This is a genomic window from Streptomyces sp. NPDC029151 (assembly GCF_055564315.1).
In genome coordinates this window covers 57,672-115,342 of sequence record NZ_JBVHWQ010000011.1, presented here as the reverse complement: position 1 = coordinate 115,342, position 57,671 = coordinate 57,672, and the positions used below count along the sequence as shown (strand labels likewise).

Here is a 57,671-nt window from a genome sequence, read left to right as displayed (position 1 = left end):
CGACTTCCGACATGCCGGTGAGCGCGTCCGCGATCGACTCGACATCGCCCTCGACGTGGATGCCGACCATCGCCTGCCGGCGGAAGCCCACGGTGAGCGGGTCCGTGACGGCGACGATCTGCATCACGCCCTGGTCCAGCAGCTTCTGCACGCGCTGGCGCACGGCCGCCTCGGACAGGCCCACGGCCTTGCCGATGGCCGCGTACGGCCGGCGGCCGTCCTCCTGGAGCTGCTGGATGATGGCGAGGGAGACGGCGTCCAGCTGGGGACTGTTGCCGTTCCTGGCCTCGCGGGACGAGTCCCTCTGGTCTGCGCTTCGACTGGCCACGCCCACACTGTGCACGACGTCTCGATAGTTTCGCAAGGCCCGGGCGATGAAATTCGTTGTTTCCGAGACCCGTCCTTGCGGATTTCGCAGATGTGACGGCGGCAGGGGTGTTGAAAACGTCGGTACGGCGACTAGGGTGGGTGTCTCGAAGAACGGACAGTGTGAACCAGATCAGGAGGCCGGCAGTGAGCACCGAGCTGCGTCGTCTGCGCAACTACATCGACGGTGAGTTCCGGGACGCCGCCGACGGACGGACCACCGAGGTGGTCAACCCCGCGACCGGTGAGGCGTACGCGACCGCGCCGCTGTCGGGGCAGGCGGACGTGGACGCCGCCATGGAGGCCGCCGCCCGCGCGTTCCCGGGCTGGCGCGACACCACCCCGGCCGAGCGGCAGAAGGCCCTCCTGAAGATCGCCGACGCCTTCGAGGAGCGGGCCGAGGAGCTGATCGCGGCCGAGGTGGAGAACACCGGCAAGCCGGTCGGGCTCACCCGCTCCGAGGAGATCCCGCCGATGGTCGACCAGATCCGCTTCTTCGCGGGCGCGGCTCGGCTGCTGGAGGGCCGCTCGGCCGGCGAGTACATGGACGGGATGACCTCGATCATCCGCCGCGAGCCGGTCGGCGTCTGCGCCCAGGTCGCCCCGTGGAACTACCCGATGATGATGGCCGTGTGGAAGTTCGCCCCGGCCATCGCCGCGGGCAACACGGTCGTCCTGAAGCCCTCGGACACCACCCCGGCCTCCACCGTCCTCATCGCCGACATCATCGGCTCGGTCCTGCCCAAGGGCGTCTTCAACGTCATCTGCGGCGACCGCGAGACCGGCCGCATGATGGTCGAGCACGCCACCCCGGCGATGGCCTCCATCACGGGCTCCGTACGCGCCGGCATGTCCGTCGCCGAGTCCGCCGCCAAGGACGTCAAGCGGGTCCACCTGGAGCTGGGCGGCAAGGCCCCGGTCGTCGTCTTCGAGGACACCGACATCGCCAAGGCCGTCGAGGACATCTCCGTGGCGGGCTTCTTCAACGCCGGCCAGGACTGTACGGCCGCCACCCGCGTCCTCGTCCAGGAGTCCATCCACGACGAGTTCGTGGCCGCGCTCGCCAAGGCCGCGGCCGAGACGAAGACGGGTCAGCCGGACGACGAGGACGTTCTCTTCGGCCCGCTCAACAACCCGAACCAGCTGAAGCAGGTCTCCGGCTTCATCGACCGCCTGCCGGCCCACGCCAAGGTCGAGGCGGGCGGCCACCAGGTCGGCGACAAGGGCTACTTCTACGCCCCGACCGTCGTCTCCGGCCTGAAGCAGGACGACGAGATCGTGCAGAACGAGGTCTTCGGCCCGGTCATCACCGTCCAGTCCTTCACCGACGAGGACCAGGCCGTCGAGTGGGCCAACGGCGTCGAGTACGCCCTGGCCTCCTCGGTGTGGACCAAGGACCACTCCCGCGCCATGCGCATGTCCAAGAAGCTCGACTTCGGCTGCGTGTGGATCAACACGCACATCCCGCTGGTCGCGGAGATGCCGCACGGCGGCTTCAAGAAGTCCGGCTACGGCAAGGACCTGTCGGCGTACGGCTTCGAGGACTACACGCGGATCAAGCACGTGATGACGTCGCTGGACGCGTAGGCACCGGGCACAGCCGCGCGGCCCCGGACGGGTTCACCTCCTCGTCCGGGGCCGCGCCGCGTCGTGGGACCGGCACGGCGACCGGACCCGTGTGATCGACAAGGTGTCGGGCGAGCGGTGGGGCGCTCGACGCAGCGTCGATTGCCCCCTCGCGCGGCGGACCGGCATGCTTCCGGGGTGCCCCAGACTTCCACCCCCGCCTCCACGCCGTCCCGCCGTTCCCTCCTCGCCGCCCTCGGCGGCACCGCCGCGCTCGGTGCCCTGGCCGGATGCGGGGTGCCCGCCGCCTACGTCCGGCCGGGGGACCGGGCCGCGGCCGACGAGTCCGCGGCCGACAAGAGGCTGACCTGGGCGAACTGGCCGCTGTACATCGACACCGACGACCACGACCCCGACCGGCGGCCCACCCTGCGGGCGTTCGAGGAGCGCACCGGGATCTCCGTGGACTACGTCGAGGAGATCAACGACAACGACGAGTTCTTCGGCAAGATCAGCCCGGCGCTGATGAACCACCAGTCCACCGGCCGCGACCTGATCGTCATCAGCGACTGGATGTGCGCCCGGTACGTCCGGCTGGGCTGGGTGCAGGAGATGGACCGCGCCCGCCAGCCGAACGTCGCCCACCACCTCGACCCGCTGCTCCGCTCGCCCGCCTTCGACCCGGGCCGCCGCTTCACCGTGCCGTGGCAGTCCGGCATCACCGGCATCGCCTACAACCACCGCAAGCTCGGCCGCGAGATCCGAGCCGTCTCCGACCTGTGGGCGAAGGACCTCAAGGGCCGCGTGACCCTGCTGTCCGGCCTGGACGAATCGTTCGCGCTGCTCATGCAGGGCAACGGCGTGGACGTCACCCGGTGGACCGCCGACGACTTCCACCGGGTGTGCGACCAGGTGGAGCGGGAGGTCCGCCGCGGCCAGATCCGCCGCTTCACCGGCAACGACTACACCAAGGACCTGGTCAGCGGGGACGTACTGGCCTGCCAGGCGTACTCCGGTGACGTCATCCAGCTCCAGGCGGACAACCCCGACATCCGTTTCGTCGTGCCGGAGGAGGGCGCCGAGCTGTGGTCGGACTCCCTGATGATCCCCGACCGCGCCCGGCACAAGGCCAACGCCGAGCGGCTGGTCGACCACTACTACGAGCCGGAGGTCGCCGCGCGGCTGGCCGCCTGGGTGAACTACGTCTGCCCGGTGCCGGCGGCCCGGGAGGTCCTCACCCGTGCCCGGGACAAGGACACCGCGGCCCTCGCCGACAACCCCCTGGTCTTCCCCGACGGCACGATGCGCGAGCGGCTCGCCGTCGCCCGGGACATCACCTCCGCGGAACGGACGGAGTTCGCCCGGCGCTGGAACAGGATCGCGGGCCTGTGACCCCCGTGGCGCTCACTTGAGGCCGCTGAGCATGACCCCGCGGATGTAGTGCTTCTGCAGCAGCAGGAAGAGCACCAGGACCGGCAGGACGCTCAGGACCAGGCCGGCCATGACGACCGGCATCGTGCGGGCCGGGTCGACGTGGTCCTGCAGGAGCTGGATGCCGACGGGCAGGGTCATCACGTCCGGGTGGGCGGTGGAGACCAGCAGCGCCCAGATGTACTCGTTCCAGGAGTCCACGAAGGTCAGCAGCCCGAGCGTCACCAGCACCGGCTTGGTCTGCGGCACCACGATCCGCCACCACACGGCGAACTCCCCGGCCCCGTCGATGCGCGCGGCCTCCAGGACCTCGTCCGGGATCGCGACCATGAACTGGCGCGTCAGGAAGATCCCGAAGCCGTTGACGAGGAACGGCATGGCGAGCGCGGCGATGCTGACGGTCAGTCCGGCACCGCCCCGCCCGAACAGGTCGTTGCCGCCCGCCAGCGGCCAGTGCACCAGGATCAGGAAGCGGGGGACGAAGAAGAGGAACGGCGGGAACATCATCGTCGCCAGCACCAGCCGGAAGACCAGGTCCCGGCCGGGGAAGCGCAGTTTGGCGAGGGCGTAACCGGCGAGCGACGAGGTGAGCAGCACCGATCCGGTGACGACCGCGGTGGCGACGACACTGTTGCGGAAGAGCACCGGCAGGTCCAGCTGGTCGACCGCGGCACGGTAGTTGGACAGGTCGAACGCCTTCGGCAGGAACCGGTACGGCAGCGTCCCGGCCTCGCCCGGCCCTTTGAAGGACGTCATCACCATGTCGAGGAACGGCACGACCGTGAGCACGGCGCCGGTGACGACCACCAGGTACGACAGCCACGGGAAACGGCGGCCGGTCACGGTTCCTGTCCCCTTCACGCGTCCTCCCCCTTCCGCCGGAAGAACCACAACTGGGCCAGGGTGACCGCGAGGACCACCAGGAACAGCACGAACGCGGCGGCGCTCGCGGTGCCCCAGTCGCCGTAGGCGAAGGCCCGCCGGTACATCTCCAGCGCGGCCACGTCGGTCGCGTCGCCCGGACCGCCCTTGGTCATCACGATGATCAGCGCGAAGGACTGCAGGCCGGTGAGGAACTGGGTGACGCACACGAAGAGCAGGGACGGCCGCAGCAGCGGCAGCGTGATCCTCCGGAACACGGTGACGGGTCCGGCCCCGTCGAGCGCGGCGGCCTCGTAGTACGACTCGGGAACGGACTTCAGCCCGGCGGTCAGGACGAGGATCGCCGAGCCCAGCGAGGCCCAGGCCTGGACGACCACCAGCGACGGCAGCGCGGTGTCCGGGTCCTGGAGGAACGCCACCGAGCCGAGCCCCAGGGCGTTGAGCACGCCGTTGACCAGGCCGCCCGGCTCGTACATGTACTTCCACACGTTGCCGACGGCGACGACGGTCGTGACGATCGGCAGGAAGTACAGGGTGCGCCACAGCCCTTGCCAGCGCAGCTTCTCGATGCAGGTGGCGACGAGCACCGAGCCCGCCAGCGCCAGCGCCACGGTGCCGAGCGCGAACAGCAGCGTGTTGCTCAGGACCGGCACCAGGAAGGCCGACCCGTCCGCGAAGAGACCGGCGAAGTTGTCCAGGCCGGCCGGATCGATGTCCGCGAGGTCGAAGCCGGCCCAGCGGGACAGCGACAGCAGCAGCGCGAAACCGAGCGGAAGGGCCAGGAAGACCGCGAAGAACAGCAGCGTCGGCGCGAGGAACAGATAGGCGACGACGGCCTGGCGGTGCCGGCGCAGGGTCCCCCCGCGGCCGCCTCCCGCGGGCCCGGCGGCCCCGGCGGACCGCGGGCCGGGCGCCCGCTCGGTCGGCTCCGGCGCCAGGGTGTTCACCATGAGCGTGCCACCTCCTGGTCGACCTGGCGGCGGACGGCGCTCAGGGCCTCGGTGACCGACTGCTGACCGGTCCACAGCGCCTCGATGTTCTTGCGCAGCAGCGACTTGGCCGCTTGCGCGCCCGGCCCGTTGGGCTCCGGCACCGCGTACGCCAGCGCGTCCAGGAACGGGCGCAGGTTCGGGTCGCCGCCCGCGCCCAGCAGCGTGCGCATGTCGTCGGCGCGGGCGGTCAGGGAGCCGGCCGTCACCTGCAGGGCGCTCATCCGGGTCGCCCTGGTGCCCTGCCTCCCGCGCACCTTCGCGGCGTTGAGCCAGCGCAGGAACTCCCAGGCCTCACGCGGGTACGCGCTGGCGGTGTTGACCCCCAGCATGAAACCGGTGGAGAGCGTGGCCCTCGGGTCACCGGCCCGGGGGACGGGCACGGGCGCGACACCGACGTCCCGGTAGGCCGCGCCCATCACGGACCGCAGGCTCCCGGTCCACCAGCCGGCACTGATCACCATGGCCACCCGCCCGGACGCGAACGCCTGGTAGACGTTGACGCCGGGGTCGCTCGCCCCCTCCACGACGAGGCGGCGCTCCAGACCGAACACCGCACGGCCGGCGGGGGAGTCGAGGGCGGTGCTCCTGCCGTCCGCGGAGACGAACCGGCCGCCCGCCGCGTTGAGCAGGGCGAGGGTCTGGCCGACGGTGGTGGAGTCGTCGTACACGGACAGGCCGAACCCCTGGACCAGCGTGTTGCCGTACCGGTCCCGCCGGGTGGTGCGGTACGCCGTGTCCTCCAGCTCCCGCCAGGTGCGCGGCGGTCCGTCGACGCCGGCCGCGCGCAGCAGCCGCTTGTTGTAGTAGAGGGCGTAGGTCTGCACCTCGGTCGGGTAGCCGTAGACCGTGCCGTTCACCGACGCGGCGCCGACCGCCGCCCGGCCGTAGCCGCGCCGGATCTCCTCGGCGTGCTCGGGCGGGGCGGGCCGCAGGACGCCGGCCCGCACGAGCTGGCCGTTCCACAGACAGTACGGGTGGAGGATGTCGGCGCCCTGCCCGGCGGCCTGCCGGACCATGAACGTGGTCAGCAGGTCTGTGAACTCCACGGCCAGCGTCCGCACCTTGACCCGGTCGTGCGTGGCGTTCCACTCGTCCACCGGGCCCCGCAGCGCCTCCCGGAGCACCCCGCTCGCGTAGTGCGAGAGCAGCGTGAGCACGATCGGGTCCCCGGGCCGCCCGGTGCCCCGGTGCGGTGCGGCGCATCCGGAGACGAGCAGCGCCGCAGGGAGCGCGAGCGCGAAGCGGCGGCGGCTCAGACCGCCGGTGCCGCGGGGTGGCGGTGTCATCGGGCGGCCTCCCGGCGCAGCACGCGGAACACGCGGGTCGTGCGGAAACCCGCCGCGCGGTACAGGTGGCCCGCCGGGGACCGCTCGCCGGTCCACAGGAACCACGCGGAGTGCGCCCCGCGCGCCCGCATCCGCTCCAGGACGAGGTGCAGCAGGACCTTGCCGAGCCCGGTGCCGCGCATCTCCTCCAGCACCCCGAACGGCCCGAACCGCTCGTCCGCGCCGTCGTACGCGCCGTGCATCGCCCAGCCTCCCAGGCGGCCCGCGGGGTCCCGGGCGACCACGATCCGGTCCAGCGGGGTGCCCGCGGCCAGACACGTCCGGATCGCCCGCGCCCAGTCGGCGTTGAAGTGGCCCCCGGCGAGCGCGACCAGATCCACCAGGTCGTCGTCGCAGGGGGTGCCGAACCGGTGGCCGCCTGCCGTCAGTTCCGCCGCGCGCCGCGCGACCTCTTCCGGGAGGCGGTAGCCGACCAGGCTTCGGTCCATCGCCGCCGCCTCGTACAGCGTGCGGAACCCCAGCGACCCGAGCAGCCCGGCGGCCTCCGGGTAGGTCTCGGCGTCCAGGCCCGGCAGGACGTAGTGCGGGGTGTACGAGGAGAAGTCCGCCCGGGTGCGGCCGTGGCCGTGCAGCCAGTCGAGGGCCTCGGTCAGCAGCCGGCGGCCGAGGCCGCGCCCGCGGGCGGCGGGGTCCACGAAGAAGAACGGGATCCAGCCCTGCTCCGGCTCCAGGTCGGTCCCGGCCAGCGGAGTGAGCCGGCGCACCGCGTAGGCGGCGCCGACGACCCGCTCCCCCTCGACGGCCACCCGCAGCCCCTCCGGGTCGAAGTTGGCGTCGAGCAGCACGAGGGAGCGGAAGCGGTCCGGGGTGATGGGATCGGCCGGCGCGCTCCGGCGCCACGCCTCCACCAGCCGCGGGCCGTCGCCGACGCGGAAGCCGCGCACGCCGGTCCGGGGCGGGGTCGTACGAACGGTCACCGGCGGGTCGTCCTTCCCGGTGGCGGGGTGCGGTCCTCGGGGGGCCGGGTCTCGGGGTCCGGCATGCGTCAGGTCTCCTGGGTCCGGTCTCAGGCGTAGAGCAGCACGTCGTCGCCGGCCCACCGGCCGGGCGGTGCCGGGGGGTCGCACAGCGGCAGCGGGTCCTCATCCGCGTCCACGGCGTGCCGCAGCCGGTCGGACCCCCACAGCAGGTCGATGAAGGGCCGCCCGCCGTCCCCCGGCGCACCGCTGTCCGCGGTGTGCCACGCGAAGTCGTCCGGGTACAGCCGCCGTACGGTGGCGAGCATCAGGGCGGCGGTGCGTACGGGAGCGAACGCCTCGCGGTCGGTGATGTGCAACTGGACCCCGCGCAGCGGCCGTCCGGCGTGCTTGTGGAAGGTGGGGACGTACCACAGGTCGCGGAAGTGCACGCCGGGCAGGGCGAGTTCGGCGAGGGCGGGCGTGAAGCGGTCGTCGAGGTAGGGCGCGCCGACGATCTCGAAGGGCTGGGTGGTGCCGCGGCCCTCGGAGAGGTTCGTCCCCTCGAACAGGCAGGTGCCGGGGTAGACGCGGGCGGTGGCCGGCGTCGGGATGTTCGGCGAGGGCGCGATCCAGTGCAGCCCGGTGGCCTCCGCGTCCATGGCCCGCTGCCAGCCGGTCATCCCGATCACGCTCAGCTCGGCGGCACGGCCGGCCGCCTCGGGCACGGCGGAGGTGTTGAGCCGCCGGGCGAGTTCGCCGCAGGTGAGGCCGTGCCGGACGGGCAGCGGGGCGCGCCCGACGAAACTGGCCCAGGCCGGGTCGAGCGGCGGGCCCTCGCTGACGAGTCCGCCCAGGGGGTTGGGCCGGTCGGCGACCACGAACCGCACGCCCGTACGGGCCGCCGAGACCATCAGGTCGAACAGGGTCCAGACGTAGGTGTAGAACCGGGCCCCGATGTCCTGGAGGTCGTACACGAGGGCGTCGACGCCGCTGTCGATCAGCAGCTTGTCGAGGCGTTCGCCGTCGCACCGGTAGGTGTCGTGGACCGGCAGTCCGGTGGCGGGGTCCGCCCCTGCGGCCTCGCTCTCGCCGGCCTGGCCGCTGCCGCGCAGCCCGTGTTCGGGACCGAACAGGGCGACCAGCCGCACGCCGGCGTCGAGCAGCGCGGGCGCGGCGGGGCGCAGATCGGGGAGGACACCGGTGTGGTTGGTGACCAGCCCCAGCCGGCCGGGGCCGGCGAGTGCCGGGGACGCGTGCAGCCGTGCGATCCCCGGCGTCACCCTGACGCGGTCGTCCGTGCCCATGCCTTGCCCCCGTCTGCCGGTGAGCGCTCGAAGCGGTGGGCGGAAATTTACGCGTATGTCCGACCATTGTGAAATGACGCACCGGAAGTCCCCGCCGGGAAAGGTGTTTTGAACATGTTCAATTCTCGGCGTACGCTCCTGCCATGAGCGACAGAGCCGCCCTGCTCAGGGGCATCCGTGTCTGGCTGGCCCTCTTCGTCGTGTGCCTCGTCCTGAGCGGGGCCACCGCCTTTCCGCTGGTGCACGAACTGCACTGGACCGAGAGCGCGTTGCGCGCGCTGTCCGTCCCGGAGCACCTGCCCGGGGCGGCGGCGTGGATCTCCCGGGTGCGGGAGGGGCTGGACAGCGTCGACGCCGATCACCCCTTCGTCCTGTACGGCACCGACTGGCTGGCCTTCGCCCACCTCGTCATCGCGGTCGCGTTCTACGGCCCCTACCGCGACCCCGTCCGCAACATATGGGTGGTCGAGTTCGGCATGATCGCCTGCGCGGGGGTCATCCCGCTCGCCCTGATCTGCGGACCCGTCCGCGGCATCCCGTTCTGGTGGAGCGTCGTCGACATGTCGTTCGGGGTCCTCGGAGCCGTCCCGCTGTACGTCGTACGGAAGAGGACCAAGCGGCTGGAGGCGCTGGGCGTGCCGTCGGCGCCCCCGGCCGCCGCCGTCAGCGGTTGAACGCCGGGAACGCGAAGCGCCGGGCGGCGGCCTGCTGGCCGTCGCCCTTGGCGTCCGTGGAGTTCACCGAGTAGACCAGGGTGCGGGTCAGGTCCCGGGTCGCGGCGATCACCGCGGTGTACCCCGGCCGCGAGCCGGTCTTGCCCCAGATCACCTTGCCGTTCACCTCGAACCGCTCCAGCGCCGCGCCGTACTGCGCCCCGGGCACGTCCGGCAGCGTGAACATCTCCTTCAGCTGCGGCTCGGGCACCACCCGCCCGGAGAACAGTCCCACCAGCAGCCGCTCCAGGTCGGCGGTCGTGGAGATCAGGTCGCCCGCCGCGAACCGGTCGGTCATGTTCCAGTCCGTCACGTCGACCAGCCTGCCGTCGATCCAGTCGTAGCCCCGGTTGTGCGGTCCGTGGATCCGGGGGTCCCCGCCGGCGGGGAAGGAGCTGTGCCGCATGCCGAGCGGCCGGAAGACCCGCGCCTCGGCCTGGTGCGCGTACGAGTCGCCGGTCACCTTCTCGATGAGCATGCCCAGCACGGTGTAGTGGATGTTGCCGTAGGTCTGCCGCGTGCCCGGCGCGTACGCCGGGCCCTGGGCCACGGAGTCCGAGACGACCTGCCGGGGCGTCAGCGTCTCGAAGCGGTGCGCGTACCCCTCCTCCGCCGTGTCGCCGAGGGACGAGCCCGGGCGCAGGCCGCTGGTGTAGTTCAGCAGCTGTCGTACGGTGATCGGGGCGAAGTCCTCCGTGAGCAGACCCGGCAGGTAGTGCTGCACCGTGCCGTCGAGGTCGATCCGGCCCTCCGCGGCCAGTTGCAGCACGATCGACGCGGTCACCACCTTCGTCACCGAACCGGCCCGGAACCGCCCGTTCTCCAGCGCCGGCGCGCCGCTGCGCACGTCCCGCACCCCGGCCGTCCCGCGCCAGCTCCCGTCACCGCCGACGCGCAGCAGAGCGGCGGTGACGTCGTGGTCCGGCAGCCCGGCGAGCGCGGCGGAGAGCGCCTCGGTGTCCGGACCGGTGGTCGGGCGGGCCGACGCCGGGGGCGGGGGCGCGGCGAACGCGGGTGCGGCCAGCGGGCCGGCGGCCAGCGCGGTGACGACGGCGGTGGCCAGGAGGAGGGAACGACGGGTGCGGCGCATGTGAGAACTCCCTGAGGGCGCTTCGGCGTGCGGAAGACGGTCGGTGATCATCTTCCGGCGCCGGTGCGGGACGCGGATCCTCACCGAGGAGGGCGTGGGACCCTGGTGCGGCCCGGACGAACCGGCCGCGGAACTGCGGGAGTTGTCGGGGGTGGCCCCTACGGGTGGGACGGCGGCGCGAAGAGCGGTCGTCGCCGCGGCACCCGCTCCGTCGCCCCCCACGTCCCCGCCGCCACGCACACGCAGCCACCCGTCCCCGGCCGCACACACGCCCGCGCCCCCCGGGGCACCGGCTCACTCGCCGGGCCGCGCACCCACGGCCCGGGCGTGTGGCCGACCCCGTGGGACGCAGGGGAGAAGGACGTCATGCCCGGCTCCGATCGGGGACGTCCGGCGCCGCGTCCTGGCCCGAGAGACCGGGGCGGACGCCCCCGTCCCGCGGTACGCCGCTCCAGCCGGGTGACGGTGGCTCAGCGGCCCCGGGCGTGGTCCCGCGGGGCCGCGGTGCGCAGGGCGTGCAGGACGTCGATCCGGTTCGTGGTGATCGAGTCGACGCCCAGGTCCAGCAGGCGGCTCATGGAGCGGCGGGTGTCCGGGGTCCACACCGACAGCAGGCAGCCGTCGTGGTGGACGCGGGCCGCCAGCTCCCGGCTCACCAGGGAGAAGCGGTAGTTGAGCCAGCGCGGGCGGACGGCGGCCAGCACCGCGGGCCGGGGCGGGGCCAGGCTCGTCCAGGTCAGGGCGATCTCGGCGGCCGGGTCGGCGGCGCGGACGGCGAGCATCGCCTCCGCGTGCGCGGAGTAGTAGACCCGCTCCCGGGCTCCGCTCTGCCGGACCACGTCCAGGATCCGCTCGACCGTACGGCGCCCGACCGGCCCGCACAGGTCCACCATCACCCTGCTGTCCCCGGTCGCGGCCAGCGCCTCCGCGAGCGTCGGCACCCCGCCCGCCGTCAGCCCGCGCAGCTCCTCGGCGGAGAGCGCGGCCAGCGGCCGGCCGACCTCCCACAGCCGTCGCGGCGTCTCGTCGTGCAGCAGCACGGGGACGCCGTCACGGGTGAGCCGTACGTCGACCTCGACGGCGTCCGCGCCCTGGTCGAGCGCGGAACGCAGTGAGTCGAGGGTGTTCTCGCGGAAGCGGTAGGGGTCGCCGCGGTGGGCCACGGCGGTCACGGTCTGCATGGGCCCATTGTGGTGGGCGTCAGGAGCCGAGCCAGGCCGAGGTGTAGGAATCGATCTCGGCGGCGAGCCGCGCCTTGCCCTCCACGTCCAGGAAGGACGCTTCCACGGCGTTCTTCGCCAGCCCGGCCAGGCCCCGCTCGTCCAGGTCCAGGAGCCGGGCGGCCACCGCGTACTCGTTGTTCAGGTCGGTGCCGAACATCGGCGGGTCGTCGGAGTTGACCGTGACGAGCACCCCCGCCCGGGCGAACTCCCTGATCGGGTGCTCCTCCAGCGTGCGGACCGCGCGGGTGGCGATGTTGGAGGTCGGGCACACCTCCAGCGGGATGCGGTGCTCGGCGAGGTGGGCCAGCAGCTCCGGGTCCCGCGCGGAACTGGTGCCGTGCCCGATCCGCTCCGCGCGCAGCTCGGTCAGCGCGTCCCACACCGTCTCGGGACCGGTGGTCTCCCCGGCGTGCGGCACGGACCGCAGCCCGGCGGCGATGGCCCGGTCGAAGTACGGCTTGAACTGCGGCCGGGGCACGCCGACCTCCGGCCCGCCGAGCCCGAACGACACCAGGCCCTCCGGGCGGATCCGGTCCTCGGTGGCGAGCCGCGTCGTCTCCTCGGCCGCCTCCAGACCGGCCTCGCCGGGGATGTCGAAGCACCAGCGCAGTACCGTCCCGAACTCGGCCTCGGCCGCCTTCCGGGCGTCCTCGATCGCGTCCATGAAGCCGCGCTCGTCGATCCCGCGCCGGGTCGAGGAGAAGGGAGTGATCGTCAGCTCGGCGTACCGCACCTGCTGGCGGGCCAGGTCACGGGCCACCTCGTAGGTGAGCAGCCGGACGTCCTCCGGGGTGCGGATGAGGTCCACGACCGACAGGTAGACCTGGATGAAGTGCGCGAAGTCGGTGAACGTGAAGTACTCGGCCAGGGCCTCGGGGTCGGTGGGGACCTTCGAGTCGGGGTGGCGGGCGGCCAGCTCCGAGACGATGCGGGGGGAGGCGGAGCCGACGTGGTGGACGTGCAGTTCGGCCTTGGGCAGCCCGGCGACGAAAGTGCGCAGATCGCGGTCGGCGGTGCCGGTGGCGGGTACGGAGCTGTCGGTCAAGGGGTCCTCCCCGGGGTGATCGGCTGATCGGTGGCGCGGCGTCCGCGCGGCATCATCGTAGGCCCCGGGCCACGGCCTCCCGCCCGGCCCGTAGCATGGCGGGACGTCCAGCGAGGGGACCCTTCACCATGTCCGACGACGTGCCGCAGTCCACGCCGCGGGAGCAGACCGCCGCGCACCCGTCCGAGACCCCCCAGGTCTCCCTGCACAAGCAGCCGGCACCGGCCCGGGACGCCGTCCCGGCACCCGCCTCGGTCCACGACCAGCAGACGCTGACCTCCCTGCCGACGGCCCCGCAGGCACCCGCCGACGCCGGACCCGCACCCTGGGCCGGCCCGGCCCACGGACACGCACCCCCGGCCCCCGCCCCCCGGCCAAACCCCTTCGCACCCCCGGCTGCCACCCCTCCGGCGAACCCCTTCGCACCCCCGGCTCCCACGCCGCCGGCGAACCCCTTCGCGCCCCCCTCCGCCCCGCACGGCGGAGCGGAACCGGTGCCCCCGCCGCCGATCGCCCCCGGCGGCCCCGGCCAGGTGCCCTACGGCTACCCGCACCCCGCACCTCCCTACGGCTACCCGGCCCCGCAGCAGGCCCCCTACGGCGCCCCCTACCCCGCCGCGGGCGGCTACGGCTGGCCCGGCATGCAGCCGCCGCCGAGCAACGGCATGGGCACCGCCTCCCTGGTGCTCGGCATCATCTCGGCGGTCGGGTTCGTCATGTGGCCGGTCGCCCCGGTGCTGGCCGTCCTGGCCCTGATCTTCGGCGGGATCGGCCGGGGCAGGGCACGCCGCGGCGAGGCGACGAACCCGGGCGTGGCCCTGGCCGGCATCATCTGCGGCGCCGCCGGCATCGTCCTGGTCCTGGGCCTGTTCGCCCTGGTCGTCGCGACGCGTGGCTGAGCATCCCGGCAGGAGTGAGCCCGCCGCGCCGCGCACGGACCTCGTGGGGGACGACGGCACGTGGACGGGCCTGTCCCTGGAGGTGCGGTCCCGCAGGCGACCCGGTCTGTGCCTCTTCACCGCGGAACGGCGGCTGCTGCTGACCCAGGAGTCGCGGCCCGTGCTCCTCGCGGACGTCGAGCGGGACGACGGCGGGGTGGACTTCCGGCGCACCGACGCCTATCGCCCGCCCGTCCCGCCGCTGCGGGCGCGGACGGCACGCGATCTGGCCGGCGACCCGGCCCGCTGGGCCCACCGATTCGTGTCGTACCTGCTCGACGCACCGGGCGGCCCGCTCCACGACGGCCGCTGGCTGATCTCGCCCGACAGCCCGCTCCTGCGCGGGAACCACGGCGGTCTGCCGGAGGCCGAGTACTGGGGGGAGATGCTGGTCGAGGGCCACCCCGACGGGTACGTCGACTGGTTCCTCCACTCCGGCTCCTGGGAGATCCTCCCGCTGCGTCCGATGCCCGACGCGCGCGACGCCCGGGTCAAGGCGTACCGCAAGCAGGTCCGGGACGGAACGCTCCCGCCCGTGCTGTTGTGGTGGGTCAGCGGCCTCGACTGTTATCTGGTGCTGGACGGTCACGCGCGGCTGGCCGCGGCGATCGCCGAGTCGGCGGCCCCGCCGCTGCTGCATCTGCACCGCACCGCACCGGGCGACGAGGTGGCGGCGGGCACCGCACGAGCGGTCCACGGCTACGAGGCCGAGCTGGCCCGCTACGCCGAGCTGCGCGCCGCCCACGGCACCGCCGTCCCCGACGGCGCCGCCCTCGCCGGGCCGGTCCTCGCCCGCCGACTCCACGAGCTGCGCACGGCGAGACGGCCCACCTGGGCCTGGCCGCTGCCCGGCGGCGAAGAGGAGTGGCGCCGCGTCGCGGCGGAGGTGACCGGCACCCCGGCCGGCCCCCGGCCCGGCAGCCCCTCGACGTGACGGCACACCAGCCCCCGGCGTGACAGCACACTCCCTCGCCGGTGACGGCACAGAACCCCCGGCGTGACGGCACGGGGCTCGGCGTCCCTCGGCGGTGACGGTCCAGGTTCCCTGCCGGCGATGGTTCAGGACCCTGGGGTGTGACGGCGCGGGGGTCGGCGCCTCTCGGCGGTGGCGGGTCAGGTTTCCTGCCCCTCAGCGGTGACGGCTCATGCTTCCCGCCCTCGACGGTTCACCGCCCTTGGGGTGTGACGGCGCCGGGGTCGGCGCCCCTCGGCGATGGCGGACCAGGCTCCCTGGCCTCGACGGTTCACCGTTCCTGGGGCGGGGGACGGCACGGGGCTCCCCGCCCCCTCAGCGGTGACGGCTCAGGTTTCCCGCCCTCGACGGTTCACCGCCCTTGGGGTGTGACGGCGCCGGGGTCGGTGCCTCTCAACCGTGACGGGCCAGGTTCCCCGCCGGCGACGGCTCACGGGTTCAGGAGCGTGACGGCAGGGGCTCGGCGCTCACTCGGCGGTGACGGGCCGGGTTCCCTGCGACGGGCCAGGTTCCCTGCCGGCGACGGTTCACGGCCCCTGGGGCGTGACGGCGGGGGGTCGGCGCCTCTCGGCGGTAGGCGGGCCAGGTTGCCCGGCCCTCAGCAGTGACGGCCCAGGCTCCCCGCCCTCGACGGCTCCCCGCCGCTGAGGCGTGACGGCATGGGGCTCCCCGCCCGTCAGCGGTGGCGGGTCAGGCTTCCCGCCCTCGACGGTTCATCGCCCTTGGGGCGTGACGGCGCCGGGGCCGGTGCCTCTCGGCCGTGACGGACCAGGCTCCCCGCCCCGCAACAGCGCACGCCCCCCACCACCCACGACGCCCCCGGAGGGCTACGCCCCCGCCGCCCTCCGGCAGGCCTACGCCCCGGCTGCCGCCAGTCGCTCCCTGGCTTCCATCAGGGCGAAGCCCAGCAGGTTCAGCCCCTTCCAGCGCTCCGGATCTCCGGCCGCCTCGTCGTCCGCGGCGAGGCCGATGCCCCAGATGCGGTCCAGCGGGCTCGCCTCCACCAGCACCCGGTCCCCGGTGTTCAGCAGGAACAGCCCGAGGTCGTCGTGGGCGGCGAACTTGTGCACGCTGCCCTCGACCACGAGCCGGAACCGTTCCCGCTCCCACACCGACTCGTCGAAGTCCCGGACCAGCCGGCCCGCCTTCTTCGCCGCCGCCGGATGTTCCGAGGCCAGCACCCGGCGCTCCGCCTCCGTGTCCCCGAACAGCCGGGCCTTGCCCGCCATCATCCAGTGCTCGGCCGTCGCGTACTCCACCCCGTCCACCTCGAACGGCGCCGGCCACCACTGGCTGAGGCAGCTCGCGCCGACCCGGCCGTCCGGTCGCGGCCGGTGACCCCAGAAGTGCAGATACTTGATCCGTGCCCCCGCCCGGACCTCCCTGATCAGGGCGTCCACCCCGTCGATCTTTCCCATGCACGCGAGTGTGGCACGTACCACTGACACTCCGTCCGTCCTTTTCGCCCCCGACTCGACACCTGGTCGACAGATTCCGTCGCGTAACCAAAAGGCAACAACGGAATCACTTGTTGGAGTCCTATGGCTCTGTCAGGATCGGCACTCAAATCGAGCTGGAGCTACGCCACCCGCCCCCTGGGACGGACGCACGGCGGAGGAGAAGCGACATGCACAACCCGGGCACCGCCACCCCGGAACGATTCCCCGCACAGGACCGCTTCGCGGACGGCGCGCAGTTCATCGCGGGCCGTCTCGCCCGGGGCACCTCGGGCCGCCACCACGCCGTGGTGGACCCCGCGACCGGCGCGGAGGTGTACACGTACGAGCTGGCCGGCACGGACGACGTCGACGCGGCCGTCGCCGCCGCGCGCGCCGCCTTCCCGGGCTGGGCCGCCGCCACGCCGGGCGAGCGCTCGGACGCCCTCCACCGGTTCGCCGCCGTGCTCGCCGACCGCGCCGAGGACCTCGCCCGCGCGGAGTCCCTCCAGTGCGGCAAGCCGCTCAAACTCACCCGCGAGTTCGACGTGCCGGGGACCATCGACAACACCGCGTTCTTCGCGGGGGCGGCCCGGCACCTGCAGGGGCAGTCCGCCGGTGAGTACTCCGGTGACCACACGTCGTACGTCCGACGGGAACCCATCGGCGTCGTCGGGTCCATCGCGCCCTGGAACTACCCCCTGCAGATGGCGGCCTGGAAGATCCTCCCGGCGATCGCCGCGGGCAACACGATCGTGCTGAAGCCCGCCGAGCTGACCCCGCTGACCTCGCTGCTGTTCGCCCAGGCCGCCACGGACGCGGGCATCCCGGACGGCGTGATCAACATCGTCACCGGGACCGGGAGGGAGGCCGGCGAGCACCTCGTCGGGCACCCGGACGTCGCCATGACCTCGTTCACCGGGTCCACCGCCGTCGGCAGGCGGGTCGCCGAGATCGCCACCGCCACCGTCAAGCGGCTGCACCTGGAACTGGGCGGCAAGGCGCCCTTCGTCGTCTTCGACGACGCCGATCTGGAGGCCGCCGTGCACGGCGCGGTCGCGGGCGCGCTCATCAACACCGGGCAGGACTGCACGGCCGCCACGCGCGCGTACGTGCAGCGTCCCCTGTACGAGGCGTTCGTGGAGCGGACCGGCGCGCTGATGGAGAGCGTCCGGCTCGGCGACCCCTTCGCGCCCGGCACCGACCTCGGGCCGCTGATCTCGCACGCCCAGCGCGACCGGGTCGCCGCCTTCGTGGACCGCGCGCGGAGCCACGCGCGCGTGGTGGCCGGCGGCGAGATCCCCCAGGGCGAGCTGAAGGACGGCGCCTACTACCGGCCCACCCTGATCGCCGACGCGGCCCAGGACAGCGAGATCGTCCAGTCGGAGATCTTCGGCCCTGTGCTGGTCGTGCTTCCGTTCGACAGCGATGATGAGGGCATCCGGCTGGCCAACGACACCCCGTACGGCCTCGCCGCCTCCGCGTGGAGCAGCAACGTCTACCGCGCGAACCGCGCCACCCGCGAGATCAAGGCGGGCTGCGTCTGGGTCAACGACCACATCCCGATCATCAGCGAGATGCCGCACGGCGGCTACAAGGCCTCCGGCTTCGGCAAGGACATGTCGGCGTACTCCTTCGAGGAATACACGCAGGTCAAGCACGTAATGTTCGACAACACGGCGGTGGCCAGGAAGGACTGGCACCGCACGATCTTCGGGGACCGCTAGAGACCGACCAGGCCACCGACCAGGCCGATCCCTCCCGAAAGGCACCACGCCCATGGAGCAGTACGAGCCCGACCGCCTGACCCCGCCCCAAGTGGCCGCGATGCGGCGCAGCCTGCGGGGCGGCAGGGCCGCCCTGACCCGCCGGTCGCTGTTGCGGGCCTCCGCGAGCGGCGCGCTCGCGGCCGGCGGCCTCGGGGCGCTGAGCGGTTGCGGGATCCCCGCGGCGGGCCAGAGCCGGGGCGGCACCTCCGCCCAGGACCACTCGGCCCGGGAGAAGGTCGTGAACTTCTCCAACTGGACCGAGTACATCGACGTCGACGGCAGCGGCAAGCACCACCCCACCCTGGACACCTTCCGCCGGCGGACCGGGATCACGGTCAACTACACCGAGGACATCAACGACAACAACGAGTTCTTCGGCAAGATCAAGCCGCAGCTCGCCGCGGGCCAGGACACCGGCCGGGACATCATCGTCCTCACCGACTGGCTGGCCGCCCGGCTGATCCGCCTCGGCTGGGTGCAGAAACTCGACCCGTCGCACCTGCCGCACGCGTACACCAACCTCTCGGCCCAGTTCCGCGACCCCGACTGGGACCCCGGGCGGGCGTACTCCTACCCCTGGCAGGGCATCTCGACGGTGATCGCCTACAACAGGAAGGCGCTCGACGGCATCGAGGTGAAGTCGGTCTCCGACCTGCTCGACAACCCGCGCCTCAAGGGGCGCGTCGGCTTCCTGTCGGAGATGCGGGACTCCGTCGGCATGACCCTCCTCGACATGGGCAAGGACCCGGCGCGGTTCACCGACGACGACTTCGACGCGGCGATCGCCCGGCTCCAGAAGGCCGTCGACAAGGGCCAGATCCGCCGCTTCACCGGCAACGACTACACCTCCGACCTGACCAAGGGCGACTTCGCGGCCTGCGTCGCCTGGGCCGGTGACGTGGTCCAGCTCAAGGCGGACAGCCCGGACGTCGACTTCGTGATCCCGGACAGCGGCTACATCACGTCGACCGACAACATGTGCGTACCGAACAAGGCCCGGCACAAGACGAACGCCGAGCGGCTCATCGACTTCTTCTACGAGCCCGAGCAGGCCGCCGCGCTCGCCGCCTACATCAACTACGTGACGCCGGTCGACGGCGTGAAGCCGTACCTTGCGAAGATCGACAAGGACGCCGCGGACAACCCGCTGATCGTCCCCGACAAGGCCATGCAGGCGAAGTCCCATGCCTTCCGCTCCCTGAGCCCGAAGGAAGAGACGGCCTACGAAGAGAAGTTCGCGAAGCTCACAGGGGCGTGACGACGATGAAGACGACACCAGACAACAGCGGCGACGTCCGCCTCTCCGGCATCTCCAAGACCTACGGCGCCTTCACCGCCGTCCACCCGCTGGACCTGACCGTGCCCGAGGGCTCCTTCTTCGCCCTGCTCGGCGCCTCCGGCTGCGGCAAGACCACCACCCTGCGCATGATCGCCGGCCTGGAGGAGCCCACGAGCGGCACCGTCCGGCTCGGCGACCAGGACGTCACCCACCTGCCGCCGTACAAGCGGCCGGTCAACACGGTCTTCCAGTCCTACGCCCTCTTCCCGCACCTGGACATCTTCGAGAACGTCGCCTTCGGCCTGCGCCGGCGCGGCATCAAGAGCGTGAAGAAGCAGGTCGAGGAGATGCTGGAGTTGGTCCAGCTGGGCGAGCAGGCGCGCAAGAAGCCGCACCAGCTCTCCGGCGGCCAGCAGCAGCGGGTCGCCGTGGCCCGCGCGCTGATCAACCACCCCAAGGTGCTGCTCCTCGACGAGCCGCTCGGCGCCCTCGACCTCAAGCTGCGCCGCCAGATGCAGCTGGAGCTCAAGCGCATCCAGACCGAGGTCGGCATCACCTTCGTGCACGTCACGCACGACCAGGAGGAGGCCATGACCATGGCCGACACGGTCGCCGTGATGAACGGAGGCCGGGTCGAGCAGCTCGGCTCGCCCGCCGACCTGTACGAGAACCCGCAGAGCACGTTCGTCGCGAACTTCCTCGGCACCTCCAACCTCATCGAGGCCGAGGTCGACACGAAGAACGGCGACGACATCGTGCTCAGGGCGGGCGGCGGCAAGCTGGTGCTGCCCGGGGCGCGATGTTCCGCCCCGACGACGGCGGGCGGCAAGGTGCTGGTCGGCATCCGCCCGGAGAAGATCTCGCTCACGCACGCCGACGACGCGGGGGAGATCCCGGAAGGCCGCAACCGCCTCACCGGCAGGATCGCCGACGCCAGTTTCATCGGCGTCTCCACGCAGTACGTCATCGACAGCCCCGTCTGCGACGAGCTGGCGGTGTACGTCCAGAACGTCGAGCGGGACGGCCGGCTCGTCCCCGGCGCCGACGTCGTCCTGCACTGGAGCCCGGCGCACACCTTCGGCCTGGACGCGGCGCAGCGCATCGACGCGGGCACCGAGGAAGAGGTCGCCGCCTGATGTCCACGCTCACCGAGGCGCCCCCGCCCCTCACCCCCACGGCACCCGGGAAGAAGCCCCCGCGCAGGCGCGGCCGGTTCACGCCGTACTGGCTGCTGCTGCCCGGCATGCTCTGGCTGATCGTCTTCTTCGCGCTGCCGATGATCTACCAGGCCTCCACCTCCGTGCAGCAGGGCTCCCTGGAGGAGGGCTACAAGGTCACCTGGCACTTCGCCACCTACTGGGACGCGCTGTCCGAGTACTGGCCGCAGTTCCTGCGGTCCGTCTTCTACGCCGCCGCCGCGACCGTGCTGTGCCTGCTGCTCGGCTATCCGCTGGCCTACCTGATCGCCTTCCGCGCCGGCCGCTGGAAGAACCTGATCATGATCCTGGTGATCGCGCCGTTCTTCACCAGCTTCCTGATCCGCACCCTGGCCTGGAAGACGATCCTCGCCGACAACGGCGTGATCGTGCACGCCCTGAACTCGCTGCACGTCCTGGACCTCACCGACTGGCTCGGCTGGACCGCCGGCGACCGCGTCCTCGCCACCCCGCTCGCGGTGGTGTGCGGTCTGACGTACAACTTCCTGCCGTTCATGATCCTGCCCCTGTACACCTCGCTGGAGCGGATCGACGGCCGGCTGCACGAGGCCGCCGGCGACCTGTACGCCCGGCCGTGGACCACCTTCCGCAAGGTCACCTTCCCGCTGTCCATGCCGGGCGTGGTCTCCGGGACGCTGCTGACCTTCATCCCGGCGGCCGGTGACTACGTCAACGCCGAGCTCCTCGGCTCCACCGACACCCGCATGATCGGCAACGTCATCCAGACGCAGTTCCTGCGCATCCTGGACTACCCGACGGCCGCGGCTCTCTCCTTCATCCTCATGGCCGCGATCCTGGCCATGGTCACGCTCTACATCCGCCGGTCCGGGACGGAGGACCTGGTCTAAATGCCCGTCGTCAACTGGCTCAAGCGCCGTCTCGTCGTCATCGCCGGACTGCTGACGCTCGCCTATCTCCTGCTGCCCAACATCGTCGTCACGGTGTTCTCCTTCAACAAACCGAAGGGGCGCTTCAACTACGAATGGCAGCAGTTCTCCACGGACGCCTGGAAGGACCCGTGCGGCGTCGCCGACATGTGCGGCTCGCTGTCCCTCAGCCTCCAGATCGCCGTGTGGGCCACGGTCGGCGCCACGATCCTCGGCACGATGATCTCCTTCGCGCTGGTCCGCTACCGCTTCCGCGCCCGCGGCGCCGTGAACTCGCTGATCTTCCTGCCGATGGCGATGCCCGAGGTCGTCATGGCCGCCTCGCTGCTCACCCTGTTCCTCAACATGGGCGCACAGCTCGGCTTCTGGACGATCCTGATCGCCCACATCATGTTCTGCCTGAGTTTCGTCGTCACCGCGGTCAAGGCGCGCGTGATGTCGATGGACCCGCGGCTCGAAGAGGCCGCCCGGGACCTGTACGCCGGTCCCGCGCAGACCTTCCTGCGGGTCACCCTGCCCATCGCGGCCCCCGGAATCGCCGCGGGCGCGCTGCTCTCCTTCGCGCTCTCCTTCGACGATTTCATCATCACCAATTTCAACGCCGGCTCGACCGTCACGTTCCCCATGTTCGTGTGGGGTTCGGCGCAGCGCGGGACCCCCGTGCAGATCAACGTCATCGGTACGGCGATGTTCCTCGTCGCCGTCCTCTTCGTGCTGACGTCGATGGTCGTCACGAACCGCCGGAACAAGCACAAGGCATAGGCCTTCACACAGCCTCTGTAGGGAGTTGAAATCATGGCCCCAAGCGCCATGAGCCGTGGCACAGACAACTGGATCGCCTCTCTCTCCGAAGCCCAGCCGGTCCCGTACTGGCTGGAAGACCCCGGCAAGCCGCCCGCCGAGCCCGCCCTCACCTCCGCCGAGACCTGCGACCTGCTCGTCGTCGGCGGCGGCTACAGCGGGCTGTGGACCGCGCTCAACGCCAAGGAGCGCGACCCGCAGCGCGATGTCGTCCTGCTGGAAGGCCGCGAGGTGGGCTGGGCCGCCTCCGGCCGCAACGGCGGCTTCTGCGCCGCCTCCCTCACCCACGGCCTGCCCAACGGCCTGGCCCGCTGGCCCGACGAGATCCACCGGCTGGAGGAGCTGGGCCGGCGCAACCTCGACGAGATCGAGGCGGCGGTCGCCCGGCACGGCATCGACTGCGACTTCGAGCGCACCGGCGAGATCGACGTCGCCACCGAGACCTACCAGGCCTGGGAACTGCGCGACTGGCACCGCGAACTGGAGGAGAAGGGCCTCGCGGACGGCATCGAGTTCCTGGACGCCGACGCCGTGCGCGAACAGGTGAACTCGCCCACCTTCGAGGCGGGCCTGTGGGACCGCCGGGGCGTGGCCATGCTGCACCCCGCCAAGCTGGCCTGGGGCCTGAAGAAGGCCTGCATGGACCTGGGGGTGCGGGTGTACGAGCACACCCCCGCCCTCAGCCTGAAGAGCTACGGCGCCGGGATGGCCGTACGCACCCCGTACGGCGGCGTCCAGGCCCGCAGGGTCGCGCTCGGCACGAACATCTTCCCCAGCCTGCTGCGCCGCGTGCGGTCGTACACCGTCCCGGTCTACGACTACGCGCTGATGACGGAGCCGCTGACCGCCGACCAGCTCTCCTCGATCGGCTGGAAGAACCGGCAGGGCCTCGGCGACTCGGCCAACCAGTTCCACTACTTCCGGCTCTCCGCCGACAACCGCGTCCTGTGGGGCGGCTACGACGCGATCTACCCCTACGGCGGCCGGGTCCGCGCCGAGTACGACGACCGGCCGGAGACGTACGCCAAGCTCGCGGGCCACTTCTTCACGTGCTTCCCGCAGCTGGAGGGCGTCCGCTTCACCCACGCCTGGGGCGGCGCGATCGACACCTGCTCGCGCTTCTCGGCGTTCTTCGGCACCGCCCACCAGGGCCGGGTGGCCTACGCGGCGGGCTACACCGGCCTCGGCGTCGGCGCGACCCGGTTCGGCGCGGACGTGATGCTGGACCTGCTGGACGGGGAGCGCACCGAGCGCACCGAGCTCGAGATGGTCCGCAAGAAGCCGCTGCCGTTCCCGCCGGAGCCGTTCGCCTGGACCGGCATCGCCCTCACCAAGTGGTCCCTGGCCCGAGCGGACGCCCACGGCGGCCGCCGCAACCTGTGGCTGCGGGCGATGGACAGACTGGGGCTGGGCTTCGACAGCTGACGCGGCCGGCCCGGCCGCGCTGTCCCGGCCCGTCGTGGTGAGCGGGTTCACCCCGACGGGTCGGGCGAACCCGCGTAATGCCCCCGGAGGACCTCCCTCTCCCTGGTGACGCGACCGCGTCCACGAGCGACAAGGGAGGTCTTCTCATGACTGGGGCGAAGACGGCGGTCGAATGGCTGGCATCCGTCGCACCGGACCCGGAGGCCTGCCGCCGGGAGTGGGAACGCAACCCCCTGGGGGTCGCCCTGCTGCCCGCCGGCAAGGCGTGGGACGTCCTGATCCTGCCGGGGCACCTCGGCTATCCGACCCTGGACGTGCTCACCCGCATCCTCGACCAGCTCGGTCCGGTGCTCGTCGACTTCGGCGACAACCGGGTCGGGTTCCTGGTGCCCCCGGGCACCGCGGCCCGCTGGCTCGGCACCGGTGTCCGCACCGCCGGAGCCGGCACCTGGATCGTCGTGCCGTACCCGGGGCGGGCGACCCGCGGGGTGCGCTGGCTGGTGCCGCCGGACGGCTCGGGCACGCTGACCGATCCTGCGCTGCTGGAACTGGCGATGCACGAGGCCGCGGCCGGGCGAGCCGGGCGGAGGGATGCGGACGAGTAGCGGCCGGACACCTTGACAACAGGATTGGTCTGGACCAAGTTGTGTGCGCCCCGCCCCGCCCTTCCGACTCCCCCCGACCCGGAGGCCCTTGTGGACCGCGCCCGACGTCCCAGACCCGTCCTCACCGCGCTCACGGCCGCCCTGCTGGCCGTACCCGGCATCACCGCGCTCTCGTCGACCGCCCGTGCGGCCGACGCGGACCTCGCGGTCAACGGCGGCTTCGAGTCCGGACTGACCGGCTGGACCTGCACGGCCGGCACGACCGTCACCTCACCCGTGCACAGCGGGCGTTCCGCGCTCCAGGCCACCCCGGCCGGCAGCGACAACGCCCAGTGCTCCCAGACGGTGACCGTGCAGCCGAACGCGCAGTACACCCTGTCCGGTTACGTCCGCGGCTCCTACGTCTACCTCGGCGCGAGCGGCACCGGCACCACCGACGTCTCCGCCTGGACCCAGTCCGCCCCCGACTGGCAGAAGCTGAGCACCACCTTCCGCACCGGGTCGGCCACCACGAAGGTCACGATCTACACCCACGGCTGGTACGGCACCGGCGCCTACCAGGCCGACGACCTCACCCTCGTCGGCCCCGGCGGCAGCGGCACCACCCAGCCGCCCGCCGCCCCGGCCGGCCTGCGGACCACCACCGTGACCGCGTCCTCCGTCGGCCTGTCCTGGTCGGCGGTGACCGGCGCGACCGGTTACGCGGTCTACCGCGACGGCACCAGAGTCCAGTCGGTGACCGGCACCTCGGCGACCGTCTCCGGCCTCGCGGCCTCGACGGCGTACAGCTTCCAGGTCACGGCCGTGAACGACGCCGGCGAGTCCGCGAGGTCCGCCGTCGTGACCGCGACGACCGGCGCCGGCGGCGGTGGCGGCTCGTCCGACCTGCCCGCCCACGCCCTCGTCGGCTACCTGCACTCCAGCTTCGCCAACGGCGCCGGCTACACCCGGCTCGCCGACGTCCCCGACAGCTGGGACGTCATCGACCTCGCCTTCGGCGAGCCCACCTCGGTCACCTCCGGGGACATCCGCTTCACCCGCTGCCCGGTCACCGAGTGCGCGAACGTGGAGAGCGACGCCGAGTTCAAGGCGGCGGTCAAGGCCAAGCAGGCCGCAGGCAAGAAGGTGCTGATCTCCATCGGCGGCCAGAACGGCCAGGTCCAGCTCACCACGACCGCGGCCCGCGACGCCTTCGTCTCCTCGGTCTCGAAGATCATCGACGAGTACGGCCTCGACGGTCTCGACATCGACTTCGAGGGCCACTCGCTGTCCCTGAACGCCGGCGACACGGACTTCAGGAACCCGACCACCCCCGTGATCGTGAACCTCATCTCGGCGCTGAAGACCCTGAAGGCCAGGTACGGCGCGGCCTTCGTGCTGACCATGGCGCCGGAGACCTTCTTCGTGCAGAACGGCTACCAGTACTACGGCACCGGCAAGTGGGGCGGCCAGGACCCGCGCTGCGGCGCCTACCTCCCGGTCATCCACGCCCTGCGCGACGAACTGACCCTGCTGCACGTCCAGGACTACAACTCGGGCCCGATCATGGGCCTGGACAACCAGTACCACTCCATGGGCGGCGCCGACTTCCACATCGCCATGACCGACATGCTGCTCACCGGCTTCCCGGTGGCCGGCGACCCGAACAACGTCTTCCCGCCGCTGCGCCCCGACCAGGTCGCCATCGGCATGCCGGCGTCGACGAACGCGGGCAACGGCTACGTCTCCCCGGCCGAGGTCACCAGGACCCTGGACTGCCTGACGAAGAGGACGACCTGCGGCTCGTACGCCCCGCACGGGACCTGGCCCGCGCTGCGGGGGCTGATGACCTGGTCGGTGAACTGGGACCGGTACGCGAACTGGGAGTTCCAGAAGAACTTCGACGCGTACTTCGGCTGAGCACCGGCGACAGGCCGGCCAGCAGCACCGTACTCAGGCACCATCCGGCCACCACGTCCAGAGGCCAGTGCCAGCCGTGGCGGACCAGTCCGTACGACACCCCGAGGACGAGGGCCAGGCACCCGGTGACCAGGGCGCGGCGGGCGCCGGGGGAGCGCAGCCAGGGCAGCAGGAGCAGGGTCGCCGCCCCGTACGCGACCGCCGCCGTCGTCGTATGGCCGGACGGGAAATAACCGGTCCCCGGGGGCACCACCGGTGTCCCCGGCCGGGCCGTCCACACCTTCAGCGGTACGACGACCGCCGGGACCAGTGCCATCGCCACGGCCGCGGCGAGCGGCGGCAGCCACCACCGCCCGGCACCGGCGGCCCGGCCCCGCCAGGCCGCGTAGCCGAGGGCCGCGGCGAGCACGGGCAGGGCGACCTGGACGTTGCCGAGGTCGGAGAGCAGCTGGGAGAGGCGGTCCGGGTGGACGAGGGCCCGGCTGGCATCCGCGTCCAGCCGCAGCAGCGGCCCGTCGACCAGGACCTGCCAGGTGACGAGGGCCAGCACGACCGCCGGGAGGACCAGGAGCAGCATGGGCCCAGCTTGGCAGAAAGCCTGCGGGAAGGAGGCCGGCCGCCCCGGAACGGGGGGGGTGGTTCCGGGGCGGCCGTCCGGACCGGGACGTCGCGCGCCCCGGGGGGTTTGGGGCGGCGACCGTCCGATCGGTGAGGAGATCCCGGAGCCGTCAGGCGCCGGTGGTGTGCGCGAGGGCACGACCAGGTCGAAGCTGGGGAGGCCCCGGCCCGGCGTCCGTCCGCAGTCCCCTGTGGACGGGTGTATCTCTCATCCGGGAAGAACCTACGGCAGGCCGGTGCGCTTGGGCAGACGGAATCCGCTCCCGCCATCCACCCCGCACACCTTCTTCACACGGCCTGCCGCAGGCACCCTCCAGGGGTGCGGACCCGCCGCTCAGATGCGCGCGAACGCCTGCTCGATGATGTCGAGGCCCTCGTTCAGCAGGTCCTCGCCGATCACCAGCGGGGGCAGGAAGCGGAGCACGTTGCCGTAGGTGCCGCAGGTCAGGACCAGCAGACCCTCGGCGTGGCAGGCCTTGGCGAGCGCGGCGGTAGCCTCGGGGTTCGGCTGCTTGGTGGCCCGGTCCTTGACCAGTTCGATGGCGATCATCGCGCCGCGCCCGCGCACGTCACCGATGATGTCGAACTTCTCGGCCATCGTGGCGAGGCGGCCCTTCATGACCTCCTCGATGCGCTTGGCCTTGCCGTTGAGGTCCTGCTCCTTCATGGTCTCGATGGCACCGAGCGCACCCGCGCAGGCGACGGGGTTGCCGCCGTACGTACCGCCCAGCCCACCGGCGTGCGCGGCGTCCATGATCTCGGCGCGCCCGGTGACGGCGGCGAGCGGCAGACCGCCGGCGATGCCCTTGGCGGTCGTGATCAGGTCGGGCACGATCCCCTCGTCCTCACAGGCGAACCACTGCCCGGTCCGGCAGAAACCGGACTGGATCTCGTCCGCGACGAAGACGATGCCGTTGTCGGCGGCGAACTGCCGGATCGCCGGCAGGAAGCCCTTCGCGGGCTCGATGAAGCCGCCCTCGCCCAGCACCGGCTCGATGATGATCGCGGCGACGTTGTCCGGGCCGACCTGCTTGGTGATCTGGTCGATGGCCTGCGCGGCGGCCTCGGGGCCGGCGTTCTCCGGGCCGGTCGGCCAGCGGTAGCCGTACGCCACCGGCACGCGGTACACCTCGGGGGCGAACGGCCCGAAGCCGTGCTTGTACGGCATGTTCTTCGCGGTCAGCGCCATGGTCAGGTTGGTGCGCCCGTGGTAGCCGTGGTCGAAGACCACCACGGCCTGCCGCTTGGTGTACGCACGCGCGATCTTGACGGCGTTCTCGACGGCCTCGGCGCCCGAGTTGAACAGCGCGGACTTCTTGGCGTGGTCACCCGGGGTCAGCTCGGCCAGCGCCTCCGCGACCTCCACGTAGCCCTCGTACGGGGTGACCATGAAACAGGTGTGGGTGAAGTCGGCGAGCTGGGCGGAGGCGCGGCGTACGACGGCCTCGGCGGACGCGCCCACGGACGTCACGGCGATGCCGGACCCGAAGTCGATGAGCCGGTTGCCGTCGACGTCCTCGATGATGCCGCCGCCCGCGCGCGCGGTGAAGACCGGCAGCACGGAGCCCACGCCCTGCGCGACCACGGCGGTACGGCGGGCCTGAAGCTCCTGCGACTTCGGGCCGGGGATGGCGGTGACGACGCGGCGCTCCTGCGGAAGTGCGGTCATGGGGGGCTCCCTGATGATCTTGCGTACCGGGCGGTCCCGGGGTGTTCCGGGCGGTGCGTTTTCGGACGCATACCTTCTTTTCTCGCAGGCTAAGACCGCTTCCGGGGGGTGGGCATGCTCCATGTGGGCGTTGTCGGCGGCTCCCGTTGTCCGCCGTGGACATAGCCCACCCGGGCGCCCCCTGCCGCTTCCGGCCATGTAAGCGGTGAACTCCCCTTCCCGGGGCGTTAGATTGACTCGCTGATGACGGACGGAACGGCGGACGCACGCGCTGGTCAGGGGGCAGGCTCGATGGACGGCGACAGCACGCGGGACCCACGCGGCACGCACACGAACCCTGTACCACGGCCCATGGCTCCGGTTGAGGGGGTGGGGGTGCCGCCGATGCCGACACGGGCCCCTGCGGTGCCGCCGGGTGCGCCGCCGAAGCCGGACGGCTCCCTCTTCCTCACCTGGCTGCGGACGCCGCGCCCGGACGCCGCGCCCGGAGTGTGGCGCTACGGGCACCGGCCCCGGCCGGAACAGGAGCCTGAACAGATCCCGGCCCGGCAACTGCTCAGCGGCGCGCTGATCGCCTTCCTCGTGGGCTGGCTGGTGTGGTCCCTGCTGTGGAACGGCTACCTCGGCGCCTGGTGGGTGCTGCCCCTGGAGCTGTTCACCCCCGACTCCTGGCGGCAGGGCAACGACGCCGTCGGCAACGCGATCGTCTGGTACTCGTACTACACCGTCATCGCGCTCGCCATCCTGCTGGTCGTCGGGCGTATCGGCCGCTGGGGCGAGGTCTGGCGCCGTTACGGGCCGCCCGCCTGGCGCCCCGCCGAGCCCGCGGCGACGGGTGCCCCCGCCACTCCCGACCAGGACCCCGCCGAATGGCCCCAGCTGCGCCAGGCCGGGGCCCATGAGGCTGCCGAGCGGTTGGCTGCCGAGGGGAAGGCCGGGCTCATGCGGGACGTGGACCATGCGCGGATCAGCCGGGCCTGGCAGGGGGTGCGGTCCGGCCGGCACAGCCTCGCCGGCTTCACCGGCGCCGTGCTGAAGGACGGCGCCGCCGCCTGCCCGCACCCCTCCGGCGACCGCGACCTGCCCGCCCGGCACGCCCGGCACGACCTGCTCACCGGCCAGGTCCGGCTCGGCACCACGGCCGACGACCCCCGCAACCCCTACCAGTACCGCGGCGCCGGCCTGGCCCTGGGCCCCGACCTGCTCGGCACCTCCCTGGTCGCCGTCGGCCCGGCCGGCTCGGGCAAGACCGGTGCCCTGGTACGACCGCTCGCCGAGTCCCTGTGCCTGCACGCCCTGGCCGGCCGCGCCGCGGTCGTGGTGGTCGGCGCGGCGGGCGCCGGGCTCGGCCCGACGGAGGCCTACGACGTCGTCGTCCGCGTCGGCCACCCCGAGTCCGTGTACGACCTCGACCTCTACGGCGGCACCACCGACCCCGACGAGGCCGCCGCCATACTCGCCGAGGCCCTCGTCGGCGACCTCGCCGACCCGCACCCCGGCAGCGACACCCGTCGCTCCACCACCGTCCTCGCCCAGCTGCTCGGCCCCTTCCGCGCCGTCCACGACCGCTTCCCCTCCGTACCGGAGCTGCGGCAGCTGCTCGACGGCGCCCCCGGCCCGCTGGCCGCGCTGCGCAAGGGCCTGACCGACACCGGTCACGCCTCCCTGCTCAGGGAGCTGGACGCCAGGGAGCGGCAGATGGCCCACCCGGGCGATGTCGGCGCCGTCCTCGCCGACCGGATCGCGCTGCTCGACCGGCCCGCCTTCGCGGCCTTCTTCGACACCTCCGGACAGGGCCGGCCCTTCTCGCTGCGGGCCCTCGACCACCCGGTCCGGGTCCGTATCGACCTGCCCCAGCGCGGCCACGCCGACGCCTCCCGGATCCTGGCCCGCCTGGTGCTCGCCCAGTTCACGGCCTCCGTGACGGCACGCGAGGACCGGTCGCTCTTCGCCTGCCTGCTCCTCGACGACGCCTCCGGGGTCGTCACACCGGAGGCCGTACGCGGCATCCAGCGGCTGCGCGGCGCCAACGCCGGTACGGTGCTCACGCTGCGCACCCTGGACGACGTGCCCCGGCCGCTGCGCGGACCGCTGCTCGGTGCCACGGGCTGCAGGGTGGCGCTGTCCGGGCTCACCCCCTGGGACGGACAGGACTTCGCCGAGGTGTGGGGCAAGGAGTGGACCGAGACCCGGGACGTCACCGACCGGCAGATCATCGCCGAGACCCCGGCCGGCAAGGCCGTGCACATGCTGCGCCGGGTCATCACCGGCCAGGCGCCCACCGCCCGCGCCGTCACCGTGCGCCAGGTCGAGCGTGAGCGCTGGTCGGCGTCCGAGTTGGCTCATGGGGTGCCGCCCGGGCATGCCGTGTTGTCGTTGACCACCGTGCGCGGGGAGCACGCGCCGCCGTTGCTGGTGGATCTGCGGGGGTGAGGGGCCAGCGCGGGATCGTACGGTGAGGCAGAATCGGGGTAGGCCGTTCATACACGGCGGCCAAAAGATCACCGCGATCGCCGGATCTCCCTCACCGTGAAGGCCCCATGCCCCCGACTCTCTCCTCGCTCGTCCACCACTCCGCGCTGAAGCTGACCGTGCGCGCGGGCGAGGACCGCCTGGACGTGCCCGTCCGCTGGGCGCACGTCAGCGAGCTGGCCGACCCCGTGCCGTACATGGAGGGCGGCGAGCTTCTGCTGATCACCGCGCTCAAGCTGAGCGCGGAGGATCCGGAGGCCATGCGGCGGTACGTGCGGCGGCTGGCCGGCGCCGGTGTGGTCGGGCTCGGGTTCGCCGTGGGGGTCAATTACGAGGAGATCCCCGAGGCCCTTGTCGACGCCTGCGTCGAGGAGGGGCTGCCGTTGCTGGAGGTGCCCCGCCGCACCCCCTTCCTCGCCATCAGCAAGGCCGTCTCCGCCGCCATCGCCGCCGACCAGTACCGGGCGGTCACGGCGGGTTTCGCCGCCCAGCGCGAGCTGACCAGGCAGGCGCTGAACACCGGCCCGGAGGGGGTGCTCGGCGCGCTCGCCGCCCAGGTCGACGGCTGGGCGGCGCTGTACGACGCCTCGGGCGCCGTCGTCGCCGCCGCGCCGGAGTGGGCCGGCCGCCGTGCCGCCCGGCTCACCGCCGAGGTCGAGCGGCTGCGGGAGCGGCCCGCCCCCGCCTCCTCCGTCGTCGGCGGCCCCGACCACGAGGACCGCGTGGAGCTGCACAGCCTCGGCACCGGCCGCCGTCCGCGGGCCGCGCTCGCCGTGGGGACGGCCGCCGCGCTCGGCACCGCCGAACGGTACGCCGTCCACTCCGCCATCGCCCTGCTCACCCTCACCACCGAGCGCTCCCGCTCCCTGCACGCGGCCGAGCAGCGCGTCGGTGCGGCCGTGCTGCGCATGCTCCTCGCCGGGGAGCCCGACCACGCCCGGGCGGTCGCCGGGGACCTGTACGGCGGGCTGCTGGACGCCCCGTTCCGGATGATCGTCGCCGAGTCCGGGTCCGGAGCGGCGGGCGAGGCACTGGGTGAACTCGCGGAGACGGTGGAGTCCGCGGCGGCGCGGGCCGGGGAGGCCGTGCTGGTCGTGCCGGAGGGCGAGCGGCTGGTGGTGCTGGCCGCCGACCAGGGCGCCGCGGTCGCCGCGTGCTCCGCGTACGCGGCGGCGCTGGAGGCGGGGCGGACGGCGGGCGCGGGGCGATCGGCGACCGAGCAGGAGCGGGCGGGCGAGGGCGAACTGGTCGTCGGCCTGTCGGCGCCCGCGGGACCGATCGCGGCGGCGGTGGCGTACAAGCAGGCCGAGCAGGCGCTGTCGGTGGCGCGGCGGCGCGGGCGGGTGTTCGTGGAGCACGAGCGGCTGGCCGCCGGGTCCGTCCTTCCGCTGCTGGCCGACGACGCGGTGAAGGCGTTCGCCGACGGGCTCCTGCGGGCGCTGCACGAGCACGACGCGACCGGGCGGGGCGACCTCGTCGCCTCGCTGCGGGCGTGGCTGTCCCGGCACGGCCAGTGGGACGCCGCCGCGGCCGACCTGGGCGTGCACCGGCACACCCTGCGGTACCGGATGCGCCGGGTCGAGGAGATCCTCGGACGGAGCCTGGACGACCCGGACGTACGGATGGAGCTGTGGCTCGCCCTGAAGGCGACGTCGGCCGAGTGACCGAGGGGGCGTTCCATCTCGCCAATCCGGAGTGCCCCCCATCACGACTGCTACGACTCGGACAAACGACCCCCGGCCCGCCCCGCCCTACCGTGGAGCACGCAAGCCAAGCAGTACACCTCCAACGCGGAAGGGCCGGGACTCGTACATGACTTCCACCCATGCCTTCTGGCTCGCCGGCCGCCAGGTCACCGGCGAGGACACCTTCGACGTCACCTCCCCGTGGGACGGCCGGCTCGTCGGCAAGGTCAGCGTGCCGAGCGACGCCCAGGTCGAGGAGGCCGTGGCCGCCGCGTACGCCGTGCGGGACGACTTCGCCGGCACCCCGGCGCACGTGCGTGCCGCCGCGCTCGACCACGTCAGCAAGCGGCTGGCGGAGCGCACCGAGGAGATCGCCCGGCTGATCTCCGCCGAGAACGGCAAGCCGATCAAGTGGGCCCGGGGCGAGGTCGGCCGCGCGGTCTCCGTGTTCCGGTTCGCCGCCGAGGAGGCCCGCCGGTTCAACGGCGGCGAGGCCCAGCGCCTCGACACCGACGCCGGCGGCCAGGGCCGGCTCGCGCTGACCCGCCGCTTCCCGAAGGGGGTCGTGCTCGGCATCGCGCCCTTCAACTTCCCGCTGAACCTGTGCGCGCACAAGGTCGCCCCGGCGATCGCCGCCGGCGCCCCGATCATCCTGAAGCCGGCCCCCGCCACCCCGCTGTCCGGTCTGATCCTCGGTGAGCTGCTCGCCGAGACCGACCTGCCGGCCGGGTCGTGGAGCATCCTCCCGGTGCCGAACGACAAGATGCCCGCCCTCGTCCAGGACGAGCGCCTGCCGGTCATCTCCTTCACCGGTTCGGAGAAGGTCGGTTACGCGATCATGGACTCGGTGCCGCGCAAGCACTGCACGCTGGAGCTGGGCGGCAACGGCGCCGCGGTCGTCCTCGGCGACTACGCCTCCGACGCCGACCTGGACTGGGCCGCGACCCGCATCGCGACCTTCTCCAACTACCAGGGCGGCCAGTCCTGCATCTCGGTGCAGCGTGTCATCGCCGACGCCTCCGTGTACGACCGGCTGCTGCCGCGCATCGTCGCCGCGGTCGAGGCCCAGGTCACCGGCGACCCCACCGACGACAAGACCGACGTCGGCCCGCTGGTCAGCGAGGACGCCGCCCAGCGCGTCGAGTCCTGGGTGAAGGAGGCCGTCGAGGCCGGCGCCACCCTGCTCACCGGCGGCGACCGCGACGGCGCCTCCTACGCGCCGACCGTGCTCACCGACGTGCCGGCGGACACCACCCTCGCCTGCGAGGAGGTCTTCGGGCCCGTCCTCACCGTGCAGAAGGTGAACGGCGAGGCCGAGGCGTTCGCCGCGGTCAACGCCTCCAAGTACGGCCTCCAGGCGGGCGTGTTCACCCACGACCTGCAGGTCGCCTTCCGTGCCCACCGCGCCCTGGAGGTCGGCGGTGTGGTGATCGGCGACGTCCCGTCCTACCGCGCCGACCAGATGCCGTACGGCGGCGCCAAGCAGTCCGGTGTGGGCCGCGAGGGCGTGCGGTTCGCCATGGAGGACTACACCTACGAGCGCGTGCTGGTCCTGACCGGCCTCGCGCTCTGACCTGCCACGGACAGGTCGGGAACCGAACGGCCGCAGCCCACTGTGCGGGGGCTGCGGCCGTTCGCCGTTCCCGGCGCCGGCGATCCTGTTGACGGAAACCGTTTCAGCCTGAGTGGTGCCGGGCTTCTCCGGACCCTCAACCGCAGAAGCCGACGTGCGCCAGCCGCAGTGGGCCGCGCAGTGCGAGGCGGACGTCGTGGACGCCCTCGGCGGCCAGGGCGGCGGTCACCCTGGTGTAGGAGTACGGGCCGGCCGTGGGGGTGTCCAGGGTGAGGGCCGCGAGGACCGGGCCGCCGTCCAGGGAGAGTTCCAGGGTGCCCTCGCCCGCCAGCTGAGCCGACACCTCGCTCACCCCCGTGCCGAAGTCGCAGTCGCGGTAGACCAGTTCGGCCGTCCCGCCGTGGGCCGGGGTCACCGCGTCGCCCGCCGCCTTCGTCCGGTCCACGACCGCGACACCGGACTGCTCGTCGAAACCGGCGCCCGGCAGGCCGCGCTCCCGTACCCTGCGGGGTGCCGGCGGCGGGCCCTCCAGGTGCACGGTCGTCCGCAGCCGCACGTCCGCGCTGGACGCGCCCACCAGGAGCTCGTACGGTCCCCCCTCCAGGTGCCGGCCGCCGTGCCGCACGTCCCAGAACTCCAGTGCCGCCGACGGGACCTCGAAGGAGACGGCGGCCGTCTCGCCCGGGGTGAGGGTGATCCGGCGGTGGTCCAGCAGCTCGCGGCGCGGGCGGGCCACCGACGGCTCCACCGCCCGGCCGTACAGCTGCACCACCTCGTCCGCCGTCCGGCCCCCGGTGTGGGTGACCGTGCAGCTCACCAGCACCGAGTCCGCCTCCACCCGGGCGGCCAGGCCGGCGTACCCGAACGACGCGTACGACAGGCCGTGGCCGAAGGGGAAGAGCGGGGTGCCGTCGAAGTAGAGGTAGGTCTGGCGGCTGCCGATCACGTCGTAGTCGAGGAGGTCGGGCAGGTCGGCGTCGGAGGCGTACCAGGTCTGGGGGAGGCGGCCGGCGGGGGAGACGTCGCCGGCCAGCACCCGGGCCAGGGCCGTGCCCGCCGCCTGGCCGCCGTGCGCGGTCCAGAGCGCGGCCGGCAGCCGCACCGTGTCCACCGCGTACGGGTACGCCGACACCAGCACCAGTACGGTGCGCGGGTTGGCGGCCCGGGCCGCGTGCAGCAGCCGCCGCTGGTGCTCCGGCAGCAGCAGGGTCGTACGGTCCTCGGTCTCGCGGCCGTTGATGTGCGGGTCGTTGCCCGCCACCACCACGACGACGTCGGCCCCGGCCGCCGCGCGGGCCACGGCCTCCTCGCCCCGCTCGACCGTGACGACCTCGAAGACGTCGCCCGTGTCGGCAACCTTCACGCCGTCGGCGGCGACCCGCACATGACGGCCCGTGCCCAGGTGCGTGAGGAGGTGACCCCCGCGGTGCGGTTCCAGACGGAACGTCTCCTGGACGACCCAGCCGCCGGGCTGGTCGGTGGAGGCGCGGAGGTACCCGTCCTCGGCGACCGAGAGGTAGCGGCCGTCGGGGGCGCGCAGCGTCAGCACCCCCTCGCCCCAGTCGGCCAGCGCGAACTCGGTGCCGACCGGGTCCGTCGTCAGCGGCGGCAGGTCGGTGCGGCCGGACAGCAGGGCGGGGTCCAGCGCGCCCTCGGCGGCGCGGGCCGGGCCGGGGTCCCCGGCCGGCGGCACCGACAGGAACGCCCCGGCCGCCGTCCGCAGCCGGACCCGGTCCACGCCCTCCGCGAACTCCACGCGCTCCGCGCCGAACCGCTCGTACAGGCCCTCCAGGGGCGTGGAGCGGTGGAGGAGGCCGCCGCTGTACCAGTCGAGCTTGCACTCGTCGGCGAGCAGTCCGACGACCGCGATCCGGGTGTCCGGGGCGAGGGGCAGCAGGTCGTCGTCGTTCTTCAGCAGCACGATCGCCTGCTCGGCGGCCTCCCGCGCGAGCGCCCGGTGGGCCGGGGTGTCGAACTCGCCGGTGCCCGCGTGCGGGTCGTAGTGCGGGTCGAACTCGCCGAGCCGGAAGCGGACCGAGAGCTGGCGGCGTACGGCGGTGTCGACGTCCGCCTCCGTCAGCAGGCCACGCGCCACCGCCCCCCTGACCCGCGCGGTGATCCGCGAGGAGTCCGTGCCGTGGTCCGTGAAGCTGTCCACGCCGGCCAGCAGGGCCGCCGCGGTGGCCTCCTCGTGGGTGTCGAAGTAGTGCTCGGCGTCGACCAGGTTGGACGGCGCGCCCGCGTCCGAGCAGACCAGCAGCTCCTGGTCGGTCCAGGTGCGCAACTGCTCGCGCAGGTACGGGGAGACGTGGTTGGGGCGGCCGTTGACCAGGTTGTAGGCGGGCATCACCCCGGCCACCGCCCCCGCCTCCACCGTCTCCCTGAAGGCGCGCAGATCGTACTCGTGCAGCACCCGGGGGCGTACGGAGGCCGACGAGGTGGCCCGGTCCGTCTCGTTGTTGTGCGCCAGCCAGTGCTTCAGCACGGGCGCGGTGCGCCAGTACACGGGGTGGTCCCCGCGCAGGCCCCGTGTGTACGCCGTGGCGATGGCCGAGGTCAGCTTCGGGTCCTCCGCGTAGCCCTCCTCGTTGCGGCCCCACAGCGGGTGGCGCAGCAGGTTGACCGTCGGGGACCAGACGTTGAGGCCGACCCGCTCGTCCCGGGCGCGCATCGCCCGCGCCTCCTTGGAGACCGCCTCGCCGATCCGGCGGACCAGCTCCGGGTTCCAGGTCGCGCCGAGACCGACGGCCTGGGGGAACACCGTCGCCGGGCCCATCCAGGCCACACCGTGCAGGGCCTCCTGGCCGGTCCGCCAGGCGGCGATGCCGAGCCGCTCCACGGCGGGCGTGAACTGGTGCAGGAAGGAGATCCTCTCGTCCAGGGTGAGCCGCGCCAGCAGGTCGTCGACGCGCTTCGCGAAGGGCAGGTGCGGATCGCGGAAAGGCGGCGTGGACGGCGGTTCAACGGTCACGGGCGGTTCCCCCTGCGCGGGAAGTGGGATGGCGCTTTCGAAGCGCTTCGATGCTCGGCCGACCGGTGTCGGGGTGTCAAGGTGCCGGGCCAAAACAGACCGACTTTCCACCGGCACGGCAAGGCCTGTTCACCTCCGGCCGCGTCCGCCGGGGATCGGGGGAATCTTGGGGACGGCCTCTTGTGCGCCCCCACGTGTTCACTTAACCTCGCAGCAGCTTCGAAGCGCTTCGACTGCCCGTTCCGGCAGCCGACTGCCCGCCCCGGCAGCCGCGCTTCCGCTCAGCCGGATCCACTCAAGACACCGCAGCCGACGGCCCACCGCCGGGTGTCCTGGTGCGCCATGAAGGGTTGACGCAATGACGCCGAACGCCGCCTCCGCCTCCTTTGCGCCCAGCCGGAGAAGCTCCCCGAGCAGGAGGAGCTTCCTCGCCTCCACCGCGGTCGCCACCGCGGCGGTCGCCGGCGGGACGCCGCTGCTCACCGCGTGCGGCGGTTCGGACAAGGGCTCCCGGGAGGGCACCACCTCGGGCAAGGACGCGAAGAAGATCCTTCCGGCCTACGTGGCCAGCGGTGTGGTGACGCCGGACATCCCGTCCAGGAACGGTTCGTCCATGGGCTTCACCGGCAAGCTCGACGTCGCCACCCTCAGGACCTCGGTCCCGGAGAAGCTCGGCAAGGGCGGCAAGGTCACCGTCATGTCGCCGTTCTGGGGCTCGCCGCCGAAGCAGGACAACCCCTACTACACGTCGATGAACGACCTGATCGGCGTCGACGTCCAGTGGCGCAACCAGGACGGCAACACCTACGACCAGAAGCTCGGCGCGGTCCTCGCCTCCAGCGACGTCCCGGACGTGGTGGTCGTCCCCGGCTGGAACATGATGGGCCGGATACCCAGCGCCATCATCGGCAAGTTCGCCGACCTCGGCCCGTACCTGTCCGGGGACAAGGTCAAGGAGTACCCCAACCTCGCGGCCATCCCGTCCGACGCCTGGCAGCGCTCCCTCTTCGGCGGCAGGCTGATGGGCCTGCCGCAGCCCTCCCCGTCCGTCCAGACCATCGTGCCCCTCTACCGCCGGGACGTCTTCGACAAGGAGGGCTACGAGATCCCGCGGTCCGCCGACGACTTCATGGCCCTGTGCAAGGACATCACCAACGCCCGGGCCAAGCGGTGGGCCTGCGGTGACATGAAGTGGACCGCCATGAACACCTTCGGCGTGCTCGGGGGCGGGGAGAAGCCGCTCTGGTGGAACCTGGTCGACGGCAGGCTGATCAACCGCATCGAGACCCCGGAGTACCTGGAAGCCATCGAGTGGACGCGCAAGCTGTTCGCCGCCGGAGTCGTCCACCCCGACTTCAAGCTGGGCAAGAGCCAGGCGAACGACCCCGCCCCCAAGTTCGCCGCCGGCGAGTTCCTCATCTGGAACAACAACATCGTCAACTGGTACGGCCAGCAGGCCTCCCAGGCCACCCAGAACCCCGGCTTCGAGATCTGGGGCATGGACATCTGGAACCACGACGGCGGTGACCCGACGCTGTACGCCCAGAACCCGGCCGGCATCTTCGCCTTCGTCAGCAAGAAGGCCTCCGAGGCCGTCGTCCGCGACGTGCTGGCGGTCGCCAACGTCACCGCGGCGCCGTACGGCACCAAGGAGTGGATGATGACCAACTACGGCGTCGAGGGCACCCACTACACGATCAAGGACGGCGTGCCCGTCAAGAACGACAAGGGCAACAACGAGGTCCTCAACGCGTACGTCATGGTGGCGAGCCCCGCCGCGACCACCGCCCACCCCGACCTGCCGGAGTACACCAAGGCCATGGTCGAGTGGGAGCAGCGGATGGGCGCCTTCACCAGGAAGTCGTCGTTCTGGGGCCTGCAGATCACCGAGCCCTCCCGCTACACCAACCTCGTCAACGACTTCGAGCAGCTGGAAGACGACATCATCCGCGGCCACAAGAGGATCGGCGACATGCAGCAGGCCGTCTCCGACTGGAAGAGCAGGGGCGGCGACAAGCTGCGCGACTGGTACGAGAAGCTGCTCGACGAGAACGGTCCGGCGGCGAGCTGACGGGCTTCGAGGCAAGGAGAACAGCCGTGTCCCACAGCACGGTGCCTCGGAGCGGCGCCGAGGCCGGCACGCCGGTGAAGACCCCGGTGACGTCCGCCGGCGCCCTGGGCGCCCGGACGGGGCGAGGAGCGGGGAAGCCGGGCCTCCGGCACCGGTTCAGACGCGACCGCGCCCTGATCCTCATGACCGTACCGGCCGTCGTACTCGTCCTGGTCTTCAACTACCTGCCGATCCTCGGCAACGTCGTCGCCTTCCAGGACTACGACCCCTACATCAGCGACAACGGCATCGTCTCCATGCTGAACAGCCCCTTCGTGGGCCTGGAGAACTTCCGGCGGATGTTCGAGGACCCGGCGTTCCGCAACGCCGTCGAGAACACGCTGGTGCTGTTCTTCGTCCAGCTCGTGCTGTTCTTCCCGGTACCCGTCCTGCTCGCGCTGCTCATCAACAGCGTGGTCCGGCCCCGGGTGCGGGCGGTCGCGCAGGCCGTGCTCTACCTGCCGCACTTCTTCTCCTGGGTCCTGGTCATCGCCGTCTTCCAGCAGATGTTCGGCGGCGCCGGGATGCTCTCCCAACTGCTGCGGCAGCACGGGTACGACGGCCTCGACATCATGACCGACCCGCACACCTTCCCGTTCCTGATCACCGCCCAGAGCGTGTGGAAGGACGCCGGGTGGGGGATCATCGTCTTCCTCGCCGCGCTGGCCTCGGTGCCCACGGACCTGTACGAGGCCGCCGCGATGGACGGTGCCGGACGCTGGCGCCGCATGTGGCACGTCACGCTCCCCGCCCTGCGCCCGGTGATCGCTCTGCTGCTCGTGCTGCGCGTCGGTGACGCCCTGACCGTCGGGTTCGAGCAGATCCTGCTGCAACGCGACGGCGTCGGCACGGACGCGGGCGAGGTCCTCGACACCTTCGTCTGGTGGAACGGCGTGCGCAACCAGGACTTCGGCTACGCGGCCGCCGCCGGTCTGATCAAGGGCGTGGTCAGCATCGGCCTCGTCCTCACCGCGAACAAGGTGGCCCATCTCATGGGCGAGCAGGGGGTGTACAGGAAGTGACCGCCGTCATCGACGAACCGGCGAGCCGACCGCGCCGGTGGGCCGCGCCGGACCGCCCGGCGTGGGAGGAGGAGCCCTCGAAGGCCGGCCTCGCCGGCAAGGGCATCGCCCTGTCGTTCGCCTGCCTGGCGATCCTCTTCCCGCTGTGGATCGTGATCGTCACCAGCCTCTCCTCGCGCAAGACCATCGACGAGGCGGGCGGCCTGGTGATCGTGCCCAGGGGCATCACGTTCATCGCCTACCGGGAGCTGCTCGGCGGCGGCCAGGTCACCCGGGCCGCGGTCGTCAGCGTCCTCGTCACCCTGGCCGGCACGCTCTTCTCGATGACGGTGTCCGTCCTGTGCGCCTACGGCCTGTCCCGCACCGGGTCCCTCGGCCACCGCTGGATCCTGATGGCGCTGCTGGCGACCATGTTCTTCAGCGCCGGCCTCATCCCCACCTACCTGCTGGTGCAGTCCCTGGGGCTGACGGACACCTATCTCGCGCTGATCCTGCCGAGCGCGGTGAGCGTCTTCAACATCCTGGTGCTGCGCGGCTTCTTCATGGGGATCTCCCCGGAACTCATCGACAGCGCGCGCATCGACGGCGCCGGGGACCTCCGGATCCTCCGGCAGATCGTCATGCCGCTGTCGCGGGCGGTCCTCGCGGTGATCACGCTGTTCTACGCAGTCGGGTACTGGAGCGCCTGGTTCAACGCGTCGCTGTACCTGAACGACCAGGACATGATGCCGCTGCAGAACGTCATGATCCAGCTCGTGCAGAAGCAGGAGGCGCCGGTCGGTCTGGGCCAGGCCATCAAGACCGGTCAGCTGTCGGGGCTGTCCATCCAGATGGCGGTCATGGTGATGGCGCTGCTGCCCGTCGCCGTCCTGTCGCCGTTCGTGCAGAAGCACTTCAGGAAGGGCATGCTGACCGGGGCGGTGAAGGGGTGACCGGCACGGGACCGGCCCTCGCCGACGCCACCCGGGGCCGCATCCTCTTCGGCGGCGACTACAACCCCGAGCAGTGGCCGGAGGAGACCTGGCAGGACGACGTGCGGCTGATGAAGGACGCCCACGTCAACTCGGTCACGCTCGGCGTCTTCTCCTGGGCGAGGCTCGAACCCCGGCCCGGCGCACGCGAGTTCGGCTGGCTGGACCGGCTGATGGACCTCCTGCACGCCCACCGCGTCGGCGTCGTCCTCGCCACGCCCACCTCCTCCCCGCCGCCCTGGATGGGGCGGCTGCACCCCGACACACTGCCCCGGGACGCCGACGGACGGACCGAGTGGTGGGGCGGACGCCAGCACTTCTCGCACTCCAGCGCCACCTACCGCCGGTACGCCGCCGCCATCACCGAGGACCTGGCCGCCCGCTACGGCGACCACCCGGCCCTCACCATGTGGCACATCAACAACGAGTACTGCACGTTCGACTACGGCGACGAGGCCGCCGCCGCCTTCCGCCGCTGGCTGCGGGAGCGGTACGGCACCCTCGACGCCCTCAACTCCGCCTGGGGCACCGCCTTCTGGAGTCAGGGGTACGACACCTGGGACGGCGTCCTGCCGCCCCGCCACGCCCACTACCTGAAGAACCCCGGCCAGGTGCTCGACTTCCGGCGCTTCACCTCCGACATGCTTCTGGAGTGCTTCACCGCCGAGCGGGACATCGTCCGCCGGTACAGCCCGCACCTCCCGGTCACCACCAACTTCATGCCGCTGTGGACCGGCCAGGACGGCTGGCGCTGGGCCGAGGAGGAGGACGTCGTCTCCGTCGACCTCTACCCCGACCCCCGCGACCCGCTGGGCGCGCAGCGCGGCGCCCTCGTGCAGGACCTCACCCGGTCGCAGGCGCGCGGGCCGTGGATGCTGATGGAACAGGCCGCCGGACCGGTCAACTGGCGTGGCGTGAACCACCCCAAGCCGCGCGGCCTCAACCGCCTGTGGTCCTTCCAGGCCGTCGCCCGCGGCGCCGACGCCGTCTGCTACTTCCAGTGGCGCCAGTCCCGGCAGGGCGCCGAGAAGTTCCACTCCGGGATGGTCGGCCATGCGGGGGAGGAGGGCCGCACCTTCCAGGAGGTCAGGCGGCTCGGGGAGGAACTCGCCCGGATCGGCGGCCGGGTGTCGGGCAGCGGCGTCACCGCCGACGTGGCCGTGCTGCACGACTGGCACTCCTGGTGGGCCGGTGACCACGAGGGCCGGCTGTCGGCACGGGTGGAGCTGCCGGAGGTGCTCACCGCCTGGCACCGGGCCCTGTGGGAGGCCCACCTCACCACCGACTTCGCGCACCCCGGACACGACCTGTCCGGCTACCGGCTCGTCGTCGCCCCGCAGCTGTACCTGCTCACCGACGCCGCCGTCACCAACCTCCTCGCGTACGTCCGCGGCGGCGGCACCCTGGTCTGCGGCTTCCTCACCGGGGTCGCCGACGAGGACGACCGGATCCGGCCCGGCGGCATGGACGCCCGGCTGCGCGAGCTGTTCGGCATCCGCACCCTGCACGAGTGGTGGCCGCTGGAGGCGGGAGAGACCGTGGCCTGCGAGGGCTTTTGCGGGACGCTGTGGTCGGAGGAGATCGAGCCGGAGCCCGGCGCCGCCGAGACCGTGCCGTACCGGGGCGGCGAACTGGACGGGCTGCCCGCCGTGCTGCGCCGGGGCCGCGCCTGGTACCTCTCCACGCTGCCCGAGCCGGAGGCGCTGCGCACCCTGCTGACCCGCATCGCCGACGGCGCGGGCGTACGGCCGGTGCTGGACGGGCTGCCGGCGGGCGTGGAGGCGGTGCGCCGGGGCGAGCTGCTGTTCCTGCTCAACCACGGGCGGGAACCGGTCACCGTCCAGGTCCCCGGGGCCCGTCGCGAGCTGCTCGGCGGCACGGACGTCACGGGCGGGATCACCCTCGGCCGCTACGGCGTGGCGGTGCTGCGGTCATGAGCCGGACGCCGGTCCACGGCACCTGGGAACCCGCCCCGGCCGCCCGCTGGGAGGACGCCTTCCTGAGCGGGAACGGCCACCACGGCGTCCTCGTGTCCGGTGATCCGGACGATGAGCGGGTGATCGTCACCCATCACCGTCTGGTGCGCCCCAACGGAGGCGAGCACGCCCGTCCGCCCCGGCTGGCCGCCGGACTCCCCGCACTCCAGGACCGGCTGCTCGCCGGTGATCTCACGGCCGCCGAGAGTTTCACCGACGGCCGCCCGCCGCAGTGGGTGCAGCCCTTCCACCCCGCCTTCCGGGTCCGGGTGCGGGGAGCGGCCGGCGGCCACCGCGGAGGCTTCCGCCGAGCCGTCGACTTCACCAGCGGCGAGGTCACCGCGGTCCGCGCCAAAGCCGGCAGCCGGGTCTTCGTCTCCCGCGCGGACGACGTGATCGTGCACGAGGTCACCGGCGACGACCTCGACATCCGCCTGGACCACCGGCTGCCCGGCGCCCCGGCCGGCCTGCGCGTCGGCCACGGCACGCTGCTCACCCCCGAGGGCGCCCTGCTCAGCCTGCGCGCCCGCTACCCCGACAGCGACCGCGCCTACACCGGTGTGACCCTGGTCGCCGTCTCCGGCGGCCGGACCGAACTCGTCCCGCCGGGCGTCCGCGTCACCGGCGCCCGCTCGGTGCTGCTGCTCACCCGGGTGCGCCGGCACACCGGCGAGGCGGACGTGATCGCCGAGGCCCGGCAGCTCCAGGCCCTGCTCGACGACACCGACCGGCCGTACGACAGCCTGCTCGCCCGCCACCTGGACCGGCACCGCACCGCCTACCTCCGGGTCTCGCTCGACCTCGGCGCCGACCCGGCCGAGCGCGCCCTGCCCGGTTCCGAACTGCTGGCCCGCCCGCACAGCCCGGCCCTGCTGGAGCGGCTCTTCGCCGCCGGCCGCTACCACCTGCTCTCCTGCAGCGGCCTGCTGCCGCCCCGGCTCACCGGACTGTGGACGGGCGACTGGGACACGGCCTGGTCGGGCGCGTTCACCACCAACGCCAACCTCAATCTCCAGACGGCCTCCGCACCCGCCGCCGCCCTGCCGGAGGTCACCGAGGCGCTGGCCGCGCTGGTCGAGCGGCAGCTGCCGGACTGGCGGGCCAACGCCCGCGCGATCTTCGGCACCCGGGGCGCCGTCGCGCCCTCGCACACCGACGGCGAGTCCGGGCTGACGTACCACTTCAGCCGCGCGTACCCGCTGCACCTGTGGACCGCCGGCGCGGACTGGCTGCTCAAACCGCTGGTCGACCACGACGAGATCCGCGGCGAGCAGGACCCGCGCACCGCCGCCGCCCTCGCCGAGGCGGCCCTCTTCTACGAGGACTTCCTCACCCGCACCGACCCCGACGGCCACCTGGTCGTCGTCCCCTCCTACTCGCCGGAGAACCGTCCGGCGGGCGGCAGCTGGGGCGCGGTCAACGCGGCGATGGACCTCTCCGCCGCCCGCCACACTCTGCTCACCGCCGCCCGCTACCACCCCGGGCACGCGGACGGATGGCGGGCGCTCGCCGACCGGCTGCCCCCGCACCGGACCAACGCCGACGGCGCCCTCGCCGAATGGGCCTGGCCCGGGCTGGACGACACCTACGACCACCGCCACCTCAGCCATCTGTACGGCGTCTGGCCGCTGGAGGAGATCACCCCCCACGACACCCCGCGCCTGGCCGCCGCCGCCCACCGGGCGCTCACCCTGCGCGGCACCGAGAACGACTCCGCCCACGGCCATCTCCACCACGCCCTGGTCGCCGCCCGCCTGGGGGACCGGCACCGGGCCGCCGACGCCCTGCGCCGGGTGCTCGACGGCGACTACTTCCACGCCTCCCTGATGAGCGCCCACTACCCGCGCCGGGACGTCTACAACGCGGACGCCGCGCACGCCCTGCCCGGTGTGCTGATCGAGCTGCTCGTCCAGTCCACCCCGGACCGGCTCGTCCTGCTGCCCGCCGTCCCGGACAGCTGCCCGCGCGGCGAACTGCGCGGTGTGCGCACCCGGTTCGGCGCGGAGATCGACCTCGCCTGGGACCCGGAGGGCGCCCGGGCCGTCGTACGCCCCCACCGCACCGGCCGCGTCGAACTGCGGACTTCCTCCGGCGCCGAGCCGCTCGACCTCGTCGCCGGAGAAGACCGCGTCCTCACCCTGGGGGCGCGGTGACCGGATCGACTCCCCCCACCCATGGAAGGGACCCCATGGCAACACGCACGCCGAGCAGGCTCGCCACGGCCCTGCTGGCCCCCGCCCTCGCCCTCGGCGCCACCGTCGCCCTCGCCTCGGCGCCCGCCTCCGCCGCCGTCTGGAACTCCTGCGACCAGTGGGGCAACACCACGCTGAACGGCTACACCCTCTACAACAACATCTGGGGCTCCGGCGCCGGCAGCCAGTGCGTCTGGGCCAACTCCGGCACCAACTGGGGCGTGTGGGCGAACCACCCCGACACCGGCGGGATCAAGTCCTACCCCGACGCCAAGAAGGTGATCAACAAGCCGATCACCTCGCTGGCCTCGCTCACCAGCAGCTACAACGTCACCGTCCCGTCGTCCGGCGCGTACAACACGTCGTACGACATCTGGGACACCGACCACGACTACGAGATCATGCTCTGGGTCAACAGGACCGGAGCCGTCGGCCCGCTCGGCACCTCGCAGGGCAACGTGACGCTGGGCGGCCACACGTGGACCGTCTACAAGGGCGACAACGGCGCGAACGACGTCTTCTCCTTCGTGCGCACCTCCAACTCCGCCTCCGGCACGGTCGACATCCTGCCGATCCTGAAGTGGATCAAGAACACCAAGGGCTGGTTCGGCAACGAGACCATCGGTGACGTCCAGTTCGGCTACGAGATCACCTCGTCGTCCGGCGGCCTGAACTTCACCACCAACAACCTCACGGTCAGCAGCAGCTGATCCGGTGCGGCCGGCTCCCCTCCCGGGGGTCGGCCCCCCGAGGGAGACGTCAGGTCGCGGCCGGGGCCGGCCCGGAACTCGCCCGGACCGTCAGCTCGGGCGCGAGCAGCACGACCTCGTCGCCGTCCCGCCCCTCCAGCTTGGCCACGAGCCGCTCCACGGCGTGCCGGCCCATCTCCTGGGCCGGGACGGCCACGGAGGTCAGCCGCACGGAGGCCTGCACCGCGACCTGGTCCGGGCAGATCGCGACCACCGACACGTCCTCCGGCACCGCCCGGCCCTGCTGGCGCAGCAGCGCGAGCAGCGGCTCCACCGCCGACTCGTTCTGCACCACGAAGCCGGTCGTCCCCGGCCGCTCGTCGAAGATCCGGGACAGGGTGAGGGCCATCGCGTCGTACCCGCCCTCGCACGGCCGGTGCAGCACCCGCAGGTCCGACGCGCGGGCCCGGGCGCGCAGTCCGTCGAGGGTGCGTTCGGCGAAGCCGGTGTGCCGCTCGTAGACCGCCGGGGCCTCACCGATGACCGCGATGTCCCGGTGGCCGAGCCCCGCCAGGTGCTCCACGCACAGCGCGCCGGTCGCGCTCCAGTCCAGGTCCACGCAGGTCAGGCCGGTGGTGTCGGCGGGCAGGCCGATGAGGACGGAGGGCTGGTCGTCCCCCGGTCCCGACTTCGCCCGGCCGGCGGCGCCTCCACCCCGCAGCAGGGGCAGCCGCTCGTCCTCCAGCTCGACGTCCATCAGGATCATCGCGTCGGCCAGCCCGCTGCCGGTGACCCGGCGCACCGCGTCCGGGCCCTCCTCGCCGGTGAGCAGCAGGACGTCGTACCCGTGCGTCCGGGCGGTGGTGGTCACCGCCATGGCGATCTCCATCATCACCGGCACGTACATGTCGGTGCGCAGCGGGACCATCAGCGCGATGATGTTGGACCGCTTGCCGGCCAGGGCACGGGCGCCCGCGTTCGGGTGGTACCCCAGTTCCCGGATGCTCCGCTCGACCCGCTGCCGGGTGGCCGCGGAGATGGACCGCTTGCCGCTGAGGACATAGCTCACCGTGCTCGCCGAGACTCCGGCGTGCTGGGCGACCTCGGCGAGGGTGACCATCCGGCTCTCCAGGCTCTGTGAAGCGCTTCGACACAGCGCTTTGCGGACACGGGGTGAGTAAAGGTGGCATCGACAGTAGCCTCAGCCAGGGCGGGTGTCCAGAGCGAGTCGAAGCGCTTCGACACCCTTCCCGTCCTCCGGTGGTCGGAAGCCCCTCCCGCGCGGATCCCCGACACCCGTCCGGCCCAAGCCGCCCGGTGACGGCACACCCGCCTCCGGACGGGGACGGACCCCGCGGCCCCCAAGGGTTCCGGACGCCTGCGCGGCGCGTCCCGCCCGGCCGCCGCCGCCCGGGCGGGACGCGCGAGGGGTGGTGGGACCGCCCCGTTTCGGGTACCAACGATCCAGTAGCACCGGTCGGTAACGCACGGTCCCAGTCGTCCCCCTTCGCGGCGAGGTGAGGCTCCCATGTCCGCCACCACCACCCCACGCACCACCGTCACCGAGCGCGAGTCCCGCCAGGTGGCGGAGGCCGCCAGGGAACAGGACTGGCGCAAGCCCAGCTTCGCCAAGGAACTGTTCCTCGGACGCTTCCGGCTCGACCTCATCCACCCGCACCCGCTGCCCGACGACGAGTCCGTCCGGCGCGGCGAGGAGTTCCTGGCGAAGCTCCGCGCGTTCTGCGAGACGGCGATCGACCCCGCCCGCATCGAACGCGAGGCCCGCATCCCCGACGAGGTCGTGGCGGGCCTGAAGGAGCTCGGCGCGCTCGGCATGAAGATCGACCCCAAGTACGGCGGTCTCGGCCTCACCCAGCTCTACTACAACAAGGCCCTCGCGCTCGTCGGCTCCGTCAGCCCCGCCGTCGGCGCGCTGCTCTCCGCCCACCAGTCGATCGGCGTACCGCAGCCGCTGAAGATGTTCGGCACCCAGGAACAGAAGGACGCCTTCCTGCCCCGCTGCGCCCGCACCGACATCTCCGCGTTCCTGCTCACCGAGCCGGACGTGGGCTCCGACCCGGCCCGCCTCGCCACCACGGCCGTCCCCGACGGCGACGACTACGTCCTCGACGGCGTGAAGCTGTGGACCACCAACGGGGTGGTCGCCGACCTGCTCGTGGTCATGGCCCGGGTGCCGAAGTCCGAGGGCCACAAGGGCGGCATCACCGCGTTCGTGGTGGAGGCCACCGCCGAGGGCGTCACCGTCGAGAACCGCAACGCCTTCATGGGGCTGCGCGGCATCGAGAACGGCGTGACCCGCTTCCACCGGGTCCGGGTCCCGGCCGCCCACCGGATCGGTCCCGAGGGCGCGGGCCTGAAGATCGCGCTGACGACGCTGAACACCGGACGGCTGTCGCTGCCCGCGATGTGCGCCGGCGCCGGCAAGTGGTGTCTGAAGATCGCCCGCGAGTGGGCGGCCGAGCGCGAGCAGTGGGGCAAGCCGGTCGCGCTGCACGAGGCCGTCGGCTCGAAGATCGCGTTCATCGCGGCCACGACCTTCGCCCTGGAGGCCGTCCTCGACCTGTCCTCCCAGATGGCCGACGAGGACCGCAACGACATCCGCATCGAGGCCGCCCTCGCCAAGCTGTACGGCTCCGAGATGGCCTGGAAGATGGCCGACGAACTGGTCCAGATCCGCGGCGGGCGCGGATACGAGACGGCCGAGTCGCTGCGGGCGCGCGGCGAGCGCCCGGTCCCGGCCGAGCAGATCCTGCGCGACCTGCGCATCAACCGCATCTTCGAGGGCTCCACGGAGATCATGCACCTGCTGATCGCCCGCGAGGCCGTCGACGCCCACCTCTCGGTCGCCGGTGACCTCATCGACCCCGACAAGCCGCTGTCCGCCAAGGCGAGGGCGGGCGCGAACGCGGGCGTCTTCTACGCCAAGTGGCTGCCGAGGCTGGTCGCCGGACCGGGTCAGCTGCCCACGGCGTACGGCGAGTTCAAGCACGGCATCGACCTCTCCGGGCACCTGCGCTACGTCGAGCGCACGGCCCGCAAGCTCGCCCGCTCCACCTTCTACGCCATGTCCCGCTGGCAGGGCCGGATGGAGACCAAGCAGGGCTTCCTCGGCCGGATCGTGGACATCGGCGCCGAACTGTTCGCGATGAGCGCGGCCTGTGTCCGCGCCGAGCGGCTGTGGCGGGAGGGCGAGCACGGCCGCGAGGCCTACCAGCTCGCCGACGCCTTCTGCCGGCAGGCCCGCATCCGCGCGGAAGAACTCTTCGACCGGCTGTGGACCAACACCGACGAACTGGACCGCAAGGTGGTCAAGGGCGTCCTCGGCGGGGCCTACACCTGGCTGGAGGAGGGCATCCTCGACCCCTCGGGCGAGGGCCCGTGGATCGCCGACGCGACCCCCGGCCCCTCCACCCGCGACAACGCCCGCCGTCCGTTCGCGAGCCCGTCCGGCGGTCCGGACGGCGCCGGCGGCTAGCAGTACGTGTCGCTCGGGTCCCGCGTCGTCCACGAGCAGCTGTCGACCTTGCCGCCGCTCGCCCTGGTCAGGGTCGCCGTGTCCTTGTCGTTGTTCCAGACGTAGGCACGGCGGCCCTGGTACTTGTCCGACGCGGTGTCCGAGCCGCTGCCGGTGTGGATCTTCAGGTACTTCCCGGCGCCGATCTTGACGTTCGGGAAGACGTACTTGTGGTTGGAGGCGTCCTTCAGCACCCAGCCCTTGAGCGAGACGGCGGCGCCGCTGGTGTTCTTGAGCTGCACCCACTCGGCGTTCAGACTCTTGTTGGAGCGGTTGTCGCTGCCGGGGCTGTCGAACCACACGTGGTGGATCCGCACGCCCCCGGCGGCCTCGGCCGGGGAGCTGAGCAGGGTGCCGGTGAGCAGGGCCGCGCCGGCGAGAGCGGGCAGGGCCGTGCTGATGCGCACAGTACGCATGGAGAGATCCCCCCAGGATGTCGTCCGCGAATCGTGTGGAACGAAGTGTTATCACATGATCTTCACGGCGGCTCCACAACGTCGGGGGAGGCACTCGGCCGGGGGACGCGCCGTCCGGACCCTCACCGCTTGCGGCCACAATGGGGGGATGACCGACAGTCCCGCCCATCCGGCCCCCCTCGCCGACCCGCACCTCGTCTACGACCCCGTCGCCGGCGACGGTCCCAAGGACGTGGTGATCCTCGGCTCCACCGGATCCATCGGCACCCAGGCCATCGACCTCGTGCTGCGCAACCCCGACCGCTTCCGGGTGACCGCCCTGTCCGCGAACGGCGGCCGGGTCGCCCTCCTCGCCGAGCAGGCCCGCCGGCTGCGGGTGCGGACCGTCGCGGTCGCCCGCGAGGACGTCGTACCCGCGCTGCGCGAGGCGCTCGCCGCGGAGTACGGGCCGGGGGAGCCGCTGCCCGAGATCCTCGCCGGACCCGATGCGGCCACCCGGGTCGCCGCCTCGGACTGCCACACCGTGCTCAACGGCATCACCGGCTCCATCGGCCTCGCGCCGACCCTCGCCGCCCTGGAGGCGGGCCGCACCCTCGCGCTCGCCAACAAGGAGTCGCTGATCGTCGGCGGCCCGCTGGTCACCGCGCTCGCCAAGCCCGGCCAGATCATCCCGGTGGACTCTGAGCACGCCGCCCTCTTCCAGGCGCTGGCCGCGGGCACCCGGGCCGACGTCCGCAAGCTCGTCGTCACCGCCTCCGGCGGCCCCTTCCGCGGCCGCACCAGGGCCGAGCTGGCGCACGTCACCGTCGCGGACGCACTCGCCCACCCCACCTGGGCCATGGGCCCGGTGATCACGGTGAACTCCGCGACCCTGGTCAACAAGGGACTGGAGGTCATCGAGGCACACCTCCTCTACGACATTCCCTTCGACCGCATTGAGGTGGTCGTGCACCCCCAGTCGTATGTCCACTCGATGGTCGAGTTCACCGACGGATCCACGATCGCCCAGGCGACGCCCCCCGACATGCGCGGGCCGATCGCCATCGGCCTGGGCTGGCCCGAACGCGTCCCCGACGCGGCGCCCGCCTTCGACTGGAGCAAGGCCTCCACCTGGGAGTTCTTCCCCCTGGACAACGAGGCCTTCCCCTCGGTGGACCTCGCCCGGCACGTGGGGCGGCTCGCGGGCACGGCCCCGGCGGTGTTCAATGCCGCCAACGAGGAGTGCGTCGCGGCCTTCCTGAGCGGCGCGCTGCCCTTCAACGGGATCATGGAGACCGTCACCCGGGTGGTGGAGGAGCACGGCACCCCGGTCACGGGAACCTCACTCACGGTGTCGGACGTCCTCGAAGCGGAGACCTGGGCAAGGGCCCGGGCCCGCGAACTCACAGCCACGACGGCGACCGCGGAGGCGCGTGCATGACGACCTTGATGTTCATCCTCGGCATAGTGGTCTTCGCGGTGGGCCTGCTCGTCTCGATCGCGTGGCACGAGCTGGGGCACCTGTCCACGGCCAAGCTCTTCGGCATCCGCGTCCCGCAGTACATGGTCGGCTTCGGCCCGACCATCTGGTCGCGGAAGAAGGGCGACACCGAGTACGGCATCAAGGCGATCCCGCTCGGCGGCTACATCCGCATGATCGGGATGTTCCCGCCCGACGACTCCGGCCGGGTCACCGCCCGCTCCACCTCCCCGTGGCGCGGCATGATCGAGGACGCCCGCTCGGCGGCCTTCGAGGAACTCCGGCCCGGTGACGAGACGCGCATGTTCTACACGCGCAAACCGTGGAAGCGGGTCATCGTCATGTTCGCGGGCCCCTTCATGAACCTGGTGCTGGCGGTCGGCCTCTTCCTCACCGTGCTGATGGGCTTCGGCATCCAGCAGGAGACCACCACCGTCGAGTCCGTCTCGCCCTGCGTGATCGCGCAGAGCCAGCACCGCGACAGCTGCAGGAAGTCCGACCCGGCCTCCCCGGCCGCGGACGCCGGCATGAAGGCGGGCGACAGGATCGTCTCCTTCGCCGGCGTGCCGACGGAGAACTGGAACGCCCTCTCGGACCTGATCCGCGGACACGCCGGCAAGGACGTGCCGATCGTGGTCGACCGGCACGGCCGGCAGGTCACCCTGCACGCGAAGATCGCCACCAACCAGGTCGCCAAGAAGGACTCCAGCGGCTCCTACGTCCAGGGCGAGTACGTCAAGGCCGGCTTCCTCGGCTTCAGCCCGGCCCGCGGTGTCGTCAAACAGGACTTCGGCCAGTCCGTGACCTGGATGACCGACCGGGTCGGCGACGCCGTCGACTCCCTCGTGGACCTGCCCGGCAAGATCCCCGCCCTGTGGGACGCCGCCTTCGGCGACGGCCCGCGCGAACCGGACTCCCCGATGGGCATCGTCGGCGCGGCCCGGGTCACCGGCGAGATCGCCACCCTGGACATCCCGGCCTCGCAGCAGCTGGCCATGGCCGTGTTCGTGGTCGCCGGGTTCAACCTGTCCCTGTTCCTGTTCAACATGCTCCCGCTGCTCCCGCTCGACGGCGGGCACATCGCGGGCGCCCTGTGGGAGTCGCTCCGGCGGAACGTGGCCCGGGTGCTGCGCCGGCCCGACCCCGGCCCGTTCGACGTCGCCAAGCTCATGCCGGTGGCGTACGTGGTGGCCGGGATCTTCGTCTGCTTCACCGTCCTGGTGCTGATCGCCGACGTGGTGAACCCGGTGAAAATCTCCTAGCGACCCGGTGTTCGGCGCGGCCCGGAACCCCCCGGTTCCGGGCCGCATCCCATCGGGTGTGTTTACGGGAGGGATGTGCTGACGCCCGGCCCGGTGCCGTAATCTCGAAGCCTGGAGCCCGCCGTTCACGGGACCGGACCTTGATCCACGACTTGGGGTTGCACAGCAGATGACTGCGATTTCTCTCGGCATGCCGTCCGTTCCGACCAAGCTCGCCGAGCGCCGCAAGAGCCGGCAGATCCAGGTCGGAAGCGTGGCGGTCGGCGGGGACGCGCCGGTCTCGGTCCAGTCGATGACCACGACCCGTACGTCCGACATCGGCGCCACCCTCCAGCAGATCGCCGAGCTGACCGCGTCCGGCTGCCAGATCGTCCGCGTCGCCTGCCCCACCCAGGACGACGCCGACGCCCTCGCCACCATCGCGCGCAAGTCGCAGATCCCGGTGATCGCGGACATCCACTTCCAGCCCAAGTACGTCTTCGCGGCCATCGAGGCCGGCTGCGCCGCGGTCCGCGTGAACCCCGGCAACATCAAGCAGTTCGACGACAAGGTCAAGGAGATCGCCAAGGCCGCCAAGGACCACGGCACCCCGATCCGCATCGGCGTCAACGCCGGCTCACTGGACCGCCGGCTGCTCCAGAAGTACGGCAAGGCCACCCCGGAGGCGCTGGTCGAGTCCGCGCTGTGGGAGGCGTCGCTGTTCGAGGAGCACGACTTCCGGGACATCAAGATCTCCGTCAAGCACAACGACCCGGTCGTGATGATCGAGGCCTACCGCCAGCTCGCCGAGCAGTGCGACTACCCCCTCCACCTCGGCGTCACGGAGGCCGGCCCCGCCTTCCAGGGCACGATCAAGTCGGCGGTCGCCTTCGGCGCCCTGCTCTCCCAGGGCATCGGCGACACCATCCGCGTCTCGCTGAGCGCGCCGCCCGCCGAGGAGGTCAAGGTCGGCATCCAGATCCTGGAGTCCCTGAACCTCCGCCAGCGCGGCCTGGAGATCGTCTCCTGCCCCTCCTGCGGCCGCGCCCAGGTCGACGTCTACAAGCTCGCCGAAGAGGTCACCGCCGGCCTCACCGGCATGGACGTCCCCCTCCGCGTCGCCGTCATGGGCTGCGTCGTCAACGGCCCCGGCGAGGCCCGCGAGGCCGACCTCGGCGTCGCCTCCGGCAACGGCAAGGGCCAGATCTTCGTCAAGGGCGAGGTCATCAAGACCGTCCCCGAGTCCAAGATCGTGGAGACCCTCATCGAGGAGGCCATGAAGCTGGCGGAACAGATGGAGTCCGAGGGCGTGGCTTCCGGCGAACCGTCGGTCTCTGTGGCGGGCTGACCTCTCCAGCGCCAGTGGGGCCCCGCCCCCGAAGGGACCCGGGGAATCCGGCGACCGGCCAGCTCGGGCGCGGGGCCGCGTGGCTCCGGGGCCGGGATACGGTCGGCCAGCTTGCGCGCGCGGCCGCCCGACTGCCGAGGCTTCGGGGCCGGAGTGCGGCTGGTGGGCTTCCGTGCGGGGCTGCTGGAAGAGCGGGGCTGCGGGGCCGGAAGGCGGTCGGCTGGCTTCCGTGCGGGGCCGCCCGACTGTCGAAGCTCCGGGGCGGAGTGCGGCTGGTGGGTCCCACGCGGGGCCGCCCGACTGCCGAGGCTTCGGGGCGGAGTGCGGCTGGTGGGCTTCCGCGCGGGGCTGCTGGAAGAGCGTGGCTGCGGGGCCGGAAGGCGGCCGGCCAGTTTCCGCGCGCGGCTGCCCGACTGCCGAAGCTTCAGGGCCGTAGTGCGGCTGGTGTGGCTTCCGTGCGGGGCTGCTGGAAGAGCGGGGCTAGCGGGGCCGGAGTGCGGCCGGTGGGCTTCCGTGCGGGGCCGCCGGAAGAGCGTGGCTGCGGGACCGGAATGCGGTCGGCCAGCTTCCGCGTGCGGCCGCCCGACTGCCGAGGCTTCGGGGCCGGAGTGCGGCCGGCGAGCTCCCACGCGGGGCCGCCGGAAGAGCGTGGCCCCGGGACCGGAAGCCGGTCGGCGAGCTCCAGTGCGCGGCCGCCCGAATGCCGAAGCTCTGGAGCCGGAAGGCGGTCGGCGGCCTTCCGTGCGCGGCCGCCCGAATGCCGAAGCCCCGGAGCCCGAAGGCGGTCGGCGGGCTTCCGCGCGCGGCCGCCCGACTGCCGAAGCCCCGGAGCCGGAAGACGGTCGGCGGGGTCCCGCCCGCGCTCGCCCCAAAACCCGAGCTCCCCGGCTGGAAAGCGGCCGGTGAGGCAGCGCGGCTATAGTGCGGGGACCAGCGAAACCCCCGTCGTGAGGCCCCGCCACGTGTTGACCCAGACCACCTCACGGGTGCTCGAACCGAGCGACCTGGACGCCGCGCTCGCCGTTCTCGACCGCGAGCCGGTCGCCAACGCCTTCGTGACGTCCCGGGTGCAGGTCGCGGGCCTGGACCCGTGGCGGCTCGGCGGTGAGATGTGGGGCTGGTACGAGGACGGCATGCTCACGTCCCTGTGCTACGCGGGCGCCAACCTCGTCCCCATCTGCGCCACCCCCCGCGCGGTCCGCGCCTTCGCCGACCGCGCCCGACGGGCCGGCCGCCGCTGCTCCTCCATCGTCGGCCCCGCCGGACCCACCGCCCAGCTGTGGCGGCTGCTGGAGCCGAACTGGGGCCCCGCCCGCGAGGTCCGCGCGCACCAGCCGCTCATGATCACCGACCGCATGCCGGCCGGCATAGCCCCCGACCCGTACGTCCGCCGCGTCCGCAAGGACGAGATGGAAACGATCATGCCAGCCTGCGTGGCGATGTTCACCGAGGAGGTCGGCGTCTCCCCGCTGGCCGGCGACGGCGGCCTGCTCTACCAGGCCCGGATCGCCGAGCTCGTCGGCTCCGGCCGCTCCTTCGCCCGCGTCGACGACCAGGGCCGGGTCGTCTTCAAGGCGGAGATCGGCGCCGCGACCCCGCGCGCATGCCAGATCCAGGGGGTGTGGGTGGCCCCCGAGTACCGGGGCAGGGGCGTCGCGGCCCCCGGCATGGCGGCCGTCCTGCGCTACGCCCTCGCGGACATCGCGCCCGTGGCCAGCCTCTATGTGAACGACTTCAACACCGCGGCGCGCAGGACGTACCGCAGGGTGGGCTTCCGCGAGGTGGGAGCCTTCATGAGCGTCCTGTTCTGACCGCCCTGTACGCTCCCCGCATGGACGTCGTGATCGGCCCCCTGGACCTCGCTGCCCACGTCGACGAGGCCTTGGCCGTCCAGGCCGTCGCCTTCGGACTCGGGCCCGACGAAATCGCCGTACGCCGCCAGATCGTCCAGCGTCACATGCAGTACAACGGCGCGCGGGCCCTCGGCGCCACCAGCCGCGGCCGGCTGGTCGGCTTCGTCTACGGCATGCCCAACAGCCGCACCCACTGGTGGTCCACCGTCGTGGAGCCCTACCTCCGCGCCGCCGGCAACGACCTGTGGCTGGACGACTCCTTCGTCATCACCGAACTGCACGTCCACCCCGACCACCAGAACCGCGGCATCGGCCGGCGGCTGATCACCACCATCACCGACACCGCCGCCGAACCCCGCTCGATCCTCTCCGCGATCGACACCGACAGCCCCGCCCGCGGCCTCTACCACTCCCTCGGCTACGTCGACCTCGCCCGCCAGGTCCACTTCCCGAGCGCATCGCGGCCGTACGCCGTGATGGGCGCCCCACTGCCGCTGCGCAGGCGTTAACCGATTTCCACCGGCACAGGCCGCCCGGCTAACCTCCTGTCCCATCACCCTTACCCGGCAGGAGTACGAGAACCATGGCCAACGCACCGGTCCAGCGCATGTCCCAGTTGATGGCGAAGACGCTGCGCGACGACCCGGCGGACGCCGAGGTCCTCAGCCACAAGCTCCTCGTCCGCGCCGGTTACGTCCGCCGCACGGCCGCCGGCATCTGGAGCTGGCTGCCCCTCGGCAAGAAGGTCCTCGCCAACGTCGAGCGCATCGTGCGCGAGGAGATGGACGCCATCGGCGCCCAGGAGGTCTCGCTGCCCGCCCTGCTGCCGCGCGAGCCCTACGAGGCCACCGGCCGCTGGGACGAGTACGGCCAGGAGCTGTTCCGGCTCAAGGACCGCAAGGGCGGCGACTACCTCCTCGGTCCCACCCACGAGGAGATCTTCACCCTCCTGGTCAAGGACCAGTGCACGTCCTACAAGGACATGCCGGTGATCCTCTACCAGATCCAGACCAAGTTCCGCGACGAGGCGCGCCCCCGCGCCGGTATCCTGCGCGGCCGCGAGTTCCTGATGAAGGACTCGTACTCCTTCGACCTGGACGACGAGGGCCTCGGCGCCTCCTACGCCCTGCACCGCCAGGCCTACCAGCGCGTCTTCGCACGCCTGGGTCTCGACTACCGCATCGTCGCCGCCACCGCCGGCGCCATGGGCGGCTCCAAGTCCGAGGAGTTCCTGGCCCCCGCCGAGGCCGGCGAGGACACCTTCGTGGACTGCCCCCACTGCGACTTCGCCGCGAACACGGAGGCGGTCACCTACGAGCTCAAGCCGGTCGACGGCTCGGCCCTGCCCGCGCTGGAGGAGATCCCCACCCCGGACACCCCGACCATCGAGACGCTCGCCGAGGCGCTCGGTGTCCCGGCCTCCGCCACGCTGAAGAACCTGCTGGTCAAGGTGGACGGCGAGATCGTCGCCGTGGGCGTGCCCGGCGACCGCGAGGTGGACCTGGACAAGGTCGAGGCGCACTTCGCGCCGGCCGCCGTCGAGATGGTCACCGAGGCCGACTTCGCCGGACGCCCCGACCTGGTCCGCGGCTACGTCGGCCCGCAGGGCCTCGGCGAGAAGGTGAAGTACATCGCCGACCCGCGCGTGGCCCCCGGCACCGCCTGGATCACCGGCGCCAACAAGGAGCACACGCACGCGAAGAACGTCGTCGCCGGCCGTGACTTCGAGGTCGACGCGTACGTCGACGTCGTGGTGGTCCAGGAGGGCGACCCCTGCCCGAAGTG

The 57,671-nt window shown here is 72.3% G+C and carries 43 protein-coding genes and 1 pseudogene (2 of these 44 cut by a window edge); 29 read left to right on the top strand and 15 right to left on the bottom strand.

From position 1 onward, the window contains the following. Nucleotides 1-343, bottom strand: the 5' portion of a protein-coding gene (locus ACZ4VF_RS32320) for an Lrp/AsnC family transcriptional regulator (protein WP_467930465.1). It extends 179 nt beyond the left edge of the window; only the first 343 of its 522 coding nucleotides appear in the window; it begins with the start codon at nt 341-343; the stop codon falls past the left edge of the window. Between the two features lie 170 nt (nt 344-513). Between ACZ4VF_RS32320 and ACZ4VF_RS32315 the strand changes: the two genes are divergently transcribed. Further along, a complete protein-coding gene (locus ACZ4VF_RS32315) occupies nt 514-1,953 on the top strand; it encodes a gamma-aminobutyraldehyde dehydrogenase (protein ID WP_467930463.1) in 1,440 nt (479 codons plus the stop codon). A 177-nt stretch (nt 1,954-2,130) separates the two neighbouring features. Then, a complete protein-coding gene (locus ACZ4VF_RS32310) occupies nt 2,131-3,324 on the top strand; it encodes an ABC transporter substrate-binding protein (protein ID WP_467930462.1) in 1,194 nt (397 codons plus the stop codon). 12 nt (nt 3,325-3,336) lie between these two features. Here ACZ4VF_RS32310 and ACZ4VF_RS32305 read toward each other — a convergent pair whose 3' ends face one another. From ACZ4VF_RS32305 to ACZ4VF_RS32285, 5 genes are all read right to left on the bottom strand, one after another. Beyond that, the gene (locus ACZ4VF_RS32305) at nt 3,337-4,224 is read right to left on the bottom strand and encodes a carbohydrate ABC transporter permease (RefSeq protein WP_467930461.1); all 888 of its coding nucleotides are present in this window, start codon (nt 4,222-4,224) and stop codon (nt 3,337-3,339) included. After that, on the bottom strand, nt 4,221-5,195 hold the full coding sequence (locus tag ACZ4VF_RS32300) for a carbohydrate ABC transporter permease (RefSeq protein WP_467930459.1): 975 nt from the start codon (nt 5,193-5,195) through the stop codon (nt 4,221-4,223). The genes ACZ4VF_RS32305 and ACZ4VF_RS32300 overlap by 4 nt, the downstream gene beginning before the upstream one ends. Then, nucleotides 5,189-6,523 (bottom strand): ABC transporter substrate-binding protein, encoded by a 1,335-nt coding sequence (locus ACZ4VF_RS32295; protein ID WP_467930458.1) that lies wholly within the window; start codon nt 6,521-6,523, stop codon nt 5,189-5,191. The genes ACZ4VF_RS32300 and ACZ4VF_RS32295 overlap by 7 nt, the downstream gene beginning before the upstream one ends. Continuing rightward, entirely contained in the window at nt 6,520-7,500 is a 981-nt protein-coding gene (locus ACZ4VF_RS32290) for a GNAT family N-acetyltransferase (RefSeq protein ID WP_467930457.1), read from the bottom strand. Before ACZ4VF_RS32290 ends, ACZ4VF_RS32295 begins: the two co-directional genes overlap by 4 nt. An 89-nt stretch (nt 7,501-7,589) precedes the next feature. Beyond that, nucleotides 7,590-8,786, bottom strand: a complete 1,197-nt coding sequence (locus ACZ4VF_RS32285) for an exo-beta-N-acetylmuramidase NamZ family protein (RefSeq protein WP_467930456.1) — start codon at nt 8,784-8,786, stop codon at nt 7,590-7,592. A gap of 143 nt (nt 8,787-8,929) precedes the next feature. Between ACZ4VF_RS32285 and ACZ4VF_RS32280 the strand changes: the two genes are divergently transcribed. Further along, the gene (locus ACZ4VF_RS32280) at nt 8,930-9,460 is read left to right on the top strand and encodes a hypothetical protein (RefSeq protein ID WP_467930454.1); all 531 of its coding nucleotides are present in this window, start codon (nt 8,930-8,932) and stop codon (nt 9,458-9,460) included. Here the strand turns inward: ACZ4VF_RS32280 and ACZ4VF_RS32275 are convergent. From ACZ4VF_RS32275 to ACZ4VF_RS32265, 3 genes are all read right to left on the bottom strand, one after another. Then, nucleotides 9,450-10,589 (bottom strand): serine hydrolase domain-containing protein, encoded by a 1,140-nt coding sequence (locus ACZ4VF_RS32275; protein WP_467930453.1) that lies wholly within the window; start codon nt 10,587-10,589, stop codon nt 9,450-9,452. The genes ACZ4VF_RS32280 and ACZ4VF_RS32275 overlap by 11 nt on opposite strands. Nucleotides 10,590-11,059: 470 nt before the next feature. After that, on the bottom strand, nt 11,060-11,770 hold the full coding sequence (locus ACZ4VF_RS32270) for a glycerophosphodiester phosphodiesterase (RefSeq protein WP_467930452.1): 711 nt from the start codon (nt 11,768-11,770) through the stop codon (nt 11,060-11,062). A 19-nt stretch (nt 11,771-11,789) separates the two neighbouring features. Further along, the gene (locus ACZ4VF_RS32265; protein ID WP_467930600.1) at nt 11,790-12,968 is read right to left on the bottom strand and encodes an adenosine deaminase; all 1,179 of its coding nucleotides are present in this window, start codon (nt 12,966-12,968) and stop codon (nt 11,790-11,792) included. A gap of 17 nt (nt 12,969-12,985) precedes the next feature. On the opposite strand from ACZ4VF_RS32265, the gene ACZ4VF_RS32260 reads away from it, so the two are divergent. Further along, nucleotides 12,986-13,756 carry a DUF4190 domain-containing protein gene (locus ACZ4VF_RS32260; protein ID WP_467930450.1) on the top strand — a complete coding sequence of 257 codons (771 nt, stop codon included), beginning with the start codon at nt 12,986-12,988 and terminating at the stop codon, nt 13,754-13,756. Further along, nucleotides 13,749-14,729 (top strand): hypothetical protein, encoded by a 981-nt coding sequence (locus ACZ4VF_RS32255; protein WP_467930449.1) that lies wholly within the window; start codon nt 13,749-13,751, stop codon nt 14,727-14,729. The genes ACZ4VF_RS32260 and ACZ4VF_RS32255 overlap by 8 nt, the downstream gene beginning before the upstream one ends. A gap of 893 nt (nt 14,730-15,622) precedes the next feature. Here ACZ4VF_RS32255 and ACZ4VF_RS32250 read toward each other — a convergent pair. Next, nucleotides 15,623-16,186, bottom strand: a complete 564-nt coding sequence (locus ACZ4VF_RS32250) for an NADAR family protein (RefSeq protein WP_467930447.1) — start codon at nt 16,184-16,186, stop codon at nt 15,623-15,625. A 209-nt stretch (nt 16,187-16,395) separates the two neighbouring features. Here ACZ4VF_RS32250 and ACZ4VF_RS32245 point away from each other — a divergent pair, with 209 nt between their 5' ends. The 8 genes from ACZ4VF_RS32245 to ACZ4VF_RS32210 all read left to right on the top strand — a co-directional run bounded on the left by ACZ4VF_RS32245 (nt 16,396) and on the right by ACZ4VF_RS32210 (nt 26,086). After that, nucleotides 16,396-17,931 carry a gamma-aminobutyraldehyde dehydrogenase gene (locus tag ACZ4VF_RS32245; RefSeq protein ID WP_467930446.1) on the top strand — a complete coding sequence of 512 codons (1,536 nt, stop codon included), beginning with the start codon at nt 16,396-16,398 and terminating at the stop codon, nt 17,929-17,931. A gap of 52 nt (nt 17,932-17,983) precedes the next feature. Next, nucleotides 17,984-19,231 (top strand): polyamine ABC transporter substrate-binding protein, encoded by a 1,248-nt coding sequence (locus tag ACZ4VF_RS32240; RefSeq protein WP_467930445.1) that lies wholly within the window; start codon nt 17,984-17,986, stop codon nt 19,229-19,231. 5 nt (nt 19,232-19,236) lie between these two features. Beyond that, on the top strand, nt 19,237-20,388 hold the full coding sequence (locus ACZ4VF_RS32235) for an ABC transporter ATP-binding protein (RefSeq protein ID WP_467930443.1): 1,152 nt from the start codon (nt 19,237-19,239) through the stop codon (nt 20,386-20,388). Further along, the gene (locus ACZ4VF_RS32230) at nt 20,388-21,317 is read left to right on the top strand and encodes an ABC transporter permease (protein ID WP_467930442.1); all 930 of its coding nucleotides are present in this window, start codon (nt 20,388-20,390) and stop codon (nt 21,315-21,317) included. The genes ACZ4VF_RS32235 and ACZ4VF_RS32230 overlap by 1 nt, the downstream gene beginning before the upstream one ends. After that, nucleotides 21,318-22,118 (top strand): ABC transporter permease, encoded by an 801-nt coding sequence (locus ACZ4VF_RS32225; protein WP_467930441.1) that lies wholly within the window; start codon nt 21,318-21,320, stop codon nt 22,116-22,118. 33 nt (nt 22,119-22,151) lie between these two features. Next, nucleotides 22,152-23,582, top strand: a complete 1,431-nt coding sequence (locus ACZ4VF_RS32220; protein WP_467930439.1) for an NAD(P)/FAD-dependent oxidoreductase — start codon at nt 22,152-22,154, stop codon at nt 23,580-23,582. 146 nt (nt 23,583-23,728) lie between these two features. After that, a complete protein-coding gene (locus tag ACZ4VF_RS32215) occupies nt 23,729-24,187 on the top strand; it encodes a hypothetical protein (protein ID WP_467930438.1) in 459 nt (152 codons plus the stop codon). Nucleotides 24,188-24,277: 90 nt separating this feature from the next. Then, complete coding sequence (locus tag ACZ4VF_RS32210) at nt 24,278-26,086, top strand: chitinase (protein ID WP_467930437.1); 1,809 nt, start codon at nt 24,278-24,280, stop codon at nt 26,084-26,086. On the opposite strand, the pseudogene ACZ4VF_RS32205 reads toward ACZ4VF_RS32210, so the two are convergent. Both ACZ4VF_RS32205 and gabT read right to left on the bottom strand, forming a co-directional pair. Continuing rightward, nucleotides 26,028-26,663, bottom strand: a pseudogene (locus tag ACZ4VF_RS32205) (phosphatase PAP2 family protein); the annotation flags it as partial. The gene ACZ4VF_RS32210 and the pseudogene ACZ4VF_RS32205 overlap by 59 nt on opposite strands. Nucleotides 26,664-27,038: 375 nt before the next feature. Further along, nucleotides 27,039-28,373 carry a 4-aminobutyrate--2-oxoglutarate transaminase gene (gabT, locus tag ACZ4VF_RS32200; RefSeq protein ID WP_467930436.1) on the bottom strand — a complete coding sequence of 445 codons (1,335 nt, stop codon included), beginning with the start codon at nt 28,371-28,373 and terminating at the stop codon, nt 27,039-27,041. A 291-nt stretch (nt 28,374-28,664) separates the two neighbouring features. On the opposite strand from gabT, the gene ACZ4VF_RS32195 reads away from it, so the two are divergent. The 3 genes from ACZ4VF_RS32195 to ACZ4VF_RS32185 all read left to right on the top strand — a co-directional run bounded on the left by ACZ4VF_RS32195 (nt 28,665) and on the right by ACZ4VF_RS32185 (nt 34,103). Beyond that, complete coding sequence (locus tag ACZ4VF_RS32195) at nt 28,665-30,806, top strand: ATP-binding protein (RefSeq protein WP_467930434.1); 2,142 nt, start codon at nt 28,665-28,667, stop codon at nt 30,804-30,806. A 107-nt stretch (nt 30,807-30,913) separates the two neighbouring features. Beyond that, entirely contained in the window at nt 30,914-32,509 is a 1,596-nt protein-coding gene (locus ACZ4VF_RS32190) for a PucR family transcriptional regulator (protein ID WP_467930433.1), read from the top strand. 148 nt (nt 32,510-32,657) lie between these two features. Then, entirely contained in the window at nt 32,658-34,103 is a 1,446-nt protein-coding gene (locus ACZ4VF_RS32185) for an aldehyde dehydrogenase family protein (RefSeq protein ID WP_467930432.1), read from the top strand. 136 nt (nt 34,104-34,239) lie between these two features. Here ACZ4VF_RS32185 and ACZ4VF_RS32180 read toward each other — a convergent pair whose 3' ends face one another. Beyond that, nucleotides 34,240-37,074, bottom strand: a complete 2,835-nt coding sequence (locus tag ACZ4VF_RS32180; RefSeq protein WP_467930431.1) for a glycoside hydrolase family 3 C-terminal domain-containing protein — start codon at nt 37,072-37,074, stop codon at nt 34,240-34,242. Between the two features lie 358 nt (nt 37,075-37,432). Between ACZ4VF_RS32180 and ACZ4VF_RS32175 the strand changes: the two genes are divergently transcribed. From ACZ4VF_RS32175 to ACZ4VF_RS32150, 6 genes are read left to right on the top strand one after another with little or no spacing between them, the layout of a single operon-like run. After that, nucleotides 37,433-39,145: an extracellular solute-binding protein gene (locus ACZ4VF_RS32175; RefSeq protein ID WP_467930429.1), complete on the top strand. Its 1,713-nt coding sequence runs from the start codon at nt 37,433-37,435 to the stop codon at nt 39,143-39,145. Between the two features lie 26 nt (nt 39,146-39,171). Further along, complete coding sequence (locus ACZ4VF_RS32170) at nt 39,172-40,206, top strand: ABC transporter permease (protein WP_467930428.1); 1,035 nt, start codon at nt 39,172-39,174, stop codon at nt 40,204-40,206. Then, on the top strand, nt 40,203-41,138 hold the full coding sequence (locus ACZ4VF_RS32165; RefSeq protein WP_467930426.1) for a carbohydrate ABC transporter permease: 936 nt from the start codon (nt 40,203-40,205) through the stop codon (nt 41,136-41,138). The genes ACZ4VF_RS32170 and ACZ4VF_RS32165 overlap by 4 nt, the downstream gene beginning before the upstream one ends. After that, nucleotides 41,135-43,114, top strand: a complete 1,980-nt coding sequence (locus ACZ4VF_RS32160) for a beta-galactosidase (protein WP_467930425.1) — start codon at nt 41,135-41,137, stop codon at nt 43,112-43,114. The genes ACZ4VF_RS32165 and ACZ4VF_RS32160 overlap by 4 nt, the downstream gene beginning before the upstream one ends. Then, nucleotides 43,111-45,306, top strand: coding sequence for a glycosyl hydrolase family 95 catalytic domain-containing protein (locus tag ACZ4VF_RS32155; protein ID WP_467930424.1), 2,196 nt, complete (start codon nt 43,111-43,113; stop codon nt 45,304-45,306). Before ACZ4VF_RS32160 ends, ACZ4VF_RS32155 begins: the two co-directional genes overlap by 4 nt. Nucleotides 45,307-45,341: 35 nt before the next feature. After that, nucleotides 45,342-46,055: a glycoside hydrolase family 12 protein gene (locus ACZ4VF_RS32150; protein ID WP_467930422.1), complete on the top strand. Its 714-nt coding sequence runs from the start codon at nt 45,342-45,344 to the stop codon at nt 46,053-46,055. Between the two features lie 49 nt (nt 46,056-46,104). Here ACZ4VF_RS32150 and ACZ4VF_RS32145 read toward each other — a convergent pair whose 3' ends face one another. Further along, nucleotides 46,105-47,154, bottom strand: a complete 1,050-nt coding sequence (locus ACZ4VF_RS32145; protein ID WP_467930421.1) for a LacI family DNA-binding transcriptional regulator — start codon at nt 47,152-47,154, stop codon at nt 46,105-46,107. 408 nt (nt 47,155-47,562) lie between these two features. On the opposite strand from ACZ4VF_RS32145, the gene ACZ4VF_RS32140 reads away from it, so the two are divergent. After that, nucleotides 47,563-49,530, top strand: a complete 1,968-nt coding sequence (locus tag ACZ4VF_RS32140; protein ID WP_467930420.1) for an acyl-CoA dehydrogenase family protein — start codon at nt 47,563-47,565, stop codon at nt 49,528-49,530. Here ACZ4VF_RS32140 and ACZ4VF_RS32135 read toward each other — a convergent pair. Then, nucleotides 49,527-49,985 carry a lamin tail domain-containing protein gene (locus ACZ4VF_RS32135; RefSeq protein WP_467930418.1) on the bottom strand — a complete coding sequence of 153 codons (459 nt, stop codon included), beginning with the start codon at nt 49,983-49,985 and terminating at the stop codon, nt 49,527-49,529. The two genes, ACZ4VF_RS32140 and ACZ4VF_RS32135, sit on opposite strands and share 4 nt — an antisense overlap. A 148-nt stretch (nt 49,986-50,133) precedes the next feature. Here ACZ4VF_RS32135 and dxr point away from each other — a divergent pair, with 148 nt between their 5' ends. The 6 genes from dxr to ACZ4VF_RS32105 all read left to right on the top strand — a co-directional run. Next, nucleotides 50,134-51,405, top strand: a complete 1,272-nt coding sequence (gene dxr, locus ACZ4VF_RS32130; protein ID WP_467930417.1) for a 1-deoxy-D-xylulose-5-phosphate reductoisomerase — start codon at nt 50,134-50,136, stop codon at nt 51,403-51,405. Continuing rightward, nucleotides 51,402-52,706: a M50 family metallopeptidase gene (locus tag ACZ4VF_RS32125; RefSeq protein WP_467930416.1), complete on the top strand. Its 1,305-nt coding sequence runs from the start codon at nt 51,402-51,404 to the stop codon at nt 52,704-52,706. Before dxr ends, ACZ4VF_RS32125 begins: the two co-directional genes overlap by 4 nt. A 169-nt stretch (nt 52,707-52,875) precedes the next feature. Further along, nucleotides 52,876-54,033 (top strand): flavodoxin-dependent (E)-4-hydroxy-3-methylbut-2-enyl-diphosphate synthase, encoded by a 1,158-nt coding sequence (ispG, locus tag ACZ4VF_RS32120; protein WP_467930414.1) that lies wholly within the window; start codon nt 52,876-52,878, stop codon nt 54,031-54,033. A 962-nt stretch (nt 54,034-54,995) separates the two neighbouring features. Further along, nucleotides 54,996-55,844, top strand: a complete 849-nt coding sequence (locus tag ACZ4VF_RS32115) for a GNAT family N-acetyltransferase (RefSeq protein ID WP_467930413.1) — start codon at nt 54,996-54,998, stop codon at nt 55,842-55,844. A gap of 20 nt (nt 55,845-55,864) precedes the next feature. Continuing rightward, nucleotides 55,865-56,395: a GNAT family N-acetyltransferase gene (locus tag ACZ4VF_RS32110; RefSeq protein ID WP_467930412.1), complete on the top strand. Its 531-nt coding sequence runs from the start codon at nt 55,865-55,867 to the stop codon at nt 56,393-56,395. A gap of 74 nt (nt 56,396-56,469) precedes the next feature. Next, a protein-coding gene (locus ACZ4VF_RS32105; protein ID WP_467930410.1) for a proline--tRNA ligase crosses the window boundary here: on the top strand, nt 56,470-57,671 show its 5' portion. 502 nt of this gene lie beyond the right edge of the window; the window shows 1,202 of its 1,704 coding nt (coding positions 1-1,202); it begins with the start codon at nt 56,470-56,472; its stop codon lies off the right edge, out of view.

What these genes read in the sequence shown, in the direction of transcription:
- ACZ4VF_RS32175 (WP_467930429.1), top strand. Translation starts at nt 37,433, where the DNA reads ATGACGCCGAACGCCGCCTCCGCCTCCTTTGCGCCCAGCCGGAGAAGC.
- ACZ4VF_RS32155 (WP_467930424.1), top strand. Translation starts at nt 43,111, where the DNA reads ATGAGCCGGACGCCGGTCCACGGCACCTGGGAACCCGCCCCGGCCGCC.
- ACZ4VF_RS32150 (WP_467930422.1), top strand. Translation starts at nt 45,342, where the DNA reads ATGGCAACACGCACGCCGAGCAGGCTCGCCACGGCCCTGCTGGCCCCC.
- ACZ4VF_RS32220 (WP_467930439.1), top strand. Translation starts at nt 22,152, where the DNA reads ATGGCCCCAAGCGCCATGAGCCGTGGCACAGACAACTGGATCGCCTCT.
- ACZ4VF_RS32135 (WP_467930418.1), bottom strand. Translation starts at nt 49,985, where the DNA reads ATGCGTACTGTGCGCATCAGCACGGCCCTGCCCGCTCTCGCCGGCGCG.
- ACZ4VF_RS32260 (WP_467930450.1), top strand. Translation starts at nt 12,986, where the DNA reads ATGTCCGACGACGTGCCGCAGTCCACGCCGCGGGAGCAGACCGCCGCG.
- ACZ4VF_RS32195 (WP_467930434.1), top strand. Translation starts at nt 28,665, where the DNA reads ATGGACGGCGACAGCACGCGGGACCCACGCGGCACGCACACGAACCCT.
- gabT (WP_467930436.1), bottom strand. Translation starts at nt 28,373, where the DNA reads ATGACCGCACTTCCGCAGGAGCGCCGCGTCGTCACCGCCATCCCCGGC.
- ACZ4VF_RS32250 (WP_467930447.1), bottom strand. Translation starts at nt 16,186, where the DNA reads ATGGGAAAGATCGACGGGGTGGACGCCCTGATCAGGGAGGTCCGGGCG.
- ACZ4VF_RS32235 (WP_467930443.1), top strand. Translation starts at nt 19,237, where the DNA reads ATGAAGACGACACCAGACAACAGCGGCGACGTCCGCCTCTCCGGCATC.
- ACZ4VF_RS32245 (WP_467930446.1), top strand. Translation starts at nt 16,396, where the DNA reads ATGCACAACCCGGGCACCGCCACCCCGGAACGATTCCCCGCACAGGAC.
- ACZ4VF_RS32275 (WP_467930453.1), bottom strand. Translation starts at nt 10,589, where the DNA reads ATGCGCCGCACCCGTCGTTCCCTCCTCCTGGCCACCGCCGTCGTCACC.
- ACZ4VF_RS32145 (WP_467930421.1), bottom strand. Translation starts at nt 47,154, where the DNA reads ATGGTCACCCTCGCCGAGGTCGCCCAGCACGCCGGAGTCTCGGCGAGC.
- ACZ4VF_RS32300 (WP_467930459.1), bottom strand. Translation starts at nt 5,195, where the DNA reads ATGGTGAACACCCTGGCGCCGGAGCCGACCGAGCGGGCGCCCGGCCCG.
- ACZ4VF_RS32240 (WP_467930445.1), top strand. Translation starts at nt 17,984, where the DNA reads ATGGAGCAGTACGAGCCCGACCGCCTGACCCCGCCCCAAGTGGCCGCG.
- ACZ4VF_RS32125 (WP_467930416.1), top strand. Translation starts at nt 51,402, where the DNA reads ATGACGACCTTGATGTTCATCCTCGGCATAGTGGTCTTCGCGGTGGGC.
- ACZ4VF_RS32230 (WP_467930442.1), top strand. Translation starts at nt 20,388, where the DNA reads ATGTCCACGCTCACCGAGGCGCCCCCGCCCCTCACCCCCACGGCACCC.
- ACZ4VF_RS32110 (WP_467930412.1), top strand. Translation starts at nt 55,865, where the DNA reads ATGGACGTCGTGATCGGCCCCCTGGACCTCGCTGCCCACGTCGACGAG.
- dxr (WP_467930417.1), top strand. Translation starts at nt 50,134, where the DNA reads ATGACCGACAGTCCCGCCCATCCGGCCCCCCTCGCCGACCCGCACCTC.
- ACZ4VF_RS32190 (WP_467930433.1), top strand. Translation starts at nt 30,914, where the DNA reads ATGCCCCCGACTCTCTCCTCGCTCGTCCACCACTCCGCGCTGAAGCTG.
- ACZ4VF_RS32285 (WP_467930456.1), bottom strand. Translation starts at nt 8,786, where the DNA reads ATGGGCACGGACGACCGCGTCAGGGTGACGCCGGGGATCGCACGGCTG.
- ispG (WP_467930414.1), top strand. Translation starts at nt 52,876, where the DNA reads ATGACTGCGATTTCTCTCGGCATGCCGTCCGTTCCGACCAAGCTCGCC.
- ACZ4VF_RS32280 (WP_467930454.1), top strand. Translation starts at nt 8,930, where the DNA reads ATGAGCGACAGAGCCGCCCTGCTCAGGGGCATCCGTGTCTGGCTGGCC.
- ACZ4VF_RS32215 (WP_467930438.1), top strand. Translation starts at nt 23,729, where the DNA reads ATGACTGGGGCGAAGACGGCGGTCGAATGGCTGGCATCCGTCGCACCG.
- ACZ4VF_RS32295 (WP_467930458.1), bottom strand. Translation starts at nt 6,523, where the DNA reads ATGACACCGCCACCCCGCGGCACCGGCGGTCTGAGCCGCCGCCGCTTC.
- ACZ4VF_RS32185 (WP_467930432.1), top strand. Translation starts at nt 32,658, where the DNA reads ATGACTTCCACCCATGCCTTCTGGCTCGCCGGCCGCCAGGTCACCGGC.
- ACZ4VF_RS32270 (WP_467930452.1), bottom strand. Translation starts at nt 11,770, where the DNA reads ATGCAGACCGTGACCGCCGTGGCCCACCGCGGCGACCCCTACCGCTTC.
- ACZ4VF_RS32140 (WP_467930420.1), top strand. Translation starts at nt 47,563, where the DNA reads ATGTCCGCCACCACCACCCCACGCACCACCGTCACCGAGCGCGAGTCC.
- ACZ4VF_RS32225 (WP_467930441.1), top strand. Translation starts at nt 21,318, where the DNA reads ATGCCCGTCGTCAACTGGCTCAAGCGCCGTCTCGTCGTCATCGCCGGA.